This is a genomic window from Ruegeria sp. HKCCD6119 (genome assembly GCF_013110585.1).
Classification (GTDB): Bacteria; Pseudomonadota; Alphaproteobacteria; order Rhodobacterales; family Rhodobacteraceae; genus Ruegeria.
Map to the genome: position 1 here is coordinate 1 of NZ_WVQV01000011.1, position 56869 is coordinate 56869.

At 59.3% G+C, this 56869-nt stretch carries 56 protein-coding genes (1 of these 56 cut by a window edge); 22 read left to right on the plus strand and 34 right to left on the minus strand.

Features of this window, described 5'->3' with window-relative positions; genetic code table 11:
• The first annotated feature begins 85 nt into the window (after positions 1 to 85).
• The 4 genes from pta (at position 86) to GS611_RS17870 (ending at position 5734) form a co-directional block, all read left to right on the plus strand.
• Positions 86 to 1093, plus strand: a complete 1008-nt coding sequence (pta, locus tag GS611_RS17855; protein WP_171637687.1) for a phosphate acetyltransferase — start codon at positions 86 to 88, stop codon at positions 1091 to 1093.
• A gap of 90 nt (positions 1094 to 1183) precedes the next feature.
• The gene (locus tag GS611_RS17860) at positions 1184 to 4003 is read left to right on the plus strand and encodes a molybdopterin oxidoreductase family protein (RefSeq protein WP_171637689.1); all 2820 of its coding nucleotides are present in this window, start codon (positions 1184 to 1186) and stop codon (positions 4001 to 4003) included.
• A gap of 109 nt (positions 4004 to 4112) precedes the next feature.
• Positions 4113 to 4862: a 4Fe-4S dicluster domain-containing protein gene (locus GS611_RS17865; protein ID WP_171172200.1), complete on the plus strand. Its 750-nt coding sequence runs from the start codon at positions 4113 to 4115 to the stop codon at positions 4860 to 4862.
• A complete protein-coding gene (locus tag GS611_RS17870; RefSeq protein WP_171637691.1) occupies positions 4862 to 5734 on the plus strand; it encodes a DmsC/YnfH family molybdoenzyme membrane anchor subunit in 873 nt (290 codons plus the stop codon). The genes GS611_RS17865 and GS611_RS17870 overlap by 1 nt, the downstream gene beginning before the upstream one ends.
• Before the next feature lie 134 nt (positions 5735 to 5868).
• Here GS611_RS17870 and dapA read toward each other — a convergent pair whose 3' ends face one another.
• Positions 5869 to 6741 carry a 4-hydroxy-tetrahydrodipicolinate synthase gene (gene dapA, locus GS611_RS17875; RefSeq protein WP_171637693.1) on the minus strand — a complete coding sequence of 291 codons (873 nt, stop codon included), beginning with the start codon at positions 6739 to 6741 and terminating at the stop codon, positions 5869 to 5871.
• 134 nt (positions 6742 to 6875) lie between these two features.
• Here dapA and GS611_RS17880 point away from each other — a divergent pair, with 134 nt between their 5' ends.
• Positions 6876 to 8849, plus strand: coding sequence for a lytic transglycosylase domain-containing protein (locus GS611_RS17880; RefSeq protein ID WP_171637695.1), 1974 nt, complete (start codon positions 6876 to 6878; stop codon positions 8847 to 8849).
• Here GS611_RS17880 and GS611_RS17885 read toward each other — a convergent pair.
• Complete coding sequence (locus GS611_RS17885) at positions 8823 to 9692, minus strand: DMT family transporter (RefSeq protein WP_171637697.1); 870 nt, start codon at positions 9690 to 9692, stop codon at positions 8823 to 8825. The two genes, GS611_RS17880 and GS611_RS17885, sit on opposite strands and share 27 nt — an antisense overlap.
• Complete coding sequence (mnmD, locus tag GS611_RS17890) at positions 9689 to 10354, minus strand: tRNA (5-methylaminomethyl-2-thiouridine)(34)-methyltransferase MnmD (RefSeq protein WP_171637699.1); 666 nt, start codon at positions 10352 to 10354, stop codon at positions 9689 to 9691. Before mnmD ends, GS611_RS17885 begins: the two co-directional genes overlap by 4 nt.
• A gap of 55 nt (positions 10355 to 10409) precedes the next feature.
• Here mnmD and GS611_RS17895 point away from each other — a divergent pair, with 55 nt between their 5' ends.
• Positions 10410 to 11444 (plus strand): FAD-binding oxidoreductase, encoded by a 1035-nt coding sequence (locus GS611_RS17895; protein ID WP_171637700.1) that lies wholly within the window; start codon positions 10410 to 10412, stop codon positions 11442 to 11444.
• On the opposite strand, the gene GS611_RS17900 is transcribed toward GS611_RS17895, so the two are convergent.
• The 4 genes from GS611_RS17900 to GS611_RS17915 all read right to left on the minus strand — a co-directional run bounded on the left by GS611_RS17900 (position 11436) and on the right by GS611_RS17915 (position 14408).
• The gene (locus tag GS611_RS17900) at positions 11436 to 12227 is read right to left on the minus strand and encodes an acyl dehydratase (RefSeq protein WP_171637701.1); all 792 of its coding nucleotides are present in this window, start codon (positions 12225 to 12227) and stop codon (positions 11436 to 11438) included. The two genes, GS611_RS17895 and GS611_RS17900, sit on opposite strands and share 9 nt — an antisense overlap.
• A gap of 15 nt (positions 12228 to 12242) precedes the next feature.
• A complete protein-coding gene (locus GS611_RS17905; RefSeq protein WP_171637702.1) occupies positions 12243 to 12785 on the minus strand; it encodes an NADPH-dependent FMN reductase in 543 nt (180 codons plus the stop codon).
• A gap of 132 nt (positions 12786 to 12917) precedes the next feature.
• Positions 12918 to 13589: an OmpA family protein gene (locus tag GS611_RS17910; RefSeq protein WP_171230628.1), complete on the minus strand. Its 672-nt coding sequence runs from the start codon at positions 13587 to 13589 to the stop codon at positions 12918 to 12920.
• A 126-nt stretch (positions 13590 to 13715) separates the two neighbouring features.
• On the minus strand, positions 13716 to 14408 hold the full coding sequence (locus GS611_RS17915; protein WP_171637703.1) for a YafY family protein: 693 nt from the start codon (positions 14406 to 14408) through the stop codon (positions 13716 to 13718).
• A gap of 106 nt (positions 14409 to 14514) precedes the next feature.
• On the opposite strand from GS611_RS17915, the gene GS611_RS17920 reads away from it, so the two are divergent.
• Complete coding sequence (locus tag GS611_RS17920; RefSeq protein ID WP_171637704.1) at positions 14515 to 14706, plus strand: hypothetical protein; 192 nt, start codon at positions 14515 to 14517, stop codon at positions 14704 to 14706.
• 2 nt (positions 14707 to 14708) lie between these two features.
• Here the strand turns inward: GS611_RS17920 and GS611_RS17925 are convergent, their stop codons facing one another.
• The gene (locus GS611_RS17925) at positions 14709 to 15356 is read right to left on the minus strand and encodes an RluA family pseudouridine synthase (protein ID WP_171637705.1); all 648 of its coding nucleotides are present in this window, start codon (positions 15354 to 15356) and stop codon (positions 14709 to 14711) included.
• 96 nt (positions 15357 to 15452) lie between these two features.
• Here GS611_RS17925 and GS611_RS17930 point away from each other — a divergent pair, with 96 nt between their 5' ends.
• Together GS611_RS17930 and GS611_RS17935 are read left to right on the plus strand one after the other, a co-directional pair.
• Positions 15453 to 15863 carry a nuclear transport factor 2 family protein gene (locus GS611_RS17930; RefSeq protein ID WP_171637706.1) on the plus strand — a complete coding sequence of 137 codons (411 nt, stop codon included), beginning with the start codon at positions 15453 to 15455 and terminating at the stop codon, positions 15861 to 15863.
• A 2-nt stretch (positions 15864 to 15865) separates the two neighbouring features.
• Positions 15866 to 16576: an SGNH/GDSL hydrolase family protein gene (locus GS611_RS17935; protein WP_171637708.1), complete on the plus strand. Its 711-nt coding sequence runs from the start codon at positions 15866 to 15868 to the stop codon at positions 16574 to 16576.
• Here the strand turns inward: GS611_RS17935 and rarD are convergent.
• From rarD to GS611_RS18000, 13 genes are all read right to left on the minus strand, one after another.
• Positions 16567 to 17472 carry an EamA family transporter RarD gene (gene rarD, locus GS611_RS17940; protein ID WP_171637710.1) on the minus strand — a complete coding sequence of 302 codons (906 nt, stop codon included), beginning with the start codon at positions 17470 to 17472 and terminating at the stop codon, positions 16567 to 16569. The two genes, GS611_RS17935 and rarD, sit on opposite strands and share 10 nt — an antisense overlap.
• Positions 17473 to 17734: 262 nt before the next feature.
• Entirely contained in the window at positions 17735 to 20188 is a 2454-nt protein-coding gene (locus GS611_RS17945; protein WP_171637712.1) for an FAD-dependent oxidoreductase, read from the minus strand.
• Positions 20189 to 20277: 89 nt separating this feature from the next.
• Positions 20278 to 21255: a GlxA family transcriptional regulator gene (locus tag GS611_RS17950; RefSeq protein ID WP_171637714.1), complete on the minus strand. Its 978-nt coding sequence runs from the start codon at positions 21253 to 21255 to the stop codon at positions 20278 to 20280.
• A gap of 5 nt (positions 21256 to 21260) precedes the next feature.
• Positions 21261 to 22154 carry a homocysteine S-methyltransferase family protein gene (locus GS611_RS17955; RefSeq protein WP_171637716.1) on the minus strand — a complete coding sequence of 298 codons (894 nt, stop codon included), beginning with the start codon at positions 22152 to 22154 and terminating at the stop codon, positions 21261 to 21263.
• 11 nt (positions 22155 to 22165) lie between these two features.
• Positions 22166 to 23218 carry an alcohol dehydrogenase family protein gene (locus GS611_RS17960; protein WP_171637717.1) on the minus strand — a complete coding sequence of 351 codons (1053 nt, stop codon included), beginning with the start codon at positions 23216 to 23218 and terminating at the stop codon, positions 22166 to 22168.
• A 45-nt stretch (positions 23219 to 23263) separates the two neighbouring features.
• Positions 23264 to 23506, minus strand: a complete 243-nt coding sequence (locus tag GS611_RS17965; protein WP_171637719.1) for a hypothetical protein — start codon at positions 23504 to 23506, stop codon at positions 23264 to 23266.
• A gap of 16 nt (positions 23507 to 23522) precedes the next feature.
• Positions 23523 to 25970: an FAD-dependent oxidoreductase gene (locus GS611_RS17970; RefSeq protein ID WP_171637721.1), complete on the minus strand. Its 2448-nt coding sequence runs from the start codon at positions 25968 to 25970 to the stop codon at positions 23523 to 23525.
• Positions 25971 to 25985: 15 nt separating this feature from the next.
• On the minus strand, positions 25986 to 26366 hold the full coding sequence (locus GS611_RS17975; RefSeq protein WP_171637723.1) for a GFA family protein: 381 nt from the start codon (positions 26364 to 26366) through the stop codon (positions 25986 to 25988).
• Between the two features lie 4 nt (positions 26367 to 26370).
• Positions 26371 to 26994 (minus strand): LysE family translocator, encoded by a 624-nt coding sequence (locus tag GS611_RS17980; protein ID WP_171637725.1) that lies wholly within the window; start codon positions 26992 to 26994, stop codon positions 26371 to 26373.
• Positions 26994 to 27563 carry a helix-turn-helix domain-containing protein gene (locus GS611_RS17985; protein WP_171637727.1) on the minus strand — a complete coding sequence of 190 codons (570 nt, stop codon included), beginning with the start codon at positions 27561 to 27563 and terminating at the stop codon, positions 26994 to 26996. Before GS611_RS17985 ends, GS611_RS17980 begins: the two co-directional genes overlap by 1 nt.
• A 333-nt stretch (positions 27564 to 27896) precedes the next feature.
• The gene (locus GS611_RS17990) at positions 27897 to 28646 is read right to left on the minus strand and encodes a hypothetical protein (protein WP_171637729.1); all 750 of its coding nucleotides are present in this window, start codon (positions 28644 to 28646) and stop codon (positions 27897 to 27899) included.
• 141 nt (positions 28647 to 28787) lie between these two features.
• Entirely contained in the window at positions 28788 to 29243 is a 456-nt protein-coding gene (locus GS611_RS17995; protein WP_171637731.1) for a GAF domain-containing protein, read from the minus strand.
• Between the two features lie 72 nt (positions 29244 to 29315).
• A complete protein-coding gene (locus tag GS611_RS18000) occupies positions 29316 to 30488 on the minus strand; it encodes an acetyl-CoA C-acyltransferase (RefSeq protein WP_171637733.1) in 1173 nt (390 codons plus the stop codon).
• A 102-nt stretch (positions 30489 to 30590) separates the two neighbouring features.
• Here GS611_RS18000 and GS611_RS18005 point away from each other — a divergent pair, with 102 nt between their 5' ends.
• The 3 genes from GS611_RS18005 to ggt all read left to right on the plus strand — a co-directional run bounded on the left by GS611_RS18005 (position 30591) and on the right by ggt (position 33194).
• Entirely contained in the window at positions 30591 to 30929 is a 339-nt protein-coding gene (locus GS611_RS18005) for an STAS domain-containing protein (RefSeq protein ID WP_171637735.1), read from the plus strand.
• Between the two features lie 21 nt (positions 30930 to 30950).
• Complete coding sequence (locus GS611_RS18010) at positions 30951 to 31400, plus strand: ATP-binding protein (RefSeq protein WP_171637737.1); 450 nt, start codon at positions 30951 to 30953, stop codon at positions 31398 to 31400.
• A 216-nt stretch (positions 31401 to 31616) separates the two neighbouring features.
• Positions 31617 to 33194: a gamma-glutamyltransferase gene (ggt, locus tag GS611_RS18015; protein WP_171637739.1), complete on the plus strand. Its 1578-nt coding sequence runs from the start codon at positions 31617 to 31619 to the stop codon at positions 33192 to 33194.
• 35 nt (positions 33195 to 33229) lie between these two features.
• On the opposite strand, the gene hspQ is transcribed toward ggt, so the two are convergent.
• The gene (hspQ, locus tag GS611_RS18020; protein ID WP_050604943.1) at positions 33230 to 33556 is read right to left on the minus strand and encodes a heat shock protein HspQ; all 327 of its coding nucleotides are present in this window, start codon (positions 33554 to 33556) and stop codon (positions 33230 to 33232) included.
• A gap of 80 nt (positions 33557 to 33636) precedes the next feature.
• On the opposite strand from hspQ, the gene GS611_RS18025 reads away from it, so the two are divergent.
• Positions 33637 to 34518 (plus strand): AEC family transporter, encoded by an 882-nt coding sequence (locus GS611_RS18025; protein WP_171637741.1) that lies wholly within the window; start codon positions 33637 to 33639, stop codon positions 34516 to 34518.
• A gap of 61 nt (positions 34519 to 34579) precedes the next feature.
• The gene (locus GS611_RS18030; protein ID WP_152459251.1) at positions 34580 to 35161 is read left to right on the plus strand and encodes a lytic transglycosylase; all 582 of its coding nucleotides are present in this window, start codon (positions 34580 to 34582) and stop codon (positions 35159 to 35161) included.
• A 14-nt stretch (positions 35162 to 35175) separates the two neighbouring features.
• Here the strand turns inward: GS611_RS18030 and GS611_RS18035 are convergent, their stop codons facing one another.
• The 4 genes from GS611_RS18035 to GS611_RS18050 all read right to left on the minus strand — a co-directional run bounded on the left by GS611_RS18035 (position 35176) and on the right by GS611_RS18050 (position 41366).
• Positions 35176 to 35772, minus strand: coding sequence for an outer membrane lipoprotein carrier protein LolA (locus GS611_RS18035; protein WP_170345603.1), 597 nt, complete (start codon positions 35770 to 35772; stop codon positions 35176 to 35178).
• Positions 35773 to 35811: 39 nt separating this feature from the next.
• Positions 35812 to 38733, minus strand: coding sequence for a DNA translocase FtsK (locus tag GS611_RS18040; RefSeq protein WP_171637743.1), 2922 nt, complete (start codon positions 38731 to 38733; stop codon positions 35812 to 35814).
• Between the two features lie 14 nt (positions 38734 to 38747).
• Positions 38748 to 39929 carry an aminotransferase class I/II-fold pyridoxal phosphate-dependent enzyme gene (locus GS611_RS18045; protein WP_171637745.1) on the minus strand — a complete coding sequence of 394 codons (1182 nt, stop codon included), beginning with the start codon at positions 39927 to 39929 and terminating at the stop codon, positions 38748 to 38750.
• Between the two features lie 108 nt (positions 39930 to 40037).
• The gene (locus GS611_RS18050; RefSeq protein WP_171637747.1) at positions 40038 to 41366 is read right to left on the minus strand and encodes an amidase; all 1329 of its coding nucleotides are present in this window, start codon (positions 41364 to 41366) and stop codon (positions 40038 to 40040) included.
• A gap of 53 nt (positions 41367 to 41419) precedes the next feature.
• Between GS611_RS18050 and GS611_RS18055 the strand changes: the two genes are divergently transcribed.
• The gene (locus tag GS611_RS18055; protein ID WP_253285129.1) at positions 41420 to 42682 is read left to right on the plus strand and encodes an FAD-dependent monooxygenase; all 1263 of its coding nucleotides are present in this window, start codon (positions 41420 to 41422) and stop codon (positions 42680 to 42682) included.
• Here the strand turns inward: GS611_RS18055 and GS611_RS18060 are convergent.
• From GS611_RS18060 to GS611_RS18075, 4 genes are all read right to left on the minus strand, one after another.
• Entirely contained in the window at positions 42679 to 42864 is a 186-nt protein-coding gene (locus GS611_RS18060; protein ID WP_171637749.1) for a Trm112 family protein, read from the minus strand. The two genes, GS611_RS18055 and GS611_RS18060, sit on opposite strands and share 4 nt — an antisense overlap.
• Entirely contained in the window at positions 42861 to 43502 is a 642-nt protein-coding gene (locus tag GS611_RS18065; protein ID WP_171637751.1) for an LON peptidase substrate-binding domain-containing protein, read from the minus strand. The genes GS611_RS18060 and GS611_RS18065 overlap by 4 nt, the downstream gene beginning before the upstream one ends.
• Before the next feature lie 27 nt (positions 43503 to 43529).
• Positions 43530 to 44444 carry a thioredoxin gene (gene trxA, locus GS611_RS18070; RefSeq protein WP_171637754.1) on the minus strand — a complete coding sequence of 305 codons (915 nt, stop codon included), beginning with the start codon at positions 44442 to 44444 and terminating at the stop codon, positions 43530 to 43532.
• A 74-nt stretch (positions 44445 to 44518) separates the two neighbouring features.
• A complete protein-coding gene (locus tag GS611_RS18075) occupies positions 44519 to 45307 on the minus strand; it encodes an exodeoxyribonuclease III (protein ID WP_171637755.1) in 789 nt (262 codons plus the stop codon).
• 243 nt (positions 45308 to 45550) lie between these two features.
• On the opposite strand from GS611_RS18075, the gene GS611_RS18080 reads away from it, so the two are divergent.
• The gene (locus tag GS611_RS18080; protein ID WP_171637758.1) at positions 45551 to 46369 is read left to right on the plus strand and encodes a DUF2189 domain-containing protein; all 819 of its coding nucleotides are present in this window, start codon (positions 45551 to 45553) and stop codon (positions 46367 to 46369) included.
• Positions 46370 to 46585: 216 nt separating this feature from the next.
• Here GS611_RS18080 and GS611_RS18085 read toward each other — a convergent pair whose 3' ends face one another.
• Positions 46586 to 47272, minus strand: coding sequence for a response regulator transcription factor (locus GS611_RS18085; RefSeq protein ID WP_117872957.1), 687 nt, complete (start codon positions 47270 to 47272; stop codon positions 46586 to 46588).
• Between the two features lie 162 nt (positions 47273 to 47434).
• Here GS611_RS18085 and ribA point away from each other — a divergent pair, with 162 nt between their 5' ends.
• Entirely contained in the window at positions 47435 to 48526 is a 1092-nt protein-coding gene (ribA, locus tag GS611_RS18090) for a GTP cyclohydrolase II (protein ID WP_152459261.1), read from the plus strand.
• Positions 48523 to 49023, plus strand: coding sequence for a L,D-transpeptidase family protein (locus tag GS611_RS18095; RefSeq protein WP_171637761.1), 501 nt, complete (start codon positions 48523 to 48525; stop codon positions 49021 to 49023). The genes ribA and GS611_RS18095 overlap by 4 nt, the downstream gene beginning before the upstream one ends.
• Here the strand turns inward: GS611_RS18095 and GS611_RS18100 are convergent.
• Together GS611_RS18100 and GS611_RS18105 are read right to left on the minus strand one after the other, a co-directional pair.
• Complete coding sequence (locus GS611_RS18100; protein WP_171637763.1) at positions 49007 to 49666, minus strand: YggS family pyridoxal phosphate-dependent enzyme; 660 nt, start codon at positions 49664 to 49666, stop codon at positions 49007 to 49009. The genes GS611_RS18095 and GS611_RS18100 overlap by 17 nt on opposite strands.
• Before the next feature lie 101 nt (positions 49667 to 49767).
• Positions 49768 to 50817, minus strand: a complete 1050-nt coding sequence (locus tag GS611_RS18105) for a porin (RefSeq protein ID WP_171637765.1) — start codon at positions 50815 to 50817, stop codon at positions 49768 to 49770.
• 285 nt (positions 50818 to 51102) lie between these two features.
• Here GS611_RS18105 and GS611_RS18110 point away from each other — a divergent pair, with 285 nt between their 5' ends.
• The 4 genes from GS611_RS18110 to holA all read left to right on the plus strand — a co-directional run bounded on the left by GS611_RS18110 (position 51103) and on the right by holA (position 55698).
• Positions 51103 to 51585, plus strand: a complete 483-nt coding sequence (locus tag GS611_RS18110; protein WP_152459265.1) for a DUF3576 domain-containing protein — start codon at positions 51103 to 51105, stop codon at positions 51583 to 51585.
• A gap of 72 nt (positions 51586 to 51657) precedes the next feature.
• A complete protein-coding gene (gene leuS / locus GS611_RS18115) occupies positions 51658 to 54195 on the plus strand; it encodes a leucine--tRNA ligase (protein WP_171637767.1) in 2538 nt (845 codons plus the stop codon).
• Entirely contained in the window at positions 54182 to 54673 is a 492-nt protein-coding gene (lptE, locus tag GS611_RS18120; protein WP_171637769.1) for an LPS assembly lipoprotein LptE, read from the plus strand. The genes leuS and lptE overlap by 14 nt, the downstream gene beginning before the upstream one ends.
• A complete protein-coding gene (holA, locus tag GS611_RS18125; protein ID WP_171637771.1) occupies positions 54670 to 55698 on the plus strand; it encodes a DNA polymerase III subunit delta in 1029 nt (342 codons plus the stop codon). The genes lptE and holA overlap by 4 nt, the downstream gene beginning before the upstream one ends.
• Before the next feature lies 1 nt (position 55699).
• Here holA and GS611_RS18130 read toward each other — a convergent pair whose 3' ends face one another.
• Positions 55700 to 56869: the 3' portion of a TIGR03862 family flavoprotein gene (locus GS611_RS18130; RefSeq protein ID WP_171637773.1), read on the minus strand. It continues 15 nt past the right edge of the window; the window shows 1170 of its 1185 coding nt (coding positions 16-1185); its start codon lies off the right edge, out of view; the stop codon is at positions 55700 to 55702.

Below are 56869 nucleotides of genomic sequence, written 5' to 3' on the forward strand. Positions count from 1 at the left end.
ATGAAAAAACCCGTCGCCGTCGCCGGAATCTCCGCCGACGACATGAAAGCTCAGGAAGCGTAATCAAAGGACGAGGCCACAGCGCATGACAATGACACCAATTGAACTGTTGCGTCAGAGCGCCCCGGCCTCGCGCCCTGTGATTTCTTTATGCGAAGGCAGTGATCCCCGCGTTGTTGCGGGGGCGCTGGCCGCCCAACAAGCCGGACTGGCCGATGTCATTCTGGTCGGTCCACAAGCCGAGGTCGACGCCGCCCTCAAAAACCAGAACGCCACTCGCTCTGACGGCGTCATCGTTCACGACCCGGCAACCTCGGACCTGACCGAAGAGTTTGCTCAAACCTATTTTGAACTGCGCCAACACAAGGGCGTCGATCCGGCCAAGGCCCGAGCCGCCGTTGAAACACCGCCAGTCTATGCCGCCATGCTGGTACGCAGCGGGCGGGCCACTGGAACCGTAGGTGGAGCCGTTCACACGACCGGAGACATTGTACGCGCGGCCATTCAGGTGATCGGCATGGCCCCCGATGCCGGAATGGTATCATCCTTTTTCCTGATGTACCCGCCGGAAGACGCTCAACCCGGAGCGCGGGCGATGCTCTATTCGGACTGCGGCCTGGTCATCGATCCCAGCCCTGACGAGTTGAGCGAAATTGCCGTCGCCTCGGCCAGATCGGCGCGCGCACTGCTGCGGGTTGACCCCAAGATCGCCATGCTCAGCTTTTCGACCAAAGGCAGCGCAAAGCATCCCGATGTCGACAAGGTGATCGAGGCCACTGAAACACTGCGTCAAAGTTCCCCGGATCTCGAGGTCGACGGCGAGCTTCAGTTCGACGCGGCCTTCGTGCCCTCGGTCGGGGATCGCAAATCGCCCGGATCTTCGGTCGCCGGTCAGGCCAACGTGATGATCTTTCCCAATCTCGACGCGGGCAATATCGGCTACAAGATCACGCAACGACTGGGGGGTTACACCGCAATCGGCCCGGTTCTGCAGGGGCTGGCCCGACCCGCCAACGATCTTTCCCGCGGATGCAGCGCCGAAGACGTGACCCAGATGATCGCCGTGACGGCACTGCAAGCTATCAGGAAATAAAACTCAGAACTCGCGCCGTCTTCAGAACGATGTTCTCAAATCGGAAGGAAAGTGAAACAATCCTCCCGACATAACCGACAGGACCCGCCAATGACCCATCAGCAGCCGATCCTTGAAACGTCTCCGAAAGTTTCGGACGAGGTCCGCAAAACCACCTGTTACATGTGCGCCTGCCGCTGCGGCATCAACGTTCACATGAAAGATGGCAAGGTAGCCTATATCGAAGGAAACCGGAACCACCCGGTCAACAAGGGTGTGTTGTGCGCCAAGGGCTCTGCCGGGATCATGCAGGTCAACGCCCCCTCTCGCCTGCGCAAACCGCTGAAGCGTGTCGGCCCACGCGGCTCGGGTGAATTTCGCGAAATCGAGTGGGACGAGGCGCTCAGCACTGCCGTGGGCTGGCTGAACGAACTGCATGAAACCGCACCGCAGAAGCTGGCTTTCTTCACTGGCCGCGACCAGAGCCAGAGCTTCACCAGTTTCTGGGCCCAGAATTTCGGCACTCCGAACTACGCAGCCCACGGCGGCTTCTGCTCGGTCAATATGGCGGCCGGTGGCATTTACACGATGGGCGGCGCTTTTTGGGAGTTTGGGCAACCCGACTGGGATCACACCAAACTGTTCATGCTGTTCGGCGTCGCCGAGGATCATGACAGCAACCCGATAAAAATGGGGATCGGCAAGATCAAGGCGCGCGGCGCACGGGTGATCGGAGTGAATCCGATCCGGTCGGGCTATAACGCAGTTGCCGATGACTGGGTTGGCATCACACCCGGAACAGACGGGCTGTTCATTTTGTCGCTGATCCACGTCCTGATGAAAGCTGGCAAGATCGATCTGGATTACCTGAGCCGCTATACCAATGCGCCGGTTCTGGTGAACGCAAGCGAGGGTGCGGAAAAGGGCCTGTTCCTGCGCGACGAGGATGGCAAGCCGCTGGTTATTGATCGCAAGACGGGCAAGCCAACCGCATTCGACAAGCCCGGCGTGCGCCCGGACCTGTCGGCGACCTATGACAAGGACGGTGTAACGCACCGTCCCGTTTTCCACTTGATGGCCGAGAAATACCTCAGCAACGAACACGCGCCCGAGGCGGTGGCCGATCGCTGCGGCATCCCCGCCAAGCGTATCCGGGCCATTGCCGCCGAAATCGCCAGGGTTGCTTTTGACCAGGCGATCGAACTGGATCAGGAATGGGTTGATTTTCGGGGTGAAAAGCACTCGAAGATGATTGGTCGTCCCGTCAGCTTCCATGCCATGCGGGGCATTTCGGCCCATGCCAACGGCTTCCAGACCTGCCGCGCACTGCACGTGCTTCAGATCCTGCTGGGAACAGTCGAGGTGCCGGGCGGTTTCCGCTTCAAGCCACCCTATCCCAAACCGGTCGAAGCACACCCGACGCCTCATGGCGACAGGCGTCCGGGACGCCCGCTGAACGGCCCGCATCTGGGCTTTCCACGTGGTCCCGAAGACCTGCTGCTGGACGACTGCGGCACGCCGCAACGCATCGACAAGGCATTCACCTGGGAAAACCCGATGTCCGCGCACGGGTTGATGCATATGGTGATTTCGAACGCGGCTGCCGGTGATCCCTACAAGATCGACACGCTGTTCATGTATATGGCGAACATGTCGTGGAACTCCTCCATGAACACAAAAGGTGTGATGGAGATGCTGACGGCCAAGGCCGAAGACGGCAATTACATCATCCCGCGCATCATCTACTCCGATGCCTATTCTTCTGAAATGGTGGCCTATGCCGACCTGATCCTGCCCGACACCACCTATCTTGAGCGGCACGACTGTATCTCCCTGCTGGATCGCCCGATCTGCGAGGCCGACGCCGCAGCTGACGCCATTCGCTGGCCGGTGGTCGAACCCGACCGTGACGTGCGTGGTTTCCAGTCGGTTCTGATCGAGCTGGCCAACCGTATGAGCCTGCCGGGTTTCACGAATGAAGACGGCAGCCCAAAGTGGAATGACTACGCAGATTACATTGTCAACCACGAACGACGCCCTGGCATCGGCCCGCTGGCCGGCTTCCGGGGTCCAGACGGCGACAAGGAAGGCCGCGGCGAGGTCAATCCGGATCAGCTGAACCGGTATATCGAAAACGGCGGATTTTATGTGGCGCATATCCCGGAAGGCGCGGATTACTACAAACCGTGGAACACCGCCTATCAGGACTGGGCCGTCGGGATGGGCATCTATGACAGCCCTCAGCCCTATCTGTTCCAACTCTATTCCGAACCGATGCGCCGGTTCCAGCTGGCTGCCGAAGGTCACGGAGACCGCCAGCCGCCCGAGCACCTGCGCCAGCGCATCAAGGACACCATGGATCCGTTGCCGATCTGGTACGAAACCGATCAGCAGGGCAATGAAGGCTTCACCGTCAACGCCCTGACGCAGCGCCCAATGGCCATGTATCACAGTTGGGGCACACAGAACGCATGGCTGCGCCAGTTGCACGGGCAAAACCCGCTGTACGTCCCGACCAAACTGATGCGGGAACACAACCTGCAAGACGGAGACTGGGCAAAAGTCAGCTCCCCCCACGGTGAGATCACCGTGCCGGTGATGGAGATGGCCGCGCTGAACGACAACACGGTCTGGACATGGAACGCCATCGGCAAACGCAAGGGCGCCTGGGCCTTGCAGGACGGCGCACCAGAAGCGACCAAAGGTTTCCTGCTCAATCACCTGATTCACGAATTGCTGCCGTCCAAAGATGATGGAATGCGCTGGGCCAACTCGGACCCGATCACTGGTCAGGCGGCATGGTTCGACCTGAAGGTCAAAATCGAAAAAGCCGACGCACCTGCCGATGCGCAAAGCCAGCCGAATTTCGACCCGATCAAATCTCCTGTCGGAACCGGCCCTGAGAACCTGGCCTGGAAGGTGGGCAAATGACCCGGATCCGCACTTCATCTGGCCAAAAATATCCCGGGGGTGAATTGAGCCGCAGGCTCAAGAGGGGGCTGGCCCCCTCACCTGCCCTCCACAGCAGAGGTTCACTGACATGACCCAGCTACCAAACTCCACTGACCGCAAGATGGGCCTGGTCATCGACCTGGACACCTGTGTCGGCTGCCACGCCTGCGTTATTTCCTGCAAAGGCTGGAACACAGAAAATTATGGCGCCCCTCTTTCGGATCAGGACGCCTACGGTGCAAACCCTTCGGGCACCTTTCTCAACCGCGTGCATTCCTACGAAGTGCAACCTGCCGATGGGCATGCCCAGCTGATCCACTTCCCGAAATCCTGCCTGCATTGCGAAGACGCGCCCTGTGTTACCGTTTGCCCCACCGGCGCCAGCTACAAGCGGGTCGAGGATGGCATCGTCCTGGTCAATGAAAGCGATTGCATCGGATGCGGCCTGTGCGCCTGGTCCTGCCCTTACGGTGCGCGGGAACTGGATGTGGCCGAAGGTGTGATGAAGAAATGCACACTTTGCGTGGACCGCATCTACAACGAAAACCTCCCCGAGGTCGACCGTATCCCCTCCTGTGTTCGCACCTGCCCTGCGGGCGCAAGGCACTTTGGTGATCTGGGCGACCCTGACAGCGATGTCAGCCAGCTGGTTGCAGAACGGGGTGGCATGGACCTGATGCCGGAAATGGGTACAAAACCCGTCAACAAATACCTGCCCCCGCGCCCCAAGGACACCGTGGAAGACCAGATCGACATACTGGCCCCCCTGCTGGCCCCCATCGCTGACGAGCCCAAAGGGTTCCTCGGCTGGCTCGACAAGACGTTGGAGAAACTCTGATGCATCCCGCACCCTCCGTCATTCTGTTCACCACCCTGTCCGGTCTGGGATTTGGACTGCTGTTCTTTCTTGGCCTGGGGTTTCCGGCTGTTTCGGGTTGGGTGGCTTTTGTGTTCTTCGCCATTGCCTATGGTCTGGCCGTCGGCGGGCTTTTGGCTTCGACCTTCCACCTGGGCCATCCGGAACGGGCCTTGAAAGCCTTCACTCAATGGAAAACCAGCTGGCTCAGCCGTGAAGGTTGGTGTGCCGTACTCGCGCTGGTCGTCATGGGGCTCTATGCAATTGGCGTGGTGTTTCTGGACCAGCGCTGGGGTTTTCTGGGCTGGATCGGCGCAGGGTTGTCGCTGGCCACAGTGTTCACGACATCGATGATCTACACGCAGCTCAAGACCATCCCACGCTGGAACATGAACCTGACACCTGCCATGTTCCTCAGCTTCAGCCTGGCCGGTGGTGCCTTGCTGGCAGGTCAGACAAGTGCAGCTCTGCCGCTGCTGCTGATCGCGGCGCTGGTGCAGATACTGTACTGGCGCAAAGGGGATCAGGCGTTTGCATCATCGGGAACTGATCTGGGTACAGCCACCGGGCTTGGCGCACGCGGTTCCGTCCGCGCCTTTGAGCCGCCCCATACCGGCACCAATTATCTGCTGCGAGAGTTTGTTCACGTGGTCGGGCGCAAACACGCCGAAAAACTGCGGCTGATCTCGTTCGTTCTGGCATTCGTGCTGCCGGTTCTGCTGTTGTTGTTGCCGTTCAATCACGTCTTCGCCCTGCTGGCCGTGGCCTCGCATCTGGCAGGTGTTGCAACGTCGCGCTGGCTGTTCTTTGCGCAGGCCGAACATGTCGTGGGGCTGTATTACGGCAAACGCTGAGGGGGCTCTGCCCCCGCCGCGGCAAGCCGCGACTCCCCCGGGATATTTTTAGCCAGATGAAGTCTGGATATATGGAGAAGAAAGGGCGGCGCTCGAGGTTCGAGGCCGCCCTTCGTTGTATTCTGAAATACCAGTCAGATCAGGCCAGCATGGGCCATTGCGGCCTCGATTGCATCCTTGGTGCTGTTTTCCAGCTCGGTCAGGGGTGAGCGGACTTCGGTGCTGCAAAGGCCCAGTTTGCTGAGTGCATATTTGGCACCGACCAGGCCCGGCTCGATGAAGATCGCCTCATGCAGCGGCATCAGTTTGTCCTGATACTCCAGCGCTTTTGCGTAATCCCCTGCCAGTGTCGCCTGCTGGAATTCGGCGCAGAGCCTGGGGGCCACGTTTGCGGTGACCGAAATGCAGCCAACACCGCCGTGTGCGTTGAAGCCAAGTGCGGTGGCGTCTTCGCCGGACAATTGGCAGAAATCTGCGCCGCAAGTTGCACGCTGCTGGCTGACACGGGCCAGATCGCCCGTTGCATCCTTGACCCCGACGATACGGGGAAGCTTGGCCAGTTCACCCATCGTGGCAGGTGTCATGTCAATGACTGAGCGGCCCGGAATGTTGTAGATGATGATCGGGATATCCGCGGCCGCATGCAGCGCCTCGAAATGCGCGATCAGGCCACGCTGAGTCGGTTTGTTGTAATACGGCGTAACGACCAGTGCCGCATCCGCTCCGACTTTTTCCGCGAACTGAACGAAGCGGACAGCTTCGACCGTGTTGTTCGACCCGGCACCGGCAATGACCGGAACGCGGCCCGCAGCGGTTTTGACGACCTCTTCGATCACTGTTTCATGCTCTTCGTGGCTGAGCGTCGGGCTTTCGCCGGTTGTTCCCACAGGCACCAGCCCGGTCGAGCCTTCGGATATCTGCCAGTCCACCAGATGTTTGAGCGTCTTCAGGTCCAACTCGCCGTTGTTGAACGGGGTGACGAGGGCTGGCATCGAGCCTTTGAACATGACACGCTCCTTCAAGGTGCATTTTGCAATTTTTACGCCGCGGTCCCTCACGTTTCCAGCTTTGTGAGTTGATCCCGGCGACGCACGGTTTATCCTCACAGGCTCTATCCTCGGTTGGTTGGGAAATGCAAGGGATGACACGCTTTCTGGCACTGTTGACTGCTGTGATTCTGTATTCGGTGACTGCGACGCATTCAGCACGGGCAGATGCTGCTGCTGATTTGCGCGCTGGACTTACCGAAATGCGCAAAGGCGACTGGAACGCAGCGTTGCGCGTATCCGGCCAGCGTGGTTCTGTATCGCGCGATATCATTGTCTGGCACTGGCTGCGCGAGGGCTTCGGCAGCTCTGGCGACGTGTTGGTGTTTCTCGAACGTCGCCCGGACTGGCCCGGGCTGGCATGGTTGCGCCGCAAGAGCGAGCCTGTTTTCACCGGTGCCGATCCAGACAGGGTTCTGAAATTCTATGCCGGCATGCCGCCTCAGACGGCAGAGGGCGCGTTGAACTTTGCCGTCGCTCTGAAAGCCAAGGGACGCATCGGAGAAGCGGAGGCCGACATTGTGACCGCTTGGCGCACCATGCCAATGGGTTCGGGTCTGCAAAAAAGCTATCTGGAGAACTTTGCCAAACTTCTGAAGCCGCATCACGCGGCGCGCTTGGACAGAATGCTGTGGGACGGTCATCTTGTAAGCGCCGGGCAGATGTTGCCTTTGGTCGGTTCAGACGAACGCAAACTGGCCGAAGCAAGGATAGCATTGCAGAAACGCCAACCCGGTGTGGACACCAAGGTGGCAGCAGTTCCCAAGTCTCTGGCGGATGCGCCCGGGCTGGCCTTCGATCGTTTTGTCTGGCGCGACAAGAAAGAACTGGATGACAGCGCCGTCGATCTGATGCTGGCACGCTCTACCGGGCCTGACGCCCTGGGTGAGCCTGACAAATGGGCCGAGGGACGGCGCCGTCTTGCACGGCTTGAGATGCGATCGGGCCGTGCGGCGCGCGCCTATGACGTGGCCGCCAATCATCACATGACCCCCGAAATGGGTTACGGCTATGCCGATCTTGAATGGCTGGCCGGTTTTCTGGCGCTTCGCAAACTGAATGATCCTGCCACCGCCATTCGCCACTTCCAGAACTTTTCGGACGCCGTGAAATCTCCGATCTCGAAAGGCCGTGGTGGCTATTGGCTTGGGCGCTCTTACGCGGCATTGGGTGACGCGGACAAGGCGTATGACGCCTATGCGATGGGGGCCGACTACCAGACCTCATTCTACGGTCTGTTAGCCGCAGAACGGATCGGACGACCGTTTGATGCAGAACTGGCCAATCCGCGGCCCGCGCCGCATTGGCGGCAGGCGGAATTTGCCGATTCCAGCGTTTTGGAGGCCGGATTGCTGTTGCTGAAAGCCGGAGAAGCAAACCTGTCCGAACGGTTCCTGACCCATCTGGTCGAAAGCCTTGATCCAGTACAGGCCAATCAATTGGGCGATCTGGTGATCGAACTGAAACAGCCGCATCTGGCCGTGATGATCGCCAAACGGGCGGCAACTACGGGAACCGTTCTGCCCGCAGCCTATTACCCGGTCCATCCCGTTGCAGATATGCGATTGCCGATGGCCAAGGAAATGACATTGGCCATCGCGCGCCGTGAAAGCGAGTTCGACCCGGTCGTCGTCAGCGGTGCGGGTGCACGCGGCCTGATGCAGGTAATGCCCGCCACGGCCAAGCTGGTCGCGGGCGAGCTGGGCATTCTCAGCGGCCATCAGACGGGACGATTGACCACGGACTGGCAATACAACGCAAAGCTTGGGGCCAACTATCTTTCTGGTCTGGCGGCCGATTTCAACGGCAACGTTGTGATGATGGCGGCGGGGTACAATGCGGGGCCACGGCGCCCGATCTCGTGGATGGAACGCTATGGTGATCCGCGCACAGGCGAGGTCGATATCGTCGACTGGATCGAGACGATCCCGTTCAGCGAAACGCGGAACTACGTGATGCGCGTGACCGAAAGCCTGCCGGTCTACCGTGCCCGCCTGGGGCAACCCGCCCTTCCGGTTCCTTTCTCGCAGGAGCTGATCGGATCATCTCTGGCGGCGTTCGCGCCATAAGGTGAACAAACCTGCGGCCACGACGATGGTTGCGCCCGCCACGACTTCGGGGCGCAACGTTTCGCCAAAGATCGAAATACCCAGGATCGCGCTCCAGACCAGGTGAAAATATGCAAAGGGTTGAACCGCACTGGCTTCGGCCATCTCATAGCACTTGATCAACAGCCAGTGCCCGAACACCCCACTGACACAAAGCAGCGCCATCCAGAGCCAGTCGCCGCGCGCCATCGGCTCCCAGAACCACATGCCAAACACGGTCATCGCCACGGCACCGGCGACACCGGTCCAGAAAAAGCTGGTCGCCGCGCTGTCCTGACGGGCGACATATCGCGTCAAAAGTCCATAGATCGCAAACAGCAAAGCGGAAATCAAAGGTATGACAGCCCATGGGTTAAAGACCCCGGCGCCCGGTTGCAGGATGATCAGAACGCCGATGCAGCCGACACCGATCGCGGCCCATCGCCGCCATCCGACCTTTTCGCCCAGCACCGGCCCGCTCAGCGCGGCGACAAGCAAAGGATAGCAGATGAAGACGGCCATACTGTCGATCAGGCCAAGGACCGTAAAGCCGAACACCGCAATGCAGATCTCGGCCGCCAGCAACAAGCCCCGCACGATCTGCAAACCCAACTGACTTGTCTTTGTGGCCGCCTTCAGTCCACCGGGGGCCCGGGCGGCCAGAGCGATGACAAAAGCCGCAAAGAACCAATAGCGGATCATGACCACCATGTAGGTGTTATAGGTTCCGGCCAGATGGCGCGAGATACCGTCCTGCAAGGCAAAGACAATTGTCGCGCCCACCATCAAAGCGATGCCCGCACCGACATTGTTCGTCTGGGTCATGCTTTGTGTGCCCGTGTCATGTGCCGCTTGCGACCATAGCCGGGTGTGCGGGTTACGTTGAAACCGGCACTTTCAAGCCCCCGGCGCACAAAACCCGCGGCCGTATACGTGGCAGCTGTACCGCCTTTGACAGTGTGGCTTGCCACGTCCTGCATCAGGTCCGCGCCCCACAATTCAGGGTTCTTGGCTGGTGAAAACCCGTCGAGAAACCAAGCATCTGCCACACCGTCCCAGTTCGGCAATGTCTTGCGTGCATCGCCGATCACAACCTCAAACCGAAGCGAATCCAACATACACGTGCGCCCTGTCCAATGCGCCAGAAACCGGCTGCTCCACGGATGTAATTCGGGAAAGGCTCCAAGCGCGCGCTGCATGTCGTCCGGTGCCATGGGAAAGGCTTCGAAACTGGTAAAGCGCAATGGCCCTTTCTGGCCGGATGCCTCCCATTCCGACCAGGCGGTCAGCAGGTTAAGGCCGGTGCCAAAACCCAACTCGGCAATGTGAAACCCCGTCGCAAACCGTGCAGGCAAGTCATTTCCCGCCAGAAACACATGGCGCGTCTCTTCCAGCCCGTTCTGTAACGAATAATATGGGTCGTCGAAGCGATCCGAGACCGGTATCTGATCTTCGGTCCACGTCAATTCGGCGCGCTGGTCTGCCATTGGGGAATCCTGTAGCTAAGCGGCGCGACACTGAACAAGGAAAAGGGAATTGGCAATGGTCGATGTGACGGTTCGCGGCGCAGGAATTTTCGGCCTGTCCATCGCCTGGATTTGTGCGCGCCGCGGCGCGAAAGTGCAGGTTGTCGATCCGTCCGGTCCCGGCGCCGGGTCCAGCGGAGGTCTGGTCGGCGCCTTGGCCCCGCATGTGCCGGAAAACTGGAACGCCAAGAAAGCATTTCAGTTCGACAGTCTGATCATGGCTGAACCGTTCTGGCGACAGATCGAAGACACCGGCGGGGTTTCACCCGGCTATGGCCGGCTGGGCCGCCTTCAGCCGATCCCGGACGCGCGTGGTCTGGAACTGGCCCGCCAGCGCGAAGGCACCGCAGATGAGCTTTGGCAAGGTCGGGCGGAATGGCGTGTCATCACCGCGACCCAAGCGGGTTCATGGTGCCCACCCAGCCCCACAGGCTTTGTCATTCGCGATACGCTGACGGCACGAATGCACCCCCGGCGGGCCTGTGCCGCGCTGGTCGCAGCACTGGAGGTCATGGGCGTTCACATTGTCAGTGAAGCCGAGGACAAGGGGCAGGTCATCCACGCCACGGGCCTTGCAGGATTGCAGGAACTGAACGACGCCTACGGCAAGACCGTCGGAAATGGAGTCAAAGGGCAGGCCGCCCTGTTGCGCTTCGACGCAGGGGAAGTGCCGCAACTATTCGCCGACGCGATTCACATTGTGCCGCATGCAGACGGAACACTTGCGGTCGGATCGACCTCGGAACGGGATTATGAGGACCCGACCAGCACGGACGAAGCTCTGGACGACGTGATAGACCGCGCCACGCGCGTCCTGCCCCTGTTGCACGGGGCCGAGGTGATCGAACGCTGGGCTGGTGTGCGCCCGCGCAGCAAAAGCCGAGCGCCGATGTTGGGCGCCCATCCCCTGCATCAAGGGCAGTACATCGCCAATGGCGGGTTCAAAATCGGTTTCGGCATGGCCCCCAAAATCGCCGAGGTCATGGCCGATCTTTTGCTGGAAGATCGGGATACGATCCCTGATGAGTTCCGGCCCGAAGCCTCATTGTGACTGCGCGACGGCTTGCATGCATTGCCGCCCGTCAGGGCCGCGCACCCACATGTTTGCACCCCTCCGACACAACTGGGCAGTTTCGAAATGCATCAATGGTGAAGTCGCGCGGAACGAAAACGAGGCGAGCGGACCGATCAGGTCAACCGCGAAAAGCATCAGAAGCTGCGCCAGAAGCGGCCCGTGCACGACCAGCCCGCCATATCCTTCCACATCGCGCGCATAGTCCAGATCATAGTGAATACGGTGGCCATTGAAGGTCAGGGCCGAGTATCGAAACAACAACGTTGAATCGAACCCGACTTCGCGGCAATCGGTCTCATCGGTGCGCGCTGTGGGCGGTTGGGGCATTTCAGCATCCGGCGCAGGATCTTCGCGATATACAAGATCCTGCCACTCTGTCATGCGCAACTGACCGTTCTGCCAGATCTCGTGCCGCAACGTGACAAAGCCCAACGGGCCGGACCGCCCCACCTTGGCGTTTTGACTTTCAAGAACCGATTTCTTTTCGGCGGTGATCCCTGCGATCAATGGCGCATGAAAGGTCAACCGCCCGCCGGCCCACATTCTGCGCGGCAACCCCATATCCGGGATCAAGCCCCCAACCTTGGGATGCCCATCCCGACCCAATGCAGCGGCCGGTTGAGAGGTCCAGAAATAAAGCTGATGGAAGAAGGGCGGCAATTCCGAACCACTGGCGATCGTTGGCACACCACCCAGCGCGACCTGAAATGCGGCCGGGCGGGCCGGATCCAAGAGATCGGTCTGTCGCTCTTGCGTCATTTGCCTGACCCGCGATCAGAAACCGGCCTCGGCCCGGAGTTTCTGCATCAAGTCATGCAAAGACTTTTCGTACCGGTCCGAACGCAGCTTTCCCTGATCGTCGAATTCGTTCGAACTGTTCGCCAGATGGATTTCGGGCCCTTGCAGGATGCGCGGCTGAAATGGAACCATACAGGCCCGCAGGATCATCTGCGCCCGTTCCCCGCCTGCACGACCAGCGGCCGCCGACATTACCGCAACCGGTTTGTCGGCCCATGGATTGCCTTGCGTTCGGCTGACCCAGTCCAGCGCGTTTTTCAGAACGCCTGATGGACCCTTGTTGTACTCTGGTGTCGAAATGATCACCGCATCGGCCTGTGCGATCTGATTGGCTAGCGTATGAACCGCCTGGGGAATCCCTTCTTTGTCTTCCAGATCACCGTCGTAGAGGGGCAGGTTCAAATCCGCTTCGACAAAGCTTGCCGGATCGAACAACCGTGCCGCCTCGCGCAGAAGCTTACGGTTGGTCGCGTTCTGGCGCAGGGACCCGGACAGGCCAAGAAGGGTCGGTTGGGACATCGGGAAAGCTCCGTTTCTGTGTTTGGCGCAAGTTAGACCGAGATCACCCCGATCCAAACCCCATTTGACGCACAGTCATTGCGCAAACCGAGCCGCCCATTGGGCGGCCCCGCTGTTCACGCCGCGCAGTGGTTACGCGTTCCCGCTGGGCACCACTACAATCTCGACACGCCGGTTTTGCGATTTTCCTTCCGGCGTCAGGTTGGACGCGACAGGGTTGTTTTCGCCCTGCCCGATCGTGCGAATACGGTTGTAGCTGACACCGTTGGCCTGAAGGATATCGGCCACGGCATTCGCGCGGCGCTCTGACAGGCCCTGATTGTAGGTTGCGTCGCCGTCGCTGTCAGTGTGCCCGATGATCTGCACGTTCGAATTCGGGTAGTTGACCAGATTCTGGCCCACTTTCACCAGATCAGACCGCAACGCCGGGCGCACAGTCGAACTGTCGGTGTCAAAGGTGATGTCATTCGGGACCGTCACAATCAGGCGATCGCCTGCGTTGACGATTGTAATTCCGTCATTTGCCAGTTGTTGGCGCAGCTCCGCAGCCTGCTTGTCCAGTTGATTGCCGATCACGCCGCCCCCGGCAGCACCGATTGCAGCACCGGCCAACGCGCCCAGACCGGGGTTCGAATTATTGGCAATTGCCCCGATTCCAGCGCCGACCAGCCCACCCAGAACGGCGCCCTGTTTGGCGTTCTGGTTCGGGTCGTCCTGTACTTTCAGCGTGCCCGGGTCGGTACAGGCCGCCAACACAAGGGCTGAACACAAACCTGTGGCCACGAAAAACTTGGAAATCGTCATGATATCACCTTCTGCTCCAGCACCCGTTATTCGGGCGTGCTTCGTTTTCCTCAGTATATCACTGTGCAGGCTTGGCGGCTCAAGCTACAATGCGGTGAAGTCGGCGAATACCCGCCAAACACGTATTCAAACCGCTTCAACGAACGTTTCTGCGTTCTGTTGCTCCTGCCAGAGCTCGCGCAATGACCTGCTTTGTCCTGAAAAGCTATCTTCGGTGCATTCACTGGACCAGATACGGTCGGTGCGGAAATGGCGAAACCCGTTGCGCAATTCGCACCAGCCTGCCAACATCGTGCATTCGATGTGATAGATCAGCGCCACAGGGCGCACGACCCGAACCGTGCGTTCGCCTTCGCTATCTTCATAGGTGATACGGATTTTCCGCTCTGCCCTGATGGCTTCGCGGTAATGCGCGATCGAAACGCAACCCTTGTTTGGATCATCCGCCGGGGCACCCCATGGGGCAACCTGCAACCAATCCGCTGGGCAATGCAATGCGTCGATCTTCTGGCATATCCGGCTGGCGGCCCTTTGCAGGTGACTGTCGCCGGTACGCGCAAGAAGAGACAGGCCAACCCACAAGGCCTCAACTTCTTCTGCATCGAAATTGAGCGGCGGCAGATCATAGCCGCGCCGCATCACGTACCCGATACCGGCCTCACCTTCGATGGGCGTCCGTTGCGCCTGCAACTCGGCGATATCCCGATAAACCGTGCGCACGGACACCTCCAACCTTGCGGCCAGGGCCTCTGCCGTGACCGGAGCGCCCGCAGCCCGCAGGATCTGGATGATTTCAAACAATCGGGTCGAACGGCGCATTGCATCCTCCTGTCACCATGCTGACACCCTAGCACACCCCACTGACAAGAGGGTGTCAGGAGTGATGGGCCAGATTGAATTGGCATCGAAAGAAGGAGCACGAAAAATGCCATACCTCGACACCCATGTCATGATGACACTCAGGCTGGGGCAATGGTCTCAGGACCATACCCTGCGCGCCTTCGAGATCGAGCGCGAAATCGCCATGGCCCGGCAGTGCAAGCAGCCCGTATCAAAGAAACGATCCAGACGATTTTCGCTGGGAAATCTAAAGGTGCTCTGGACCAGCACGGCCTGAGATCAGAACTCGGGCCGGGCCCGAAACTTCATCGAAACCCCACCTTCCGGGTGTTTCAGACGCAGTTCTTCCGAATGCAGCATCAATCTGGGGAAGTCCAGCGCATCGCCCGTCGCATAGAATGGATCGCCCAGGATCGAGTGGCCCAGCGCCTGCATATGGACGCGAAGTTGATGAGACCGGCCCGTTTTGGGAAACAGACGCACACGCGTCGTATCGCCTTCGGTCTTCACGACACGCCAGTCCGTCACGGCAGGTTTGCCCGTCGCGTGGCAAACCATCTGTCTGGGTCGGTTGGGCCAGTCCACGATCAGAGGCAAGTCCACGGTGCCGGTCTTGGGTTCCAGCTGCCCCCAGACTCGGGCGATATAGGTTTTGCGGGTCTGACGCTGCTCGAATTGCATGCTCAGGTTGCGCTGTGCGTGCGGCGTTTGGGCAAAGACCATGACACCGGACGTGTCACGGTCCAGCCGGTGCACCAGCAGTGCTTGTGGAAATGCATCCTGCACCCGGGTCAACAGACAATCTGAAAGATGCGCGCCCCGCCCCGGAACCGAAAGCAGGCCCGAAGGTTTGTTCACCACGATCAGCTGTGCATCTTCATGCAACACATCCAGCGGGGTTTGAGGGGGATCATAGGTGTCGCTCATGCAGGGTGCCTATCCCAGCTCGTGACCTCCCGCAACGTCGTCCTTGCATGCCCGCCGATGTTCGGTGACCTTCTCTTCAAAAGCGGAGGAGATGCCATGCACCCGACAATTGAACGCATGCAAGAGGTTGTCGCAAAGGGCGATGAGACCTTGATCCATCAGCTCCTGGCCGAAGATGTGCAGTTCCTGCCGCCCACATACTACAGCACCTGGACAGGGCGCGCTCCGGTCGCTGCCGTTCTGGGGCATGTCGGGCAGGTGTTTTCAGATTTTCGTTATCGGCGCGTCATGGGCGACGGGAAAGACTGGGCATTGGAGTTTCAATGCAAAGTCGGTGATCTGGATGGTATCGGCGTGGATCTTGTTACGTTGAACGACGACGGGTTGATCCAGGTTTTCGAGGTCGTCATGCGCCCCTACAAAACGGTAGGTGCCTTGCGCGATGCCATGATGGCTCGGGTCATGACAGACGCTCGCTTTCTGGAATTCAAAAACGCGCTGAGCTGACAATGCCTCGTTCCCTAGCTGCCGATCAGATTTTGCGGGTTCCGTTGCTTCCGGTGCTTGCCACGCAGGGGCTATCGGTGCGAAGGAACGCGCAGTTGCTGCCGGAACCGACTGGCCCGCGCGAAGGCCGCACAGGGCGCGGGCCACGTCTGCGGCTTTTGATCACCGGTGACAGCTCGGCTGCCGGAGTGGGCGCAGGCACGCAAGATCAGGCGTTATCCGGTCATCTGGTCAACCGTCTGGCCAGCCACTATGCGGTCGAATGGCGGCTGGAAGCGACAACCGGGCACACCACCCAGGACACGATCGACCGCCTGTCGCAAATGGACGGCGAGTTCGATGCTGTCGTTACGGCACTCGGAGTCAATGATGTCACCCGTGCCGTAACACGCCAGCAATTTGCGCGCTGTCAGACCCGCCTTATCCGCTTGCTTTCAGAAAACCTGGGGGCTCGTCGCATCGTCGTAACCGCTGTCCCGCAGATGAACAGGTTTCCGGCCCTACCACAGCCGCTGGCCTGGGTGCTTGGATGCCAGGCCGCCCGCCTGGATCAGGGGTTGCAAGAGGTTGCGGCTGCATTTCCGCATGTTCAACATCTGCCACTCGACCTGCCGGACGACCCGGCATTGGCTGCACCGGATGGCTACCATCCCAGCCCACGGGCGTATGCGCTCTGGGCGAATGCAGCCGCGCGTCTGTTGCTTCAGGCCTGACCGCGCGCCTGCCGGATCATAGGGATCGAGTAAACGACCAGAGCCGCCCAGATCAGTGGGAACGCGATCATCCGGCCCGTGTCAATCTTTTCGCCGAACAGGGTTATCGCGGTAATGAAAATCATGGTCGGCGCGATGTATTGCAGGATGCCCATCGTGGACAGGCGCACCAGTTTGGCGCCGTTTGCATAGACCAGCAATGGCACCGCCGTTACTACCCCTGCACAGGACAACAACAAGGTGTCCGACATCGCGACACCGAAATGACCAGTGCCCCGCACACCCAGAATGGTGACATAGACCAGTGCCGGAATCAAAAGGATCAGGACCTCAAGCAGGAAACCCTGGTTCGGCCCAATCGGCAGCGAGCGCTTGAAGAACGCGTAGAATCCCCAACTGATCATCAACCCAAGAGCCGCCCAAGGCAAACGACCGGCTTCCACCACAAGTACCACCACACCCAGCGCGGCCAATCCGACCGCGAACAATTGTGTCCGTGTCAGGGGTTCTCTCAACAGGATTGCCCCCAGCGCGATACTGAATAGGGGGTTGATGTAATAACCCAACGCCGCATCCAGTGCGTTGCCCGTGGAAATGGCCCATACGTAAATCGCCCAGTTCACGGAAATAAGCGCTGCTGTCAAAGCGGCCATACCCAACATCTTCGGATTGCCAAGCGCGGCCTTCAGATCCCGGGTTCGGCCCAGGACAACCAGCAACAACCCGGCCACAGGCACTGACCAGATAACACGGTGCGCCACAACCTCGACCGCGCCCATATGATCCAGCGCTTTCATGTACAGAGGCAAGAACCCCCACAGGACATAGGCCGTGACTGCCAGCGCAAGCCCCTTTGGTGTGTCCGTGTTCTGTGAAGGTAGAAGCGTGTCTGCCACATCGGGTCTCCGGTTGATACCGGTTCGGTTTAAGGCAGAAATGAACGGGTTGAAAACTCTGAAAACAGTGAAGTGTCACATAACAATGTTTGATGAGTTGTCAGACCACGCTTTTTAGGTGAGGTCTGAAATGCGAGGCTCTGCCTCGCGCTCCGGGATATTTGTGGCCAGATGAACAAGGGACCCGCTCTTCATCTGGCCACAAATATCCCGGGGGAGTCGCCGAAGGCGGCGGGGGCAGCGCCCCCACCAAACCCCGTGGTCACACCTTCACCCGTTCGGATTTCGGGTCATACATCGGCTTGAGCGACGCCTCGACCCGAACTTTCGTGCCACACACGTCGATTTCGTAGGTCGAGGCCAGAACGTCTGCGGCCTTCTCCCCCTCGCACGGCACGTAACCCAAGCCAATCGCACCTCCCAGCGTGTGGCCATAGTTGCCCGAGCTGAGATAGCCCACATACTCGCCATCGCGGATGATCGGTTCATTGTGGAACAGCAGCGGCTCGGGATCGGTCAGGCGGAACTGCACAAGGCGCGATTTCGGGCCGCTTTCCTTGCGCGCAATCACCGCCTCGCGGCCGATGAAGTCGCAGCCCTTGTCCACCTTGACGGCAAAGCCCAGCCCGGCGTCCACCACGTGATCTTCGCAGGTGATGTCATGGCCGAAATGGCGGAAGCCCTTTTCGATCCGGCAGCTGTCCATCATGTGCATGCCGCACAGCTTCAGCCCCATGTTCTGCCCCGCCTCGTGCAGCGTTTCAAAGACGTGGCCCGCCATGTCGGATGAGACGTAGATCTCCCAGCCCAGCTCACCCACATAGGTGACGCGGTGGGCGCGGGCGAGGCCCATGCCGATCTCGATTTCCTGCGCGGTGCCGAAGGGGTTTGCCGCGTTCGAGAAGTCGTTGGGCGAGACTTTCTCCAGCAAGGCCCGCGCATTCGGACCCATCACCGCCAAAACGCCTTCACCCGCCGTGACGTCGGTGATGACCACGTTGAAATTGCCCGCATGGCGCAACATCCACGTCTGGTCCGCCAGGCGCGTCGCCGCCGGGGTGACCACCAGATAGGCGGTCTCGGAAAGGCGGGTGACGGTGACATCCGCCTCGATCCCGCCGGAACGGTTCAGAAACTGCGTGTAGACGATCTTGCCATTGGCCACCGCGTAATTACCGCCACCGATATAGTTCATGAACTTCTCGGTATCGGGGCCCTCGACCCGGATCTTGCCGAAGGAGGACATGTCATACATGCCCACGTTCTCGCGCACCGCGCGGTGTTCGGCGGCCGAGTTCTCGAACCAGTTCTGACGCTTCCAGCTGTAGCTGTATTCGCGTTCCTGCCCTTCGTTCGCGAACCAATTGGCACGCTCCCACCCGGCCAGTTCGCCGAACACGGCACCGTGTTCATTCAGGTGGTGATGGAATGGCGTCCGGCGCACGCCGCGCGCCGTGGCTTTCTGGCGATAGGGATAGTGATCAGCGTAGAGCAATCCCAACGTTTCTTTTGAGCGTTCATAAAGGTATTTCTTATTGCCCTGAAACGGCTGCATCCGACCGATATCCACATCGCCCAGATCAAAGGGCTTTTCACCGGCATCCATCCACTCGGCCAGCGACATGCCTGCGCCACCGGCGGACTGGATACCGATCGAGTTGAACCCGGCCGCGACCCAGACATTGTCCATCTCGGGTGCCAGCCCCAGGTGATAGGCGTCGTCGGGAGTAAAGGATTCGGGGCCGTTGAAGAAGGTGTGAATACCCGCCTCGGACAGCATTGGCATCCGGTTGCACGCCGCTTCGAGGATCGGTTCGAAGTGGTCGAAATCCTCGGGCAGTTGGTCGAACTCGAAGCTGTCGGGAATACCGTTCATGGCCCAGGGTTTGGCATTCGGCTCGAATGCGCCCAACATCATTTTGCCCGCATCTTCCTTGTAGTAGGCGCATTCATCTGGCACCCGCAGAACCGGCATCTGGCTCAACCCTTCAATGGGTTCAGAGACGATGTAGAAATGCTCGCAGGCGTGCAGCGGCACATTCACGCCGGCCATCTTGCCTACCTCGCGCCCCCACATTCCCGCGCAATTGACAACCATATCACAGGCGATATGCCCTTGGGATTGCCCGTCATCACTGACCCAGTCGACACCGGTCGCGCGCCGTCCGTGCCGGGAAATCCCGGTCACCTTCACCCGTTCCTTGATCAACCCACCGCGTTGACGCGCACCCTTGGCCAACGCCAAGGCAATATTAGCAGGATCTGCCTGGCCATCGGTTGGCAACCAAACGCCACCTGCCACGCCGTCGAGGTTGATATGCTCATATCGCTCTTTGACTTCGGTCGGAGAAAGCTCTTCGACCGGCACGCCAAAGGCGCGGGCCATTGCCGCATTTCGGTGAAGCTCCTCCAACCGCTCACTGGTCAGGGCGACCGAAACGGACCCGACCTGACGTAGGCCGGTGGCGACACCGGTCTCTTCCTCAAGGCCCAGATAGAGCTCTGCGGAATAACGCGCCAGTTTGGTCATGTTGGAAGACGCGCGCAGTTGCCCGATCAGGCCCGCCGCGTGCCAGGTGGTGCCGCTGGTCAGTTGCTTGCGTTCTAGCAGAACAACATCGGTCCAGCCCTTCTTGGTCAAATGATATGCAACCGAGCATCCGATGACGCCACCGCCGATGATGACCACTCGGGCCTTGCTGGGAAGATCAACCATCCTGAAATCTCCGCTGTGTCAGGTTTGGCATAGATTGCCATGAAAGATCGACGGCAAATGCATCAAAAGCGTCACAGAATCCGAAGTTTTCACCGATGTGATGCGGCTCGCTTTTGCCGGCGTACGACAAAGGGCGTGACCCCGAAGAAGCTTTTGTACACGGACGAAAACCCGTTCGGAAAACCACAGGCCAATCCAATTTCGCGTACGCTCATCGTGGTGTTCAGCAACAGGTTATTTGCCTTGGCTAGTCGCATTTCCCGGTAGAATCCGTTGGGAGTGGTTCCAAAAAAGGTTTTGAACTTGCGCTCGAGGGACCGGTTCGACAGGTGCAGCGATTCGACGATCTGATTGATAGGCAGGGGGTCCTCGATATTGGCCTGCATGAGCTTTATGCACTGATCCAGCTTCGAATCGCCGGTCGCCGTCAACTTGGCCCCCGAGAACGGTTGCATCGAAGCGAAATCGCGGATGTTCTCATGCAGCATGATGTCGGCCACGGTCATCTTCGCAGGCCCCGAGATATGGCGCCCGATCACCGCCAAGGCGATATCCGTTGTGGCCTCCATCCCGGCACATGTCACAACCGCGCCCTGTTCGGTTGCGATCGACAGTTTGGCTTCGAACCGGGCGCCGCGTTCCCGCAGGAACGATGCGTTTTCCCAATGGGTTGCCAAGTCGGCTGTTCCCTGCTCGTCGATATAGCGGCTGGCGGCTTCGGCCAGCAGGAACACCTTGGCGTCCCGGAAGGTATAGTCCGACACCACCCGCCCCAACGACAAATCCGGATGGTCCGGGTCTGAATTGCCGATTACGAACAGGTAATCCGCCCTTGGCTGTGGCAGCACTGCTTCTGTTTGAACCACGGCGTCACTGCTGCTGGCAATCGGGCCACCTTTGAGCGAGCGATAGGTGAAGGAGAACGGAGGGCTTGGGCATACGCGGTTGGCCAGCCTCAATACCTCTACCAACGACGCCAGCTCCAACAGCACGAAACCCGGCGCGACAAGGATGTCGAAATGCCGGATGGCCTGCTTTGGAGCGTCCGAAGTAGATTTTGCCGCCATTTTCTTCAAACGATGTTATGACCGGCGGCCCGCAACCGGTTCGCCAGTTCTTCGATATGATCCGGCCCGATTTCGCAGCACCCGCCAACAATCGTTGCCCCCTGATTGATCCACCGCATCACCTGATCCGCATAAGCCCTGGGGCCAAGGTCATGCCGTTCTTGCAGGGCATCCACGGTCGGCGCATCCTGAAGGAAATCATCCGTAATATGCGTGAAGCCATTGGCGTAGGCCCCGTAAGGCCGGTTCATGCCGGACAGAACCTCGAGCGCCGCCGGGATCGCCTCGGGGCGCGAACAGTTGATTAACACGGCATCGGGCGAAAACTCCTCCATCAACGGCGCAATGTCCGCCAACGGTTCGCCGGACCTGAGAAGGCTGCCATCGCCATCATTGACCGACAGGGACAGCCAAACCGGTTTTCCGCATCCGACCGTGCCACGCAATGCGCCCTCGGCCTCTTGCACCGAGGACACGGTCTCGATCAAAAACAGATCGACCCGCGCGGCCATCATGGCCACAAGTTCAGCGAACTTTTCAGCCGCATCCGCAGGGTCCGGGTTAAGGTCGGGGCGATATGAAGCGAGCAATGGCCCCAGTGCACCCGCGATCCGCCCCCCGGTTTCCGTGCGGGCGCGTTCGGCCTGTGTCAGGGCGGTGTCGATCAGGGTGGGCATCTGATCCTCCATCCCCACCCGCACCAGGCGAGAGCGATGGACGGCATAAGTATTGGTTGTCGCGACCGTCGCACCCCGGCTGAAATAGTCGCGGTGCACTTCCGCAACCAAATCGGGGTGATCGATCATCACGCGCGTCGACCACAGCGGTGTCGCCCGGTCGCCACTGCGTTTTACCAGTTCCTGCCCGATAGAGCCGTCCAAAAGAGTGATATCTGCCATGTCATTACTCCTCAGGGCACCAATACCAGTTTTCCCGGAAGAGTCTTTGACTGAAAATCAGCCTGTGCAATACCAATATCCTTCAACGGATAGGTCCGGGAAACCAGTGGCTTGATCCGTCCGGTATTCACCAGTTCGACAAGACGGGCAAAGACTTCGGGCGCCTGGTGCGTGCACCCATGTATGGTGATGTCGCGCAGATATATGTCCCGCAGATCAGCTTCGACAATCGGGCCTGCTATTGCCCCCGAAACGGCATAGTGCCCGCCGGATTTCAGGGAAAGGATCAGCGACGGCCAGGCCGGGCCACCCACAACATCGATCACCACATCGAACATACCCTGCGGCAGCGGGTCGTTCCGGTCAAACGTATTCTCGGCCCCCTGGGATTTCACGATCTCGGCTTTCGTGCCCGCTGTTACAGCCCAAACCGACGCCCCGCGCAGGGCGGCCAGTTGCACCGCCGCCAGCCCGACGCCGCCCGAGGCGCCGGTAATCAGAACCTTGTGCCCGGCAGTCACGCCTGCGCGGGTCAGCAGGTTTTCCGCCGTCCCGAAGGCGCAAGGAATGGCGGCGATTTCCACGTCCGAAAGAGGCGAGGCGCTGACGTCATAGAGATCATCGGCTTCAACCAGACAATACTGGGCAAAGGCCCCATCGATTTCGGAACCAAGCGCAATGAAGCCCTGCGGGTTTCCCGGGCGCGGACGCGGCAGGTTTATCGGACAGGTCACGCGCTGCCCGGGTTTGAAGGCAACACCCGGCCCAACCTGTTCCACGATGCCACAAAGATCTCCGCCCCGAATGCGGGGAAAGTGCAATGCACCGCCCCAACCGCCCGCTTCGACCTTCTGATCAACGGCATCCGTCGCACCGGTGACGCCCGAGGAATACCAACCGACCCGTGTGTTGATATCCGTGTTGTTCACACCTGCGGCAGCGACCCGAACAAGAACTTGCCCTGCCCCGGGTTCAGGAGCCGGAATATTATCACGCCATTCCAGAACCTCGGGTCCACCGTGATCCGTCAGGTAAACGCCCGACATGAAATTGGGAATCGTCATCTCAGACCTCATCATCCGAATGTTTCGGACTGTGGCTCGTGATCCTCAGCCCACATCAACGCGATCCACATCAACAAGGAAACCAACCCCGCCTTCCGGACAACAGAATGTCCCGGCATGGCTGTCGTGGCGATGAAGGCCAAGTGCGAAGCTGGCCTTCACGTTGTCTTCCATCAGTGTGTAGGCTCCGCCCGTGTCCTGACCGGAAACTTTCACGAAGGTATGGTCGTTTTCCCAGTCATAGTTGGGACCTTCACCAGGTCCCATCTTGGAATATCGCGGGCGCATGGGGGCCTCCTGTTTGTCAGGCGCGCAGCCGCTCGTTTGCGGGATCCCACAGCGGCTGATCCTCCTGTACCACGGCGCGGCACTTCTGGCCGTAGATTTCAACCTCGAGCTCGGTACCGGGGTTTGCAAGTTCTGACTTGATCATGCCCAGCGCGATGGATTTGCCGACGCGGTAACCCCATGCGCCGGAAGTGGTCTCGCCCACGATCTGATCGCCCTGCCAGATGCACGACATGTAAGGCGCATCGCAATCACCTGCGTCGACAGTCAGGGTGACGAACGACTTTTTCACACCCTGCTGCTTTTCGTTCAGGATTGCAGCCTTTCCAGGGAAGTCCTGTGGCTTGTCCAGTTTGACAAACCGCTCCAAACCCGCTTCCAGCAGCGAGTAGTCGGTGCTCAGATCACCCTTCCATGCGCGATAGCCCTTTTCGATGCGCAGGCTGTTCAGCGCATACATGCCGAACGGCTTGGCCCCGGCGGCAAGGATCGCGTCATAGATCGCGGGCATGTGCTCGTTCAGCGCGTGCACCTCCCAGCCCAGTTCGCCAGCAAAGGACACGCGGATCAGGTGGGCGGGTTGCCCGGCCACGGTGGCAGCCTGATGGGTCAGCCAGCCCAACGAAAGGTCGGCATCGGTCAGACCCGACAGGATCTCGCGCGATTTCGGCCCGGTCACGATCAGGGTGTCGCGGGTGGTGGTCACGTCCTCGACCGTGACGCCCGCAGGCATCGCGTTCATCAGGATGTCGCGGTCGTGCCATTGCGCGGTGGCGGCGGTGATCATCACGAAATCATCCTCGCTCAGGCGCATGCAGGACATCTCGGTCAGGATGCGGCCGCGATCGTCGGCGATGTAGACCAGGTTGATCCGCCCCACCTTGGGCAGGCCGCCGGTGACCAGCCCGCGCAGCGTCTCGGCCGCGCCTTCGCCTTTGACGACGAAGCGCGAGAAACCCGGCAGGTCGAGCACGCCGCAATGGTCGCGCACAGCTTCGCATTCTTCCTTGATCCGTTGCTCCCACGGGCCCGAGCGGCCCCAGGTGTGGGTGCTTTCCTCGGAGGTATCGTCCCCCGGCTGCGCAAACCAGTTGGCGCGCTCCCAGCCATTATAGGCCCCCATAACGCCACCCAGTTCCTTGACCTTGGCATGTACCGGCGACAGCTTCTTGTCGCGTGCGGCGGGCCATTCGTGATAGGGGAAGTGCATGGCGTATTCGTTGCCATAGACCTCCATACCCTTTTGGTTGCAGTAGTCCTGATCGGTGTAGTCGGTATAGCGGCGCGGATCGACGGCCCACATATCCCATTCGGTGGCGCCATCCACGATCCATTCGGCCAGTACCTTGCCCGCGCCGCCGCCCTGGGCGATGCCGAAGGTGAAGGTATGCGCCTCAAACGCGTTCTTGACGCCGGGCATCGGGCCGATCAGCGGCAGGCCATCGGGCGCATATGGGATCGGCCCGTTGATCACGCGCCCCACGCCCGAGGTCGCCATCAGCGGCACCCGCTCCATCGCATCGGCGACAATGTCCTCGATCCGGTCGAGATCGTCGTTCCACAGCTGGAACGAGAAATCTTCGGGCATCTGGTCGTCCTCGGTCATCCAGTGCCCCTTGCAGTTGGGCTCGTAGGGGCCGAGGTTGAAGCCGTTCTTCTCCTGCCGCAGGTAGTAGGAGACATCCACGTCGCGCAGCAGCGGCAGCTTGCCGCCGTTTTCCTTCGACCAGGCCTCGATTTCGGGGATTTCCTCAGTCAGCAGGTACTGGTGGCTCATGACCATCGCGGGCACGGTGCGGCCACCATAGGGCTTGAACCATTCACCCACACGCTGGGCATAGTAGCCCGCGGCGTTGACGACATAGTCGCAGCCTATATCGCCCTTTTCGGTATGAACGGTCCAGGTGCCGTCGCCATGCTGGGTGACGCCAGTTGCCGGACAGAAGCGGATGATCTTCTGGCCCATGTCACGCGCGCCCTTGGCCAGCGCCTGCGTCAGTTGTGCCGGGTCGATGTCACCGTCGGTCGGGTCATACAGAACACCCTCAAGATCATGAGTTTCCAGGAAAGGGTAGCGTTCCTTGGCCTGCTCCGGCGTCCACATCTCCATCGGAATTCCCTGATAGCGGCCCATCGACATGGCCCGCTGGAACTCCTGCATCCGTTCCTTGCTGTGCGCCAGACGGATCGACCCCGAAACATGGTAGTTCATCGGATAGTCGACCTCTTCGCCCAGACGCGAATACAGTTCGGTCGAATAGCGCTGCATGTTCATGATCGCCCACGAGGTCGAGAAGGTCGGAACGTTACCGGCCGCGTGCCAGGTCGAGCCTGCGGTCAGTTCGTTCTTTTCCAGCAGAACGCAGTCGGTCCAGCCTTTCTTGGCCAGATGATACAGCGAGGAAGCCCCCACCACACCGCCACCGATAATGACCACGCGTGCTTTTGTCGGAAAATCACTCATGAGTTTTGGTCCCTGTTACTGTGCCCGTTGGGGCAGATCGTCCGTGATGTCGTAATAGTCGCCCTTGTCAGCCACAAAGATGTGCCTCGAGAGCTTTTGGCCCGTGGGCGCATCGAACGCGCCCATGGCAATCGAAATCGTGTCCTCTTCGGTATGTTGCCAGAAGAGGAATGAACCGCATTTGCTGCAAAACCCGCGCCGTGCGATGTCTGATGCACGGAACCACTTCAGCGTGTCGCGGGCCGAGAAACTCAGGTTGTCCTGATGGGTCGTGGTCGAGGCCCAGACGTGGCCGGATTGCTTTCGGCACTGCCCGCAATGGCAGACCGAAGGCGGTGAAAGGTCTCCGTCGATGGTGAATGCAACTGAACCGCAAAGGCAGGACCCTCTGTACATAAGATTACCCCCTTGCCGCAGGCGCGGTGCTGGTTCCCAACAACACGCCGTAGATTATGAAACAGGCCGCCATCACCCGGCGCACCCAGATGTTGAATACTGCGCCTAGTGCCGCCTTGCCCATCAAGGCGCCCAACACGGTGAAACCGGTATAGCTGAGCGTGGTGATGATCAGCGCGGTTGGCATAATCACGACCATCTGCTGCCAGATCGGCACGTCCGGCTGCACGAATTGCGAAAACGCGGCCAGATAGCCCGCGACGCTTTTTGGGTTGATCGTGGCCACTGCCAGCGCGTGCAGATAAACGTGCCGGGCCGGGCGTTCCGAGACCGGAGCGGGCTTGCCGGCATTCATCCATCCCCGCAGGCCCAACCAGATCAGAAAGCCCGCACCGACCAACTTGGCCACGAAAAACCCGGTCGGAGAAGCCGCAATCAGGGCTGTGACGCCCAGCGCGGACAGGATCAAAAACATGCTAGCCTGCGTCAGTATGGCCAATACACCCATCATGGCCTTTAGAAACGGCAGGCTCATCCCGTTCGAGATGCAGTTGACCGCGTTAGGCCCCGGTGTGGTGACGAATACCACCCAGAACAGCGCGAAAATGGACCACGCCTCGAATGACATCAGTACACCGGCGGAGCAATGACCCAGATGGCCACTGCAGGCTCTTCATAGGGGTTGGCCCATTGATAAGGTTCATGTTTGATCCGAAAACTGTCGCCCGGCCCCACCCGGAATTCACGCGACCCGATCGTCAGATTCAATCGACCTGAAATCATATAGCCCACTTCCTGAGTCGGGCGGTTGGCCGGTGTCTGCATCCGTGAATTTGGCTCGAAAGTGGAATGCACCATTTCGAAATCATCAGTCAGATCCGGCGACAGCAACTCTTCGATCAGCCCTTCTTCGCCCGACCCCATCGGGCGACGCGACCCGGCGCGCACAACGTAGCCCAATTCGTTCGCAGGGGCGGCTGAATGCGCAAACAGCATCGACATTGGCACGCCGAGGCATTCGGCAATCTGGCGCAGGTCCGAGATTGAAGGCTCGGACAAATCGCGCTCGACCTGGCTCAACCAACCGACAGAGCGATCCAGCCGAGTTGCGATCTCGGTCAGGGTCAACCCTCGGGCCTTGCGCAAGGCCCTCAGGTCAGCACCAAGGGTCGCGCTTTGGGGGGCTTGGCTGTTCACAGGCCGCTCCGAATCTTGTGAAATTCTTCCTTCGTTTTTCACGATGAAGCAAGCCGGTGAAATTTCCAAGCGTTTTTTCACGCCCGGTTTCATTTGGGTGTCGATCATCATCGTGTGCGAAAGACAGAATTGAGGAGCAGAAGGCGCACAGGCCCCTGAAACACCAGAATAACCGCAGGGGCGCAGCAGCCGGATTTCAGTGTTTGCCGTACAAGGGCTTCATTTCAAAAAGACAGCACATATCGTTGCCCCGTCGTGCTGCGGCGACATGGGAAACCCTTCGCGACAGAAACATATCTGGAAAAGCCTGGATCGTGCAAAGCCCGCCCGGCCTTAGAATTGAAGACCGGCAAAAACCTTCACTTCATCCAACACATGTTGAGGCCAACGACGGGTGAAACTGTCGGCGATCGTTTCGCGCTTTTCCGGCTCAAGCCCGGCAAGCAAGCTGGGAAAGCGGCGGCGATTTCTGGGCAGCGTCCACATTTCGATACCATTTTCGAAACAGTAACGGGCAAAACGCACATCGACGAACTTCTCGCTGCCTTCCATGTATTCCAGTGTCGGGAACAGCGACCCGGACACCATGACGGTTCCGGTTCCCAGCTGGTGCACCCTGGTCGAGTAGGTCAGCCGTTGGTTCATACGCAACAACGTGCGCTGCCGTATCGACTTGGGCGTCGGGTTTGTGAACGTCGTGGCATGATAGCCGAAGACACGCTTTTCCAGTCCGACGCCCCGCGCCCGGCGTATGGTCTGACGGACATAGTTGTCCGCATATTCGATATCATCGTCGACCAGAAAAACGGTATCTGCCGGATCCGGTTGGAAAATGAACTTGCCGACATCCTTGTAATCCCGGTCGGGGATCACGGCGGTGACGTTGTCGAACTCACCCAGAAAATCGGGAACTTCCTGATATTCGTTCAGGCAGATGAAAACTCTGTCGACCTGATGCGCGATGCTTGCCACCGAATGGGGCAATACGCCGATGCGATCCGGGAATGTCGCCATATGGGCGCGTCTGATCCCTTTTCGAGGCGCTTCATCCGCGACCGTCGGATTGATGTCAGACTCTTGCATCCCTGAGAAACACCCCAAAACGAAACTTCGCTATGGATTCTGATATGAGATCGCTTCGAAGCCTGCAAGATGAAGTCAGCCGGGCCCTTCATTCGCCCGGGAATCCCTTGGGTTGATGCACATCCGCAACGACCGCAGCGGTCAGTGCCCGGCAAACACTGCGGTCAAAATGCCTTCCAGATTTTGCGCATCCTGTTGCGTGAAAGCATCCGGCTGGTCGCTGTCAATGTCAAAAACGGCGAGGACTTGTCCCGACGAATCCCGCACGGGCAGAACCAGTTCGGACCGGGTTGAGCTGGCGCAGGCGATGTGACCCGGAAACGCATCGACATCCGGCACCAGTTGCGTTTCGCCCGTTCTTGCGGCGGCACCGCAGACGCCCCGTTCGAACGGGATGACCAAACAACCATGCCCACCCTGATAAGGGCCGATCTTCAGAACGCCCGGTTCGGTGACACGATAAAACCCGGTCCAGTCAAACCGATCGTCGGAATGGTGAACCTCGCAGGCGACAGTCGCCATAAGAGCAACCTGGTCCGTTTCGCCTTCGGTCAGGGCCGCGATGGTTTTGGCAAGCGTTTCATAATCGGCAGTCATTGATTGCAACCCCTTCGGATGGTCGGGGGCACGGCCCCCGAACCCCCGGAGTATTTGGAAAAAGATGAAGGGTCAAACGCGTTCGATGGCAATGGCCGTGCCTTCCCCCCCGCCAATGCAAATCGCCGCGACGCCCCGTTTGAGGTTACGTTTTTCCAGCGCATTCAACAACGTAACGATGATGCGGGCACCCGAGGCACCGATGGGATGGCCTAGGGCGCAGGCGCCGCCATTCACATTCACCTTGTCTCGTGGCAAGCCCATTTCGTGCATGAAAGCCATCGGCACAACCGCGAAGGCCTCGTTCACTTCCCACAGGTCGACGTCATCCTTGCTCCAGCCAATGCGTGACAAGAGCTTCTGCGCCGCCGGAACCGGAGCCGTCGTGAAAAGGCCGGGGGCCTGAGCATGACTCGCATGCCCCAAAATCCGGGCCCGAACCGTCATGCCCCGCGCTTCGGCGGTTTCTGTCGACGCAAGAACCAGCGCCGCCGCGCCGTCCGAAATCGAAGACGAGTTGGCGGCCGTCACCGTACCGTCCTTGCGGAACGCAGGCTTCAGCGTCGGGATCTTCTCGGGGCGGGCGGATTTTGGCTGCTCATCTGTCTCCAGCAGAATTTCACCTTTGCGCGTCCGGACGGTAACGGGTGTGATTTCCTGATCGAATGCGCCATTTTCCTGCGCAGACAGCGCGTTGGACAAAGATTGCAGCGCGTATTCATCCTGTGCTTCACGGGTGAACTGATACGCCTCGGCACAGTCTTCGGCGAAAGTCCCCATCAGGCGGCCTTTGTCATAGGCATCTTCAAGGCCGTCGAGGAACATGTGATCAACCACCTGACCGTGGCCAATGCGGGCACCGCCGCGCATCTTGGGAAGAAGATAGGGCGCGTTGGTCATGCTTTCCATGCCGCCCGCAACCATCGTATCTGCATGACCCAATGCAATTTGGTCGAAGGACATCATAGCGGCCTTCATCCCCGAACCGCACATTTTGTTCAGCGTCGTGGCGGGTACCTCTTCGCCCAATCCCGCCGCGAATCCGGCCTGCCGCGCAGGTGCCTGGCCCTGCCCCGCCGGCAAAACGCAGCCCATCAGCACTTCGTCGACCGTCTGCACCCCTGCCTGCTGCAAAGCCGCGCGGATTGCTTCGCCCCCGAGGTCAGCCGCAGCAACACCGTCAAACATGCCCTGAAACCCGCCCATCGGTGTACGGGCGGCCCCTGCTATAACAACGTCTCTCATCCGGGTTTTCCTCCTGCTTTCGGGCTCTTGAATACCGAATGGTAAGAATTGCCGTCTAGCGTATTTCTACGACTCAATTTCAGTTTGGAAGGCGGCAGGATCATGGGGCTGACCAGCAAGACAACCGGCGAAACTCAGATCATCACCGTTCATGCCGACCGGATCGATGCTGCAATGGCCATTCAGTTCAAGGAAGACATGCGCACCAATACCGAGGACAGCGCTCATCGCGTTGTGCTGGATCTGTCCGATGTCGAGTTCATTGACTCCAGCGGTCTGGGTGCAATCGTTGCTTCAATGAAACAGCTGGGAAAAGACCGGAGGCTTGATCTGGCCGGGTTGCAGCCAGTGGTCGAAAAAGTCTTTCGCCTGACACGCATGGATACGGTTTTCAGACTTTTTGAAACTCTGGATGACGCGTTGTCAGAGACAGACGCCTGACGGCAGCAGGGGATAGATGGCGTGGAGCCGATTGAAAACAAGACCTGCCTGGAATTGACCTTCCCTGCGACGGAATCAGAGGCCAGCGAGGGCATTGCAAAGCTTAGCGTCGGTCTGGCGGAACGGGGATTGCCCCCGCATAAAGCCGGCGATGTGAAGATTGCTTTGGCTGAAGCCATCAACAACGTCGTGGAACACGCTTACAATGGCATCGCCGCGGCCAAGGTTCAGGTCACCTGCCGGCTGGACAGGGATCTTCTGGACATCTTGATCTCGGATACGGGGCGCCCGCTGCCTGGATACCGACTTCCGGATGGCACCCCTGCTCCGATGGGAACGGATCTACAGGACCTCCCCGAAGGTGGGTTCGGCTGGTTCCTGATCCATCGCCTCACCAGTGATATCCGGTACGAGCGGCGCGGTGGATGCAATCGTCTGTCCCTGCGGTTTGATTTTGAACCCAACGGGTGATCGACCACAATTGGTCACAATAAGGTCATTTTCGAAACATTGTCGCGCCGCAAACAACCACCATACAGTGACTCGTAGCTCAGATAGCTTCCCTCGGCGCCACATATCACAGCCCCCACCCAGTGAATGGCGCCGAGGAACTTCCCATCCTGAAATCGCTGGACAATCGCTGATCAGTGAATAGCTTTCTCTTGTTCTAACGAGAGAGAATTCGCCATGCGTGATCTGCATAATCCGGGCCGATCCGAAGTTTTTGCCACGCAAGGCATGTGCGCAACGTCGCATCCACTGGCGGCCAAAGTGGCCATCGATACCTTGGGCCAGGGCGGCAACGCGATGGATGCCGCGATTGCCGGGGCTGTTCTTTTGGGGATTTGCGAACCACAGATGACCGGATTGGGCGGCGATTGCTTCGTTCTGTTCAATCGTGCCGGCGAAAGCAGGATACGCGCGCTCAACGGATCGGGCCGCGCACCGGCTGCCGCGCAGTCCCAGATGTTGCGCGATCAGGGCCTGTCATCCGTACCTCTGGGCGTGCCGGATGCCGTGACCATTCCCGGAGCCGTCGATGCCTTTTGCCACCTGGCCCAGACCGAGGGTCGCCTGGGCTTGGGCGCGATTTTGAAACCGGCGATTCATTATGCTGAAGCGGGTGTTCCGGTGGCTCCTCGGGTCGCTTTCGATTGGAAATCAGGTGCCGCAACACTTCAGGGCGCCGCCCGCGACCACTATCTGATTGACGGGCAAGCCCCGTCGATCGGGCAGGTTTTCCGTGCGCCGGGACAGGCGAAGGTATTGCGCCAGATCGCGGCCCACGGGCGCGACGCGTTCTATTCAGGTGAAATCGCCGATGATATGATCACCGCGCTTTCGGAAAGGGGTGGTGTCCATTCCGCTGAGGACTTTCATCACACAAGATGTACTGAAACGCAGCCGATACATGGGGCCTACAAAGGTGTGGATCTGGTGGAACATCCGCCGAACGGTCAGGGCGCAACCGCGATTTTGCTACTGAATATCCTCAAGCATTTTGACATGGCCTCGATGGATCCATTCGGAGCGGAGCGTATTCATATCGAAGCCGAGGCCACCAAACTGGCCTATGACGCTCGAAACCGGTTCATCGCGGATCCCGACCACATGGCAAGAGTAGAGCGCTTTCTGGATCCGGATATCGCTGCCAGACTGGCTGCTTTGATCGATCCCCAAAAGGCGATGCCTGCTGCGGCGCCTCTGACCGAAGCGGTTCACAAGGACACGGTTTACATCACCGTCGTCGACCGCGACCAAATGGCTGTTTCGTTGATCTATTCGATCTTTCACAGCTTTGGATCCGGTATCGCGTCGGGAAAATACGGCATATTGCTGCAAAACCGCGGGGCAGGATTCACATTGCAGCCCGGCCACCCCAACGAACTGGGCGGCGGCAAACGCCCGATGCACACGATCATTCCGGGAATGTTGGCGCAGAACGGTCGGGTCACGATGCCATTTGGTGTCATGGGCGGCGCCTATCAGCCAACCGGACACGCGCGCTTCGTGTCAAATCTTGTCGATTTCGGGCTTGGGTTGCAGGAAAGCATCGATGCGCCACGCGCCTTCTTTGACAGATCGGTTCTGAAACTGGAGCGTGGCTACAGCGACGAGATCGCGAAACAATTGTCCGATATCGGCCATAATATTGAGATGCCAGAAACACCACTTGGCGGAGCGCAAGCGATCCGAATCCGAAAAGACGGTGTTTTGGAGGGTGCCAGCGACCCACGCAAGGATGGCTGCGCCCTTGGATACTGATCTGCGGCAGACTTACGCCCGCCGGTTCGGCGCACTTAGTTCAGGTGGAAATGCAGGGGGTATGCACCATCTTCGAACGGTCCGAACATATTGGGAATATCCGGGTGCTCGACCGGTTCGCCTGAATAGTCTGCAACCAGATTTTGTTCTGAAACATAAGCAACATAGAAGGATTGGTCGTTCTCGGCCAGCAGATGGTAGAACGGTTGCTCTTTCCTTGGGCGGCTGTCTTCCGGAATGGCCTGATACCATTCTTCGGTATTCGAAAACTCGGGATCCACGTCAAAAATCACCCCTCGAAAAGGGTGTTTCTTGTGACGAACCACCTGGCCCAAGCCGTATTTTGCACGTGTCTTTAGCATTGTATCAGCCCCCAACGCTTTTTTTACCCGTTTCCGGGCGGAAAAGCCAATCATTGATGTGAAAATCAGGGAAACAGTCTGTGAACCTTATACTGACAGTGTTCGAAATCGTGGCGCCGGTTTTTCTATTGGCGGCTGTTGGTTTTACATGGGTTAAGCTGGGTTTCGAATACCGCCTGCAATTCGTCACCCGCTTTGCAACGATGCTGGCAATGCCCAGTCTGATCTTTGTTGCCCTGATGCAAACCGAGATCCCGGGCAATGATCTGTCACGCTTCACAATGGCGACACTGGTCGCAAATCTGCTGCTGGCGGTGTTGTTCTGGCTGATCGCTCGAGGGCTGAGACTGGACCCGCGAACATACCTGTCGCCTTTGATCTTCGGCAATACCGGAAATCTGGGCCTGCCGCTGTGCATCTTTGCCTTTGGTCAGATTGGTCTGGGATATGCTGTTGTCTTTCTGTCAGTTACCGCATTGTTTTCTTTCACTTACGGGATTTATCTGGTCGCCGGGAAAGGGGCGTGGGGACAGGTTGCGCGCCAACCAATGGCCTGGGCGACGATCCTTGGCGCAGTGTTTTTGTGGCAAGGATGGCAGACGCCGACATTTCTGACCAACACGCTGGAGCTTTTGGGGCAAATGGCCGTCCCGCTGATGTTGGTCACGTTGGGTGTGGCAATCGCCCGCCTGACTTCGCACAGCCTGGGGCGGGCGCTGTGGCTGTCAGCGCTGAAACTGGCGGTGTGCTTTGCGCTGGGATGGGGAATCGGACGATGGTTTGATCTGGATACGATCGCATTAGGCGTTCTGGTTCTTCAAATCTGTACGCCGGTTGCCGTAACCTCTTACCTGTTGGCCGAACGGTTTGGGGCCGATTCCGACGCCGTCGCCGGCATGGTCATGGTGTCCACCGTGCTTTCCGTTGCGGCGTTACCGGCTATTCTGGCTATCATTTTATAGCGATTGTGATTTCCTAAGCGCTCAATCTGCGCTAGAATACACAAAAAAAGGCACGAGGCACATGAGCAGAATTCTTTTCGTACTCCTAGGGGTGCTGCTTCTGGCATCCTGTGGGGGCGGCTCTAAACAGCCGCCCAGCAGATTAAACGATGCGTGCAGTATTGCGCGTGAAAAACCCGACTATATCAAAGCCTTCAAGAACACCGAGCGCAAATGGGGCGTTCCGGTTCACGTTCAGATGGCGACCATCTATCAGGAAAGCCGGTACAGGCATGATGCGCGCACTCCGCATAGATATGTATTGGGCGTCATCCCAATGGGCCGTCAAAGCAGCGCTTACGGCTATGGTCAGGCACTGGACGGCACGTGGGAACAATATCAGCGCGAAACAGGAAAACGTCGGGCCAAGCGCGATCGCATTCGCGACGCCTCGGATTTTATCGGCTGGTACATGAACAAAAGCTACGAGCGTAACGGTATCCACCCGGCAGATACGCGCAATCAGTACCTGGCCTATCACGAAGGCCATACAGGCTACGCCCGTGGCAGCTACAACAGCAAATCCTGGTTGTTGAACGTTGCCAATGACGTGGACGCACGCGCACAACTATATCAGGCACAGTTGGCGAACTGCCGGTATTGATACGTACAAGCGGGTCAGCGATTGCCTGACCCGCTTCTCTTTTTGTCCGAGAACAGCTTCTGATCAAGGCGACCGCCTTCATTCAGGGCGCCCAGCAATACCGTCGTCTGGCTGCCCGCATTGTCGTGAATCACCCACTTGCGCAGCTCGACCGGATTGTCCGTGAACATCAGTTCGATCCGACCCGCTTCGGGGTTCTTGGGATCCTGCGCGGTGACGACGGTGGCCGTGCCGTCAAAGCTGTGACCTACAACCATATTTGCCTGGCTCAGGTTCACGTTTCGCGCCAGCACGATGGACAGTGGTGTGCGCTTAAGCGGGTATTGCTCGGGCGGCTGGTTCGATTTCGGATCAAAGATCTGAACACTTCCGGATCTTGCCAGCACCACGGCACTGTTGGGTGGGTCATATTCAAACCGCATCTTGCCGGGGCGCTGCATCCACAGCTTGCCGGTGCTCAGCGAGCCATCGTCATTCACCTGGGTGAATGTCGTCTGAACCGTCTTCAACCCGTTCAGGTAATTGGAAATCTGCGATAGCGGCAGCTTCTCCGCCGCCCATGCGGCGGGTGCGGCCAGTGTCAAAGCAAGGGCAAAAGCAATCTGTTTCATGCGGTACAGATAGGTCTTCTGCCCTTGTTATTAAATATCCTATTGCTCGGGGACGAGGATTTCGCGTTTCCCGACATGATTTGCTGACGAAACAACACCTTCGTCTTCCATTTGCTCAACAAGCCGTGCAGCTTTGTTGTAGCCGATGGCAAGTTTTCGCTGAATATACGAGGTCGAGCATTTGCGATCCTTGATCACGATTGCCACCGCCTGATCGTACAACGCGTCCTCTCCGTTCGTATTGCCGCCTGTGTTCAGGCCCAAAACGGCATCGATATTGTCAGCCTTTTCTTCGGCCGGACCGTCGACGACACCGCCAATGTAGTCCGGCGGACCAAACTGTTTCAGGTGGTTGACAACTTCCTCGACCTCTTCATCCGAGACAAAGGGCCCGTGGCAGCGGGTAATCTTGGCACCGCCAGCCATGTAAAGCATGTCGCCCTGCCCCAGCAGCTGTTCGGCCCCCATTTCACCCAGTATGGTGCGGCTGTCGACTTTCGACGTCACCTGGAAGGAAATCCGCGTTGGGAAGTTCGCCTTGATCGTACCGGTGATCACGTCGACCGAGGGGCGCTGTGTGGCCATGATCAGGTGAATGCCCGAGGCCCGCGCCATCTGTGCCAGACGCTGGATGCAGGCTTCGATTTCCTTTCCCGCCACCATCATCAGGTCGGCCATCTCATCGACGATGACAACGATATAGGGCATCGCTTCGGGCGCGAATTCTTCAGTCTCGAACGTTGGTTCACCGGTTTCATCGTCAAACCCGGTTTGCACCGTGCGGCTGAACATCTCGCCTTTGGCCAACGCATCCTTCACCCGGCCGTTATAGCCTGCGATGTTGCGGACGCCCATTTTGGACATCTTGCGATAGCGATCTTCCATCTCGCCCACGACCCATTTCAGGGCGACCACCGCCTTTTTCGGGTCGGTCACAACAGGCGACAGCAGATGCGGGATACCGTCGTAGACCGACAGTTCCAACATTTTCGGGTCGATCATGATCAGGCGGCATTCATCCGGTGTCAGCTTGTACAGCAGTGACAGGATCATCGTGTTGATCGCCACTGATTTACCCGAACCCGTGGTTCCCGCAATCAGCAAGTGCGGCATCTTCGCCAGGTTCGCCACGACGGACTCGCCGCCGATATCCTTGCCCAAGGCCAACGGCAGTGCCTGGTTGCCATCGCCGAAATCACGGCTGGCCAGGATTTCGCGCAGAACCACCATTTCGCGATTTTCGTTCGGTAGTTCGATACCGATAACCGAACGGCCCGGTAGGGTCGAAACCCGCGCCGACAGGGCCGACATCGAACGTGCGATGTCATCGGCCAGGCCGATCACGCGGCTTGCCTTCAGCCCCGGAGCGGGCTCCAGTTCGTACATGGTGACGACCGGGCCCGGGCGAACGCTGACGATCTCACCCTTCACGCCATAATCATCCAGCACATTTTCCAGCATCCGCGCGTTTTCTTCCAAGGCTTCATCGCTCAGATGGTGGCGCTGAATGCTGGCCGGATTCGACAAAAGGCCCAGAGGTGGCAGTTCGAAATCCGAGTGCCGCTCTTCAAAGGATAGTGCAGGCTGTGCCTCGGCCTGTGCGCGGCGAGACGGTTGCGGTGTACGGCGTACCGGTTGCGCGACCACGGGCTTGCGCGGTTCGGCTACCGGGATTTTCATCGCCGGGCGCGGTTGCAAAACAGCTTCTTCGACATCCTCGAATACCTCGTCCTCCACATCCGGCTCGGGCGCATAGGGGGTCTGCATAGGCGCGGGCGCGTTTTCAACCGGCGTGGATTCTTGCCACTCTGGCTTAACACCCGCTGTTACGGGTGGCTCGGGCGGCAGTCCTGCTGCTGTCACCGGCGGTTCCGCCGGCAAGCCATCGGGCTGGCTTGTGTTCAGGATCAGCGGCCCCGGGCGGCGGCCACGGCCTTTGGTCAGCGGAAGGTTCGGGTCGGGTTCGGGCGTCAACTCACCTGTGGCCACTTTGCGATTGCGCACAGCAGCCGAGATTTTCGAACGGATGCGATCCTCGCCCGGCATTTCGTCGAAACCCGCGATTGGTTCCGGATCGACCAGCTCTGGCTCAGGCATGGGATCGGGGCGCCTGATAAGTGACGGCATGCGCGCCAACAGACCGGACTTGACCGGAGGTTCGGGACTTTCCAGTTCGGGTTCTTCAAAGATTGGATCGGCATAAGCCAGATCATCCTCGAACACGGCTTCGGCCGCTGCGGTTCGCGCAAGTTTGCGCTCTTCCCATTGCGCGCGGCGATCTCGTGCTGCCTGCGCAGCCGAGGCTGCACCACGGCCCATCAGGGTCATCAGCATGTCATATGCCATCACCAGACCCAGCAAGAAGGCGCGGAAACCCCGCTTGACATCGGTTTTGGTGAAACCCAGCACAAAAATACCCAGCGCAATCATCCCGACCGCCATGGCCAGCGACATCAGCTTCACCAGAAAATGTGACGAAATCGGCAGCAGCGTCAGCAATGCGCCCATGACCGTATCGCCGAACAAACCGCCCAGACCATAACTGTGGGTCGCGCGCCAGTCTGCATCAGGAACGAGCGTCGCGGCATACACCGAGACGACGGCGATCCAGATCGGGGCAAAAATCAGACGCGCAATGGCGCGATCTTCCCCGAAATGGCCCGCAAACCGAAAACCCCAACCAATCAGAACCATTGCGATGCCCCAGCTTCCCCAGCCGACGATCATGAACAAGGGTGCGGCGATCGAGGCCCCAATCCGCCCCATCCAGTTCTGCACCGGCGCGTCGGTGGACACCATCCAGTTGGGATCATCGGGCGTGTAGGACCAGATCATCGCGGCCGCTGCCAAACCCAGCAGGATCAGGGCGATGCCAATCAACTCCTTGCTGCGTCGCTCCAGGGCTGCCTGCGTTGTGCTGTCCAGCAATGGATCGCGGTTGCGCGCGTTATATGATGCCATTTTGCCCTCGTACCTCACGAATAGATGCAGTCGCGGAGTGTGATCAGACCACGCTGCAACTCTGTTTTTGGGGCCACCAATGCAGCCCGGATAAATCCTTCGCCCGGGTTCTTTCCCGGATCGCCTTGTGAAAGATATGCGCCCGGCAGGACCCGGACACCGGTTTCCTTCCAGACTTTCAATGCGGTGTCTTCACCATTCTCGACCGGCAGCCACAGAAAGAAACCGGCCTCTGGCGCCATATAGCCCTGCACGCCTGCGAATACCTCATCCGCAATGGCGTATTTTTCCTGATACAGCGCGCGGTTTTCGCGAACGTGTTCCTCATCCGCCCAAACCTTTGCTGCGGCGGCTTGCAAGGGCAGAGGCAGAGGCGACCCGGCATAGGTGCGCAGCTGCTTGACCTGTTTGATCGTCTTTGGACCACCGGCGATAAGCCCCGACCGCAAGCCAGCCAGATTCGAACGTTTAGAAAGTGAGTTGAACAGCGTGATCCGTTCAGGATCAGCGCCCAGATCCTGCGCGACAGTCAGAATACCTGTCGGGGCTTCTTCACGGTAAATCTCGGAATAACACTCATCCGCAAAAATACGGAAATCGTACTGCTCGGCCAGACGGATCAGGTCGGCCCAATACTCGCGCGAGGCAACGGCCCCCTGCGGATTGGCGGGTGAACAGATATAGGCCACGGCGGTGCGGTTCAGCACGTCCGCAGGCAGGCCGGCATAGTCCGGCAGATGGCCCGTCGCGGCGGTGGCGGGCACAAAATAAGGCTGCGCGCCCACCGACAACGAGGCGACCATGTAGACCTGATAAAACGGGTTCGGGCACAGGATGATCGGCTGCTGACCGTTCTTCTGTTCCGGGCACAAAGCCATGGCCGCGTTGTATAGCCCCTCGCGCGTGCCGTTCAGCGCCATCACATTGGCATCAGGGTCCATCTGAACCCCATATCGCCGTTTGATCCAATCCGTGATCGCCGTGCGCAGGTCATCCGACCCTTCGTTCGGGGGATACCCTTGGAACCCGGCGGCGTTTTCCAAGATGACATCCGTCACCCAAGCCGGAAAATCATGTGTCGGCGCACCAATGGTCATGTGAACGACATCACCGCCCGGCTGGTGGTGATCCAACAGGGCGCGCAGACGCGGGAATGCATAAGCCGGTAGGTTCGAAAACCGCTCGGGGAAATCCATAATACTGCCTCAATATCGGGGTCATTGGCGCCCCGTTTTTTTGGCAGATTACAGCCCGGGTCCCTCTTCGTCCAGACAAAGAGGTTCCGAATCAGGGGATTGTGGCATTCAGGCCAGCACCGTTTCCGCTGCCGAACCCAGCCGCAACAACGCCTCTTCCGAGCCGGGATAGCCCAGCATCATCAACCCGCAGCCGGGCGTTCCGGTGGGCAGGCTCAGCGCCGCCAGCCCCATCAGATTGCCAATCCGCGTGTTCCGCAGGGCCAGAAGATTCTCGGTTACGTAATAGTCATGATCGCTGAGCAAGCGCTCCAGATTGGGCGGCAAAATCGGCGCTGTCGGTGCCAGAACCGCATCAAACCCGGCGGTTGCCGCGTCCCAGGCGCTGCGGCATGCCTTGAGTTTGGCCCAGGCCGCCACATAGTCGGGGCCCGAATAACCCATGCCAATGCGGAAGCGTTCGAGAATCTCGGGATACATTGCCTCGGGATTGGCTTCGATGACATCGCGCCACAGCCCATAGGCCTCGGTCGTGTATACGATGCTGGTCAACGTCATGGCCTCGTTCAACTCGGGCACTTCCAACGGCACGATCTCGGCCCCCGCGTCGGCAAGTTTGGCCGCGGCTTCGTCATATGCTTTGCGCGGTGTGTCGCGCAGGTCGTCCTTGGCAATGTTCTGCAAATCGGCAAAACGGCGCCCTTTCAGCGAAGCACCACGCAGATCGGCAGGTGTTCCCCCCTCGAGCAGAGCCAGCACATGCGCCGCGTCCTCGACCGAACGCGCCACAGGTCCAACCGTGTCGAAACGCAGGCACAGCGGCACCACACCTTCCAGGCTGAGCCGTCCCGCAGTGGTTTTCAGCCCCACCAGATCATTCCAAGCCGCCGGGATACGCACCGAACCACCCGTGTCCGAGCCGATGCCACACGCCGCCAACCCCCACGCGACCGAGGCCGCCGCCCCCGAAGACGACCCTCCGGGCACTGCTGCCTCGTCATGAATGCAGGGCGGGGTTTCGGTGATCGGATTCAACCCGAGGCCGGAAAAGGCCAGCTCGCTCATATGTGTTTTACCCAGGCAAACGGTGCCCATCTGAGTCGCATTGCGCAGCACCAGCGCATCCGCATCCGGCACGCGATCCTTCAACAAAGCCGAACCCGCCTCGGTCACGGTGCCGGTGGTGTCGAACAGGTCTTTCCAACTGATCGGGACGCCATCCAGCAGCGACCGGCGCAGGCCCAGTTGCGCGCGTTGCCGAGCGGCTTCCGCTTCGGCCCGGGCGCGGTCGTGGGTGACGCGGGCATAGATGCGGTCCCGATGCGGATGAGCGTCAATAGCGGACAGGTAGGTTTCTGTCAGTTCGACCGGATCGATCTGCCCCATGCCAATGCCACGGCCCAAATCACACGCGGTCATTGTCAACCAATCCTGCATCTCATCCCTCCTGGTTTTTTCGGCTGTGGGTGACGGTAGCGACAGGACTGCACATGGACAATCCCGAAAGGGCGCGCATATTGCAGGGCATGACACAGGCTTCTGACATACTGATCGTGGGCGGCGGGTTGAACGGCCCTGCTTTGGCGCTGGCACTGGCACAGACCGGTCATTCGGTCACGGTGATCGACGCGCTGGTCGAAAAGGTACGCAAGAACGCGGCATTCGACGGGCGCGCCTATGCGCTGGCTCTGGCCTCACAGCGGTTGTTGGATGCCATCGGTATTTGGGACCGCGTCGCGCAGCACGCCCAACCGATGCTGGAAATCAAGGTCACAGATGGCCATGCCGGGACAGGGCCATCGCCGTTTTTCATGCATTTCGACCATGCCGAGATCGAAGAAGGCCCGATGGGGTATATGGTCGAGGATCGCCACCTGCGCCGTGCTTTTCTGGACGCGATGGCCGAAGAGCCGCGCATCACCCAGGTAAGCGGCAAATCCGTCGTTTCGCAACAGACCGACACGGCCAACGTGACCGTGACGTTGGATGACAGCAAAACCCTGGGCGGCAGCCTGCTGGTTGGTTGTGACGGTCGCCGCAGCGGAACCGCGTCACGGGCCGGCATCAAACGCACCGGTTGGGATTACGGCCAGACGGCATTGGTCTGCGCCATCGAACATGAGCTGCCACATAATGGCATCGCGCATCAGTTTTTCATGCCACCCGGTCCGCTGGCGATTCTGCCGTTGACCGGCAACCGCAGTTCCATCGTCTGGAGCGAACGCACCGACAGCGCACAGCACATCAACGCCCTGCCCGAAGATGACTACGTGCAAGTTCTGCGCCCGCGATTTGGCGATTTTCTTGGCAAAATCAGTCTGGCGGGAGATCGTTTCACTTATCCGCTGAACCTGACCATATCCAATTCCTTCATCAGCGATCGCATGGCGCTGGTCGGAGATGCCGCGCACGGAATGCACCCCATTGCCGGTCAGGGCCTGAACGCTGGCCTCCGCGATGTCGGCGCTCTGGCCGAGGTCCTGACTTTGGCGGGACGGCGCGGCGAGGATATCGGCTCGTTGATGGTTCTGGAGCGCTATCAGGAATGGCGCCGTTTCGACACGGCCTCGCTGGCGATGGCGACGGATGTCTTCAACAAGCTGTTTTCCAACGACAACCCGCTGCTGCGGCTTGGACGTGACATTGGCATGGGGGTTGTCGGCGCTTTGCCCGGCCTCCGTCGCGGTTTCGTTCGCGAAGCGGCCGGGCTGACCGGGGATCTGCCCAAGCTGTTGCAAGGGCGCCCGATTTAATCCAGCTGTCGGGCCTCGTCGACCAGCATGACCGGAATGCCGTTGCGGATGGGAAAAGCCAAACCCGCCGCTTTTGAAACAAGCTCTCGCTTTTCGGCGTCATAGTGCAGGATCGTATGTGTCTGCGGGCAGATCATCGCCTCGAGCATGTGGCGATCAAAGGCGTGTTCAGGGTCGGTCATTGCAGTTTTTCCTCGTTTGATCCGCCGCGCATGGCGAATTCAATCAGCGTCACCAACGTTTCGCGCCGGGTGCGCAGGCAGGGGGCTTCCAGCAGGGCCTGTTTGTCCTCGGGGTCGAAATCCAGAAGCATCGACAGGGAATTCACCAAAAGTTCATCCTCTGCGTCCTTAAGCGAATCCCAGTCGGTGGACAATTGACGGGATGAAAAGAAACGCTCCAACAATGTCAGGAACGCGTTGCGGTCAAACTCGTTGTCTTTCTCGGCCTTTCCCAGATCACGGTCGAACCCGTCCCACGAGACCGCGCACCTCCGGTAGGGCGTGAACGAATCCAGCTCTGACATGACCCTGAACCGGGATATACCGGTCAACGTGATCAGGTACCGGCCATCTTCGGTTTCCGAAAACTGCGTCACCCGCCCTGCGCATCCGATACGGTGCAGCTTGTCTTCGTCATTGACCGAAGGATTCGGCTGAACCATTGCGATCAACCGTTCCTTGGTTTTCAGCGCGTCGTCCAGCATCTGAAGATAGCGCGGCTCGAATATGTGAAGCGGCAAGCGCGAACGCGGGAGCAGCAGCGCCCCGGGCAATGGAAAAACAGATACCGTTTCCGGCAGGTCGGCGGGATGCATCATGTACCCGACTCTAGCTCTGATGAGAGATTAGGCAAATATCATCGAACTGAGTTTGCGACGTCCGTTCAGAACAATCGGGTCATTGGGCTTGAGCGCATCGAAGATGGTGAAAAGCTGTGTCTTGGCTGCACCTTCATTCCATTCACGATCCCGGTGGAACAGTTCCAGCAATTGTGCCACGGCTTCTTCCACATTGCCGTTCGCGTGCAGCGCCTGCGCCAGATCAAAGCGGGCTTGATGGTTGTCCGGATCCGCCTCGACAGCTGCCGTCAGCTCGGCGACGGGGCCGGCATCTGCTGCCTGCTTTGCAAGCTCCAGCTGCGCATGTGCAGCCTCCAGCTCGGCCGATGTGGAGATCTCGGCCGGAGCGCCGTTCAGGATCGCTTCTGCCTGCTCCAGATCACCGGTGGCGATATGCGCCCGCACCAGACCACCATATGCAGCGGCGTGGTTCGGATCTTCGCCCAGAATTGCGGCAAAGGTCTGAGCCGCGTCCGCAGCCGCGCCTTCGGCAAGCATTTCCTCGGCAGCCTGCACAGCATCATCCAGTTGGCCCCCGGGGCTTTCCCCCCCTGCGGCTTCGATCACGCGGTCCACGAAGGCCTTGATCTCGGATCCCGGCAACGCGCCTTGAAACCCGTCCACAGGCTGGCCCTTGAAAAAGGCATAGACGGTCGGGATCGACTGGATGCGCATTTGCGCAGCAATTGTCTGCGCCTCATCCACATTGATCTTGACCATCTTCACCGCGCCTTTCGCGGCTGTCACAGCCTCTTCCAGCATCGGTCCAAGGGTTTTGCACGGGCCACACCAAGGTGCCCAGAAATCGACGATCACAGGTGTTTCCTGCGAGGTTTCCACCACATCGGCCATGAAAGTGGCCTCGGTCCCGTCTTTGATCAGATCGGTTGCTGGGGCGTTTCCGCCGTTCAGAAGGTCCATGGCAATCACTCTTTCGTTCGAACTTGGCCCTATATGCAGTCGCTTGTCCCGGAAACCAAGGGCTGAGTTGCGGATCAGACGTCGAAACTGGCAAAGACCGGGGCGTGATCGCTGGGTTTTTCCCATCCACGGGCGTCCCGCAGAATACGGCTGGAATGGCCCGCGTTCGAGATATCGGCCGTAGCCCAGATATGGTCCAGCCGGCGCCCCTTGTCCGCCGCATCCCAGTCCCGGGCGCGATAGGACCACCAGCTGTAAAGCTGCCCTTCCGGGATATCCTGACGGGTGATATCGACCCAGCCACCTGCTTCCTGTGTCTCGGCCAGATGCTCGACTTCGATAGGCGTGTGCGAGACGACCTTCAGCAGTTGTTTGTGTGACCAAACATCATCCTCGCGCGGGGCGATGTTCAGGTCGCCGACAAGGATGGATTTAGCCGGCTTTTCCGCACGGAACCAATCGCGCATATCAGTGAGATAGTCGAGCTTCTGGCCGAATTTCTCATTCACCTCCCGGTCCGGCACGTCGCCGCCCGCCGGGACATAGAAATTGTGGATAATGACACCATTTTCCAACCGCCCGGCAATATGGCGGGCATGTCCGAGACCCGCGAAATCCCTGTCGCCCACCTCTTCCATCGGCAGGCGCGACAGGATGGCGACGCCGTTGTAGCCCTTCTGCCCCCGCGCGATCATGTGGGTGTAGCCCAGTTCGGAAAACCCTTCGGTCGGGATCTTCTCAACCGGTGATTTGCACTCTTGCAGGCACAATACATCAGGGGCTTCTTCTTGCAGCAATTTCAGCACGATAGGCTCGCGCAGGCGAACAGAATTGATGTTCCATGTGGCAAGGGTGAAAGGCATGTCGGGGATTCCTTTGTCGCGATTGGCGCAGGTTAACGTGGCACAACGCCAGTTGCCACGAGAAAAGGCAGCCCCGATGCCAGGACCACAGACCGGCAGTTAGGCGGGCGTCACATTCGTGCTTTCCCTTGCCCTGATATCTCGCCTGATGCAGACTTGTCTGCGAATGAGGAATGTCTGTTTCACCGCTGGGTCTGTTCGCGAACAGACCGGCCCGGCACCATGCTTTGGGAGGAGTGTGTCATGGCATCCGAGACCGCAGGTTCCACGCCACCGGAAAACCTGACGCCGCAGCAGCGGGACATGCCGCAGGTCAACAAGATCACGACGGATGACATCAGGGCGTCGCTGAAAGCCGGGTTTTCCGACTTTCTGGCCCGCCCTGTCCTGAGCGGCTTTTTCGGTCTGTTCTATGCAGTTTTCGGAATTCTGCTGGTTTGGGTCCTGATCTGGCTTGGCCAGATCTGGATGATCATTCCCGCCATTGTCGGCTTTCCGCTGGTCGCACCTTTCGCCGCCGCCGGGCTTTATGAAATGTCGCGCCGCTTGCAAAAAGGCGAAAGCTTTGGCTGGGCTGAAATCCTCAGCGTCATGGCCAATCAACGCAAACGCGAATTGGGCTGGATGGCCTTTGTCACACTTTTCATTTTCTGGGTGTGGATCTACCAGGTTCGGCTTTGGCTGGCGATCACCCTTCAGAACGCATCCTTCTCGGATTTCGACGGGTTTTTGAACACCGTTTTCTTCACGCCGCAGGGCTGGATCTTCCTTGCCATTGGCACCTGTGTCGGCGCGTTCCTGTCAGCCGTACTGTTTTCGGTGACCGTCGTCGCCATGCCCTTGCTGCTGGACCGGGAAACCAACTTCATCTCTGCCATGTTGACCTCTTTGCGCGTCGTATCCGAAAGCCCGGCGGTCATGCTCGGCTGGGCGGCGATCATCTCGGTCACCATACTGCTGTCGCTGGTTCCAGCGTTTCTGGGCCTGATCTTTACCCTTCCGATCCTTGGCCACACCACGTGGCACCTTTACCAGCGCGCCGTTGCCCCGGCGGAAGGGTGAACCGCGGCAGAGCTCACCTCCGTCATTGGGCGAATATCGGTCAGTGCTGCTGTCTGCCTTCGTGTGGAAGCCGCCCCTCAGCAGCAAAAAAAGCCGGGCCATTCGGCCCGGCAGTCCAACAGGGAGGTACATGTCATAACCCGGACATGCACGGGTTGGGAGTAACCTAATTATGAGTACAGAGTATCACTTTGATCCACATCAATCCACAACCAGTTAAGACACGAGCCTATATCCACCCGATTCTGTGACCAAAAGGCGCGCATTGGACGGATCGGGCTCGATCTTCTGACGCAGACGATAGATGTGGGTTTCCAGCGTGTGGGTCGTGACCCCGGCATTGTATCCCCACACTTCGTGCAACAGCACATCCCGCGCCACGACACCATCGGTTGATCGGTACAGGAACTTGAGGATGTTGGTTTCCTTCTCGGTCAGACGGATCTTGCGGTCTTCTTCCGTGATCAGCATCTTCATCGCCGGCTTGAACGTATAGGGGCCAAGAACAAATACCGCGTCCTCGGATTGTTCGTGCTGCCGCAGCTGAGCGCGGATACGGGCCAGCAATACCGGAAATTTGAAGGGTTTGGAGACATAATCGTTCGCGCCGGCGTCCAGGCCCAAGATCGTATCGGCATCGCTGTCATGACCGGTCAGCATCAGAATCGGGCTTTTCACGCCCTGTTTACGCATCAGGCGGCACAATTCCCGCCCGTCGGTATCCGGCAGACCCACGTCAAGAATGACCAGATCATAGATCGCTTCGCGTGCGCGCTCCATAGCGGACTGGCCGTCTGACGCTTCGAAAACGTCAAAGTCTTCGGTCATGACAAGTTGCTCGCTGAGCGCCTCACGCAGATCCTCGTCATCGTCCACCAACAGGATTTTTTTGAGTTGAGCCATTTCCCGATCCTCCAAACGCTTTTCCATCACTTGCGCGCGGAATATGCAATCAACAAGATTTGCTGCAACGGTTTCACGCCATCGTGTCAGAGTTGGCAGAAATGTTTCACATTTCCTTTCGAAACAGCTAGGAGAAGGGCTGAGCGTTATAGGGTAACATAGATGAGCCTCATTCCCGATATCACCGAACTTCTTGCCCGGGCCCGGGCCGATCTGCGCATGGGCGTTCCAGTGGTTCTGACCGATGACAGCGGCTTTAGCGTTGTGGCGATCTCTGCGGAAACGCTCAACCCGCAGCGCCTGGCCGATCTGAAAAAGCTCGGAGACCCGGTGGTGGCCATTACCGGGCGGCGGGCCGAAACACTCAAGGCGCGGGCCTATGACGGCGATCTTGCACGCGTTTCAATTCCCGCCGATGCAGATATCACTTGGGTGCAGGCGGTTGCTGATCCCTCTGACGATCTGAACGCGCCGATGAAAGGGCCGTTGATGACCGAGCGCCACGGTAACGCCAATTTGCACCGCATCGCGATTGCGTTGGCCAAGTCCGCGCGCATTCTTCCTGCCGCGGTCGTCGTGCCGGTCGAAGATGGCCGGGCCTTTGCGGTATCGCACGGCCTGACCTGCATTGACCACACGCGCGCCGCCCCGCATCTGGCGGACCGCAGCGCCCTGCACGAGGTGGTTGCCGCGCGTCTTCCGATGGAAGTATCCGAGGCCGGCCGTCTGCATGTTTTCCGCCCCGAAGATGGCGGAGAAGAACATTACGCAGTCGAAATAGGCCGCCCGGATCGGGACAAACCAGTGCTGGCCCGATTGCATTCCGCCTGTTTCACGGGCGATCTGATGGGCAGCCTGAAATGCGACTGCGGTCCGCAATTGCGGGGCGCACTGGCGCAAATGGGGGCCGAAGGGGCTGGCGTTCTTCTGTATCTGAACCAGGAAGGGCGTGGTATCGGGCTGGCCAACAAGATGCGTGCCTATTTTCTTCAAGATCAGGGTTTTGACACGGTAGAAGCAAACCACAGGCTGGGTTTCGAGGATGATGAGCGCGACTTCCGACTCGGGTCGGATATCCTGAAATCTCTGGGTTTTAACTCGGTGCGCCTGCTGACCAACAACCCTGCCAAGATCTCGATGATGGAACGCACAGGGATCGCCGTGACCGAGCGCGTTCCTTTGAAAGTGGGTGAAACCGCGCACAACAGGGGATACCTGGCCACGAAAGCCGCGAAATCCGGGCACCTGTTGTGACCCCAGACGATCTTGTGCTCACCCCGCGTGGTGTTCGCTTTCGTGGCAGGACGTTCCCCTGCTCGATTGGAAAAGGCGGATTGAGCAACACGAAACACGAGGGCGATGGGGCGACACCTACCGGATGCCATCGAATCGTCGGCATGCTCTACCGGCCCGACCGGCTGGTCGCCCCCAACTTCTGGGCGATCCCGATTGGGCCGCAGGACTTGTGGTCTGATGACGTCGAAGACAGCCACTATAATCACTTGGTGCTTGCCCCTTATGCGTTCAGTCATGAGAAACTGCGCCGGGCTGATCCGCTTTATGATCTGGTCCTGTTGACCGACTGGAACTGGCCGAATGCCGTTCCCGGCAAGGGATCGGCGATTTTTCTGCATCAGTGGCGCAGGCCCGGCTACCCCACCGAGGGCTGCATTGCCTTCCGTCGGGACCATCTGCACTGGATTGCAGGGCGAATTTCCCTTGGAACGCGCCTGATTATTCCTGAGGCTTGACCCGCTCGCCGAAAATGGCCGACCCGATACGAACATGGGTCGCGCCCAAGGCGATGGCCTGCTCGAAATCACCGCTCATCCCCATCGACAACCCCTCAAGCCCATTGCGGGCTGCGATCTTGGCCAAGAGGGCGAAATGCAAAGTGGGTTCTTCATCGACCGGCGGGATGCACATCAGCCCGCGTACCGGTAGATCCAGCGATCGGCATTCCGCGATAAACCCGTCCGCATCCGCAGGAAGAACGCCTGCCTTCTGGGCTTCTTCCCCCGTATTGACCTGAATGAAAAGGTCGGGGCAGTATCCCACCTCTTGCGCCAGCCGCGCCAGGGTTTTGGCCAGTTTGGGGCGATCGACCGAATGGATCGCATTGCTCAGTTCCATCGCCTGCCTGGCCTTGTTGGTCTGCAACGGGCCGATGAGATGCAGATCGACGGCATCGAACTGCTCTTTGAAAGCGGGCCATTTGCTGGCCGCCTCCTGTACGCGATTCTCACCAAAACACCTGTGGCCCTGCTCCAGCACCGCCTGAACCCGCTCATTCGGTTGTACTTTGGATACAGCGATCAGTTTGACGGAACCGGCAGGGCGGTCCGATCTGGCTTCGGCATTTGCAATGCGTGCGGTGATTTCTTGCAACGACATGGGGCCCTCAATCTGTCTTTGGCGCAGAAAAACACCAAGTCGACGCAAAAGAAAAGGGCGAGTCCGAAGACCCGCCCTCAAACCTTGCGGTTCAGATCAGCTTAGAAGTTGAACTGAGCACCGAAGTCAGCAACGATTGTGTCGCTTGCGCAGCTGTCACAGTCGTTGCGGCCGATACCACCGCGCAGCGATGCACCGCCACCCAGGTCGTAGATCGCACCGATAGCAACCTGCTGAAGGTCAGCAGAGGCGTTACCGTCACCATAGGTGAACAGCAGGGTGGTTGCAGCGCCCAGGTTGTAGGCGGCCGACAGACCCCATGCAGTACCGTCGGTCGCTGCAACATTGGTTGCGTCGTCCGCGACAAACAGAGTACCCGAGAAGTCACCCCATTCGCCACCCAGGGTCAGAACGGTCAGGCTCGGATCGCTGCCTGCACCTGCGTCGGTCTGACCATAGGCCAGAGCGGCAGTGATGTTGTTGAAGGTGTAGGTTGCGCTGATGTCCCAGCGGTCTGCGTCAGCGGTGGTCGAAGTGGTACCACCAGCTGCAACAGTTGTAACCTGCGCTTGGTCATAAGATGCACCAAACGAGAAGTCACCAACCGAATACTGGAAGAACACAGCGTTCGAACCCGAACCGGTCGACGAGTAACCCAGGAAGCTGTAGTCAACGCCCGAGTACTGACCTGCGAACAGTTCCAGGCCTACTTCGTTGCCGTAGTAGTTTGCCAGGTTGTCAAACGAACCTGCGACGTTACCCGCGTCAACACGCAGACCGCCGTAGATGACCGAGAAGCGTGCGCCGTTCAGGCCGGCCGAGTTTGCTTCACCGGTGCTGCTGTTTTCGTCGGCTTGCAGACGAACACGACCTTCAAAACGAACGCCGCCGTCGGTTTCTGCGATGCCGTCGATGTTCAGACGGAAGCGCGAGACCAGGATAGCGTCGTCAGACTGCGCGGTCGAAGTTGCGGAGACGTCATCGGCTGTACCCATCAGGCCGTCTGCACCAGGTCCGTTAACGGTTGTGGTTGCGGTACGGTCTTCAACGTAGCCGATACCAAAACGGCCGTAACCGCTGAAGTTAATCTCAGCTGCCGCAACGCCTGCGGTCGCGATCAGCGCCGTCGATGCGAAGAGAACTTTTTTCATCTTGTTTCCCTCGGTTTCATTCAAAAGAGTTATCTACTCGACACATGCCTCGGCATATGTCTCAGCACGGACACCGTTTCGCTCTTTTTGCCCCCATTGCGCAAGCTTGGCATAAACCCGGTCACGTCATTGGGGTCAGATTGGTGCAAGGATGCCACAGTTCGTTTTTGCCCGGATCAGGCTGACACGCTTACATTTCAGAAGAATAGGCTTGTTGCAGCGAGGGTCCTTGGCTAGGAGTATGCCCTGAATACTGCACAACAAGTGAAACAGGACCTGCTGACAATGCGCCTGCCTACGATTTTGGGATTAATCATGCTGACCACCACTATTGCGGCATGCGGGCAGAATCGAAGCACTTCGACATATTCCCCCAATCCCGCCAGCGGTAATTCCGATGAACGCGAGCTGAACGATCCTGAACGAACAACGCTGTGGGACATTTTCGATCGCAGCACGGCCGAGCAGACCACCAATGTAAACCGGTACTTGTGGGCAGCTTCGCTGGACATTTTGAACTTCTTGCCTGTGCAGGAGGTCGATCCGTTTACCGGAGTGATCGTAACAGGTTACGGCACTCCTCCGGGAGGAGGACGGTCATACAGGGCGACCGTACACATCAGTGATCCGGCGCTTGCGGCCCGGTCTTTGTCCGTCGCCCTGCAATCCAGCGGGGGCGCCCCGGTAAGCGCGGCAACAACCCGTGCGGTGGAGGATGCGATTCTGTCCCGCGCGCGTCAGCTGCGCATCGCGGACAACAAGTTCTAGCACTCCGCCGAAAATCACACTAATACCACGCCGGGTTCCTACCCGGCGTTTTCATTCACGAAGGACCGCACAATGTCGCGCTATTCGGCCACCGAAATCGAAGCAAAATGGCAAGAAGCCTGGGACAAGGCAGGAATCTTCACCGCCAACCACAAGGCGGACAAGCCGAAATACTATGTGCTTGAGATGTTCCCCTACCCGTCCGGCCGAATCCATATGGGGCATGTGCGAAACTATACGATGGGCGACGTCATCGCGCGGCACAAGCTGGCCACCGGGCACAATGTTCTGCACCCCATGGGCTGGGACGCGTTCGGGATGCCGGCGGAAAACGCTGCCATGGCGATCGGCGGCCACCCCAAAGAGTGGACTTACGGCAATATCGCCGACATGCGCGCCCAGATGAAGCCACTGGGCCTGTCGATCGACTGGTCCCGTGAATTCGCCACATGTGATCCGGAATACTATGGCCAGCAGCAGGCGCTGTTCCTCGACATGCTCGAGGCCGGGCTGGTCTATCGCAAGAATGCCGTGGTGAACTGGGATCCGGTCGACATGACCGTTCTGGCCAATGAACAGGTGGAAAACGGGCGCGGCTGGCGCTCGGGTGCGCTGGTGGAACGGCGCGAGCTGACGCAGTGGTTCTTCAAGATCTCGGATTATTCCGAAGAACTGCTGAACGCTCTGGACACGCTGGAAAACTGGCCCGCCAAGGTTCGACTGATGCAGGAAAACTGGATCGGCAAGTCGCGCGGCCTGCAATTCGGGTTCGAGCGCACGGATGGTGGGGAACCGATCACTGTCTACACGACGCGCCCCGACACGCTGCTGGGCGCGTCCTTCGTTGGGATCTCGCCCGATCACCCGATCGCCAAACAGCTTGAGGCCGAAAACCCGGAAGTCGCTGAATTCGTTGCCGAATGCCGCAAGGGCGGCACCACGGAAGAGGCCATCGAAACCGGCGAAAAGCTGGGTTTGGACACCGGCATCCGCGTCAAGCATCCGCTGGACCCGAACTGGGAACTGCCGGTCTGGATCGCCAATTTCATCCTGATGGATTACGGCACCGGCGCGATCTTCGCCTGCCCGGCCCATGACCAGCGCGACCTTGATTTCTGCCGCAAATACGATCTGCCGGTGATCGACACCTTCTTTGCGCTGGACGACGACACGCCGGTCGACAAGATCGCCTTTGTCCCACCAAAAGAGCAGAAAGTCCGCTGGGTGAACCATTTCGCGGGCCTGACCGAAGCAACCGGAGAAGAGGCGATCAACACCACCATCGATTTCGCCGAAAAAGCCGGTTGGGGCGAAGGGGTCACGAAATATCGCCTGCGAGACTGGGGCTTGAGCCGTCAGCGCTATTGGGGTTGTCCGATTCCTGTCGTTCACTGCGAAAGCTGTGGTGTGGTCCCTGAAAAGAAAGAGAACCTTCCGGTTCGCCTGCCCGATGATGTCACCTTCGACAAACCGGGCAACCCGCTGGACCGTCACCCGACCTGGCGCGACTGCGCCTGCCCGAATTGTGGCGCCCCTGCCAAGCGCGAGACCGACACGATGGACACATTCGTGGATTCGTCGTGGTATTTCGCGCGCTTCACCGCTCCGCGCGCGGAAACGCCCACCGATCTGGCCGAGGCGGAATACTGGATGAATGTTGACCAGTATATCGGCGGGATCGAACACGCGATTCTGCATCTGCTGTATTCGCGGTTCTTCGCCCGCGCGATGAACATCACCGGGCATTTGCCGGACAAAGCCATCGAACCCTTCGACGCGCTGTTTACCCAAGGCATGGTGACGCACGAGATCTACCAGACCCGCGATGCCAACGGTCGTCCGGTCTATCACCTGCCCGAAGAGGTCACGGACGGAAAACTGGCTGACGGCACACAGGTCGAGATCATCCCATCGGCCAAAATGTCAAAGTCCAAGAAGAACGTTGTCGACCCGGTCAGCATCATCTCGGCCTTCGGCGCAGATACCGCGCGCTGGTTCGTGCTGTCCGATTCGCCACCCGAACGGGACGTGGAATGGACGGCTGCGGGGGCCGAGGCCGCGTACAAGCATCTCAACCGTGTCTGGAACCTCTGCGACAAGATCGGCGCCATGGACCCGAATGCCACGGGTGAAGGCGATGAGGAACTGCTGCGCGAGATGCACAAAACCATCCGCGACGTGACATTGGGTGTTGAAAGCTTTGGCTTCAACGCGGCCATCGCCAAGCTTTATGCCTTCACCAACACCCTGGCGAAATCCAAGGCAGGTGCTGCGGCCCAAAAGCAGGCCATCAAAACGCTGGCACAGCTGATGTCGCCGATGACACCGCATCTGGCGGAAGATATTTGGGCCCATCAGGGCGGCGAAGGCCTTGTGGCCGTTGCGCCATGGCCCGTCGCCGACGAGGCGATGCTGGTTGATGACACCGTCACCTTGCCGATCCAGATCAACGGCAAGCGTCGCGCGGAAATCAGCGTGGCCAAGGATCTGGACAAAGCCGAGGTTGAAAAAATTGCGCTCAGCACCGAAGCTGTTCAAAAGGCGCTGGAAGGGAATGCGCCGAAGAAAGTGATCGTCGTTCCAGGCCGGATTGTGAATGTTGTCGTTTGATCGCAGAACGTTTTTGCTGATGCCGCTGGCGCTGGCCGCCTGCGGCTTTGAGCCCGTCTATGCACCTGGCGGATCGGGTTCGGCCTTGTATGGCCGCGTCGAGGTGTCGGCGCCCAACACCGTGGAAAGCTATTTGCTGGTGCAAGATCTGGAACAGCAACTGGGGCGAAGCGCCGGGTCGGTGAACGATTTCAAGCTGGACGTTCAGGTTTCGACCGTAACGCGTGGCGCAGCAATCACCACCACAAACGAAACGCAACGCTACACCATCGACGGAAGCGCGCAATACACGCTGCGGTCCAACGCAACCGGTCAGATCATCGCCTCGGGCTCGGTGGCGGATTTTGTGTCATATTCTGCCGCAGGATCGACCGTTTCCACCTTGGCGGATGAGCGCGATGCCAAGAGACGGCTGATGATGATTCTGTCGGGTCAGATCATGAACCGTCTTTACGCCACACCGGGCCTGGCTGCATGAAGTTGGGCCCGCGCGAGGCTGAGGGGTATTTTGCCAAGCCGGACGCGGACAAGACAGGGCTGCTTATCTATGGCGCGGATGCGATGCGGGTTGCGCTCAAGCGGCAACAGGTGCTGGCCGCTCTGCTTGGCGCCCAAGCCGAAGAAGAAATGCGCCTGACCCGCATGCCCGGTGGCGATCTGCGTGGTGATCCCGCCCTGCTGCTGGACGCGGTCAAGGCGGTCGGCTTCTTTCCCGGCCCACGTGCCGTTTTCGTGGAAGACGCAACCGAAACCGCCGCGCCGGCAATTCTGGCCGCACTCGAAGATTGGGCCCCCGGAGACGCCCAGATCATCGTGACCTCGGGGCAATTGAAACCCAGCTCGAAAATCCGCAAGGCGTTCGAAGGCCACCCTGCCGCCTACGCAGTCGGCATTTATGACGACCCGCCCTCACGCGCCGAAGTGGAACGGGTTCTTGCCGAGTCGGGTATGAAAAACGTGCCCCGAGATGTCATGTCTGCAATCAGCGAATTGGCCGTCAGCCTCAGCCCCGGTGATTTCGCCCAAACGATTGAAAAACTGTCTCTTTACAAGCGCGGTGACAGCGCTGATTTGACGATCGAAGATATTGAGGCCTGCGCCCCGCGCTCGACCGAGGCGGCGCTGGATGATGTTCTCAACGTCGTTGCCGAAGGCCGCGCCGGTGAGATCGGGCCGCTGATCCGGAGGTTGCAGGCGCAGGGCACCAACGGCGTGACTCTGTGCATCGGAGCGATGCGGCATTTTCGGACACTCTATGCCTGCGCGTCCGATCCCGGCGGTGCTGCGCAGGGCATCGGTAAGCTGCGTCCACCGGTTTACGGCAAACGGCGTGACCGTATCCTGCGGCAGGCACAAGGTTGGGGCGCGACCAAGCTGCAAACCGCGCTGACGGTTCTGACCGATACAGATTTGGCGCTGCGGTCGGCCGGTCAGACAGCCCCTGCCATGGCGCTGGTGGAACGCGCGATGATCCGATTGGCGATGTTGGCGCGATCCCGCTAGGTCACTCAGCCTTTTCCAGCCAGTCGGCGGCAGACCGACCGGCCCAGCGCCCGGTCGCCAGGCAAGCCGTGAGCAGATAGCCCCCGGTCGGGGCCTCCCAGTCCAGCATTTCCCCAGCGCAGAACACACCCGGCAGGGCCGTCAGCATCAGCCCGTCACCCAGCGCTGCCTGTTTGACACCACCTGCGGTCGAAATGGCTTCGTCCATCGGGCGAAGGCCGACATGCCGGACAGGCAGCTTTTTCAACATGCTCACTTGCACGGATTGAGGGTGGCCACCGCGTTTTGCCATTTCATGAAACAGGGCGATTTTCTGAGCAGACAGGTTCAGCGATTTCCTCATCCACTGGGACAGCGTTGTTTTCGACCGTTTCGCGGACAACCGCGCCAGCAGAGCCTGTTGGTCCAGATCAGGCGTCAGATCAGCAAACAATGGTGTCCCCGCGCGCAAGGCCGGTGTCAGCTTATACAGCCCTCCGCCTTCCAGACCGGTTCTGGAAATCGCAGCCTCTCCTCGGCTCTCCAAATCGCCTGCCATCCATCGGATCGATTTCAATGCGGCCCCGAAATGGGGCTGCATATGTGGGCTCCAATCAACGGAAATGGCTGAGTTTGCGGGTTCAAAGGGTGCCAAAGCCACGTCTTTTCCGGCCAATATCTGCGCCCAGTGACCGTCCGAGCCAAGGCGGGCCCAGCTTGCACCGCCCAGTGCCAGCACGGTGACATCCGTCGAAACACTGCGCCGCCCGTCCGGAGTGTCAAACACCGGCGCATCACTTTCCCAGCCAGTCCAACGCCAGCGGGTCCTGATTTCGACCCCGGCCTTGCCCAATCGTGCCAACCAGGCCCGCAATAAGGGCGAGGCCTTCATTGCTTGGGGAAACACGCGCCCCGTCGAGCCGACAAACAGCGTCTGCCCCAACCCGCGCGCCCAGTGCTGAACAGCTTCGGCATCAAAGTCAGACATGATCGGACGCAACCAATCTGCCGCTTCACCATAGGCGCGGATCAGGTCATCACGCGGCTCGTCCTTGGTCAGGTTCAGCCCCGATTTCCCGGCCATCAGAAACTTGCGCGCGACCGAAGGTTTGGCCTCGGCCACCAACACGGAATGCCCGGCTGCGGCGAGCTGTTCGGCCGCCATCAACCCGGCGGGGCCTGCTCCGATCAC

Coding starts and splice junctions, on each gene's coding strand:
- pta (WP_171637687.1), top strand. CDS start 86: ATGACAATGACACCAATTGAACTGTTGCGTCAGAGCGCCCCGGCCTCG.
- GS611_RS17860 (WP_171637689.1), top strand. CDS start 1,184: ATGACCCATCAGCAGCCGATCCTTGAAACGTCTCCGAAAGTTTCGGAC.
- GS611_RS17865 (WP_171172200.1), top strand. CDS start 4,113: ATGACCCAGCTACCAAACTCCACTGACCGCAAGATGGGCCTGGTCATC.
- GS611_RS17870 (WP_171637691.1), top strand. CDS start 4,862: ATGCATCCCGCACCCTCCGTCATTCTGTTCACCACCCTGTCCGGTCTG.
- dapA (WP_171637693.1), bottom strand. CDS start 6,741: ATGTTCAAAGGCTCGATGCCAGCCCTCGTCACCCCGTTCAACAACGGC.
- GS611_RS17880 (WP_171637695.1), top strand. CDS start 6,876: ATGACACGCTTTCTGGCACTGTTGACTGCTGTGATTCTGTATTCGGTG.
- GS611_RS17885 (WP_171637697.1), bottom strand. CDS start 9,692: ATGACCCAGACGAACAATGTCGGTGCGGGCATCGCTTTGATGGTGGGC.
- mnmD (WP_171637699.1), bottom strand. CDS start 10,354: ATGGCAGACCAGCGCGCCGAATTGACGTGGACCGAAGATCAGATACCG.
- GS611_RS17895 (WP_171637700.1), top strand. CDS start 10,410: ATGGTCGATGTGACGGTTCGCGGCGCAGGAATTTTCGGCCTGTCCATC.
- GS611_RS17900 (WP_171637701.1), bottom strand. CDS start 12,227: ATGACGCAAGAGCGACAGACCGATCTCTTGGATCCGGCCCGCCCGGCC.
- GS611_RS17905 (WP_171637702.1), bottom strand. CDS start 12,785: ATGTCCCAACCGACCCTTCTTGGCCTGTCCGGGTCCCTGCGCCAGAAC.
- GS611_RS17910 (WP_171230628.1), bottom strand. CDS start 13,589: ATGACGATTTCCAAGTTTTTCGTGGCCACAGGTTTGTGTTCAGCCCTT.
- GS611_RS17915 (WP_171637703.1), bottom strand. CDS start 14,408: ATGCGCCGTTCGACCCGATTGTTTGAAATCATCCAGATCCTGCGGGCT.
- GS611_RS17920 (WP_171637704.1), top strand. CDS start 14,515: ATGCCATACCTCGACACCCATGTCATGATGACACTCAGGCTGGGGCAA.
- GS611_RS17925 (WP_171637705.1), bottom strand. CDS start 15,356: ATGAGCGACACCTATGATCCCCCTCAAACCCCGCTGGATGTGTTGCAT.
- GS611_RS17930 (WP_171637706.1), top strand. CDS start 15,453: ATGCACCCGACAATTGAACGCATGCAAGAGGTTGTCGCAAAGGGCGAT.
- GS611_RS17935 (WP_171637708.1), top strand. CDS start 15,866: ATGCCTCGTTCCCTAGCTGCCGATCAGATTTTGCGGGTTCCGTTGCTT.
- GS611_RS17945 (WP_171637712.1), bottom strand. CDS start 20,188: ATGGTTGATCTTCCCAGCAAGGCCCGAGTGGTCATCATCGGCGGTGGC.
- GS611_RS17950 (WP_171637714.1), bottom strand. CDS start 21,255: ATGGCGGCAAAATCTACTTCGGACGCTCCAAAGCAGGCCATCCGGCAT.
- GS611_RS17955 (WP_171637716.1), bottom strand. CDS start 22,154: ATGGCAGATATCACTCTTTTGGACGGCTCTATCGGGCAGGAACTGGTA.
- GS611_RS17960 (WP_171637717.1), bottom strand. CDS start 23,218: ATGACGATTCCCAATTTCATGTCGGGCGTTTACCTGACGGATCACGGT.
- GS611_RS17965 (WP_171637719.1), bottom strand. CDS start 23,506: ATGCGCCCGCGATATTCCAAGATGGGACCTGGTGAAGGTCCCAACTAT.
- GS611_RS17970 (WP_171637721.1), bottom strand. CDS start 25,970: ATGAGTGATTTTCCGACAAAAGCACGCGTGGTCATTATCGGTGGCGGT.
- GS611_RS17975 (WP_171637723.1), bottom strand. CDS start 26,366: ATGTACAGAGGGTCCTGCCTTTGCGGTTCAGTTGCATTCACCATCGAC.
- GS611_RS17980 (WP_171637725.1), bottom strand. CDS start 26,994: ATGTCATTCGAGGCGTGGTCCATTTTCGCGCTGTTCTGGGTGGTATTC.
- GS611_RS17990 (WP_171637729.1), bottom strand. CDS start 28,646: ATGCAAGAGTCTGACATCAATCCGACGGTCGCGGATGAAGCGCCTCGA.
- GS611_RS17995 (WP_171637731.1), bottom strand. CDS start 29,243: ATGACTGCCGATTATGAAACGCTTGCCAAAACCATCGCGGCCCTGACC.
- GS611_RS18000 (WP_171637733.1), bottom strand. CDS start 30,488: ATGAGAGACGTTGTTATAGCAGGGGCCGCCCGTACACCGATGGGCGGG.
- GS611_RS18005 (WP_171637735.1), top strand. CDS start 30,591: ATGGGGCTGACCAGCAAGACAACCGGCGAAACTCAGATCATCACCGTT.
- ggt (WP_171637739.1), top strand. CDS start 31,617: ATGCGTGATCTGCATAATCCGGGCCGATCCGAAGTTTTTGCCACGCAA.
- hspQ (WP_050604943.1), bottom strand. CDS start 33,556: ATGCTAAAGACACGTGCAAAATACGGCTTGGGCCAGGTGGTTCGTCAC.
- GS611_RS18030 (WP_152459251.1), top strand. CDS start 34,580: ATGAGCAGAATTCTTTTCGTACTCCTAGGGGTGCTGCTTCTGGCATCC.
- GS611_RS18035 (WP_170345603.1), bottom strand. CDS start 35,772: ATGAAACAGATTGCTTTTGCCCTTGCTTTGACACTGGCCGCACCCGCC.
- GS611_RS18040 (WP_171637743.1), bottom strand. CDS start 38,733: ATGGCATCATATAACGCGCGCAACCGCGATCCATTGCTGGACAGCACA.
- GS611_RS18045 (WP_171637745.1), bottom strand. CDS start 39,929: ATGGATTTCCCCGAGCGGTTTTCGAACCTACCGGCTTATGCATTCCCG.
- GS611_RS18050 (WP_171637747.1), bottom strand. CDS start 41,366: ATGCAGGATTGGTTGACAATGACCGCGTGTGATTTGGGCCGTGGCATT.
- GS611_RS18055 (WP_253285129.1), top strand. CDS start 41,420: ATGGACAATCCCGAAAGGGCGCGCATATTGCAGGGCATGACACAGGCT.
- GS611_RS18060 (WP_171637749.1), bottom strand. CDS start 42,864: ATGACCGACCCTGAACACGCCTTTGATCGCCACATGCTCGAGGCGATG.
- GS611_RS18065 (WP_171637751.1), bottom strand. CDS start 43,502: ATGATGCATCCCGCCGACCTGCCGGAAACGGTATCTGTTTTTCCATTG.
- trxA (WP_171637754.1), bottom strand. CDS start 44,444: ATGGACCTTCTGAACGGCGGAAACGCCCCAGCAACCGATCTGATCAAA.
- GS611_RS18075 (WP_171637755.1), bottom strand. CDS start 45,307: ATGCCTTTCACCCTTGCCACATGGAACATCAATTCTGTTCGCCTGCGC.
- GS611_RS18080 (WP_171637758.1), top strand. CDS start 45,551: ATGGCATCCGAGACCGCAGGTTCCACGCCACCGGAAAACCTGACGCCG.
- GS611_RS18085 (WP_117872957.1), bottom strand. CDS start 47,272: ATGGCTCAACTCAAAAAAATCCTGTTGGTGGACGATGACGAGGATCTG.
- ribA (WP_152459261.1), top strand. CDS start 47,435: ATGAGCCTCATTCCCGATATCACCGAACTTCTTGCCCGGGCCCGGGCC.
- GS611_RS18100 (WP_171637763.1), bottom strand. CDS start 49,666: ATGTCGTTGCAAGAAATCACCGCACGCATTGCAAATGCCGAAGCCAGA.
- GS611_RS18105 (WP_171637765.1), bottom strand. CDS start 50,817: ATGAAAAAAGTTCTCTTCGCATCGACGGCGCTGATCGCGACCGCAGGC.
- GS611_RS18110 (WP_152459265.1), top strand. CDS start 51,103: ATGCGCCTGCCTACGATTTTGGGATTAATCATGCTGACCACCACTATT.
- leuS (WP_171637767.1), top strand. CDS start 51,658: ATGTCGCGCTATTCGGCCACCGAAATCGAAGCAAAATGGCAAGAAGCC.
- lptE (WP_171637769.1), top strand. CDS start 54,182: ATGTTGTCGTTTGATCGCAGAACGTTTTTGCTGATGCCGCTGGCGCTG.
- holA (WP_171637771.1), top strand. CDS start 54,670: ATGAAGTTGGGCCCGCGCGAGGCTGAGGGGTATTTTGCCAAGCCGGAC.